Source organism: Alteromonas sp. M12, assembly GCF_037478005.1.
Taxonomy (GTDB): Bacteria; Pseudomonadota; Gammaproteobacteria; order Enterobacterales; family Alteromonadaceae; genus Aliiglaciecola; species Aliiglaciecola lipolytica_A.
Genome location: NZ_CP144164.1, coordinates 2,133,847 through 2,191,517, shown reverse-complemented (window position 1 = coordinate 2,191,517; position 57,671 = coordinate 2,133,847). Strand labels below are relative to the sequence as shown.

The following is a 57,671-nucleotide window of genomic DNA, read 5'->3' as shown; positions in this document are numbered from 1 at the left end:
GTCTCAGTTCCCCAAGTCGCGATCATCCAAGTGGCCATATTATGAATTGTCATCATTGCTGTGGTGGCAGTGCATCCACTTGCCAATTGTTCAAAAATAAGCGCTGAATCTAAACGACTAAGTTGTAAACCGCCAGCATCTTCAGGGGTGTAAAGAGCACAGAAGCCTAATTCACCGGCTTTTTTAATTACTTCCTTAGGAAAAATATGATGTTTATCCCAATGCGCAGCGTGGGGGGCAAGTTCTTGATCTGCAAATTGTTTCGCTGTATCAACGAAGGCGATTTGATCTTCGGTTAAATCAAAATTCATATGCTAGTTTCCTTTAGAAAACCGATTAAATGGACAGTGTTAATGCTTTGTAAATAAGGTTATCAAAAATCTCACCTTAACGTTAACGTAAATGAAAATCAAATAATCAAATACTGCCAACTTCTGTATACAGTCAACAACATAAACTTGTTAAATGGGGTTATATTGATCATGAATAATCCACTTCTTTACCATTTCAGTAATCCTAGACCAGCCAATATAATGCTGCCAGTTACCGATTTTTCGAACTAATTGGTAAAAAGCCGAGGGATAAATATCTATCCATAGCAATGTACATTGTTATTTTGATACTATGCTTGCTATATTGTCGTAATAAATTGATCAGAAAGAAGAAATTATCGTGGTTGGACCAAAAATCAACATCGCTGTAGTTGAAGATAATGGCATGGCGCGAATTCTTTTACGGAACCATTTGCTAGAAATGGGCTACTCGAATGTCTCCTGTTATATTCACGGCAGAGAACTCAAAAAAGCATTAAAGGTTCGTCAGTTTGATTTGATTTTAATGGACTTTCATCTTGGTGATCATAAAAATGGTGTGGAAGTTATTCAAGAGTTGAATCGTGAAAAGCTGTTAAAAAACACCACCAGTTTAATTTTTGTCACCTCAGACCGGTTACCACTGATTATTGGTCAAATTGTTGATATCCATCCAGATGACTTAGTCATCAAACCCTACACCATCCGTATATTAGAAAAAACCATCGCCAACGTACTAAGAATTCGTAGGCATCTGATGCCAGTGCTAACCCTGATGGATGAAAAGCTTTGGGATGTCGCACTGCAAAAGCTGGAACAAATCGCTAAAAGCAACTCGATACCTAAGTCCCGCACTACCCTGTTAAAGATTCGCGCCAGACTGCTCCTTAAGCTTTCAAGATTTGATGAAGCCACTGCGTTGTATGACAGCGTGTTACAAAGTGCAGAAAATGTTATTTGGGCAAAATGGGGGGTTATACATGCGCAATACTTAGCCGGCAAAATAGAAATCAGTGAAGAATTACTCAAAGACATGCTAGGTGCGCATTTAACCAATGACAAAGCCTGCGAGTGGCTTGCGCGAATTTGTATTGGTAGAAAAGAATATGAAGAAGCCGAAGAGTACATAGACCTAATTAAAGAAAGTGCACTTTCAATGACCGCGGCTAAGCTCAAATCCTATGTTTACCAGTTGCAAAACAAAATGGACAAAGCAATCGATTTGTTGGAACGAAAACGGCTTAACGCAAAAGATATACGTGAAAAATACGCTGAATTATCCTTGGAACTGGCGCGCTGTTACTTATCAATAGCAGAATCTAAACAAGCAAATGAAAGAGCAAACGCGTTGCAAGTAGCCCGATTTTTAATCGGTAATGCAGGACGCAATTATTTAGAAGAAAATCTTGCGATTAAACGTGACTATATGAACATTTTGGTCGCCGTGTTAGAAAATGATCAAGATAAAGCCGTAGCCCTTTTGGAAGAGGCAGACCAAAAAGACTTCACGACCGCAGATGTCCCTACAATGACTGATGCCATAAAGGCATGGTTAGGTGTAGGAGATGAATTGCGAGCGGCTCAAATTCTATTTGATTGTGAAGAAAAAATGTTAGAAACAGAAGATCTAACCGACCAGACCATCTCTTCAATGGTAATTGCACAGCAAGAAGAAGAGTTAGGGGAAAGACGCCCTAGAGCCCTCAAATTTAACAAACAGGGCTTGAACTTACACAATCAGCAACGTTATCAAGAATCCGTAGATTACTTCTACCAAGCCTATCTTCTGTTTCCTAAGGAAGCTGCCTTTGGTTTAAATTTACTGCAAGGGTTATTGGAATCCAATTTAGCGGAATATAAAAAAGCGAAAACATTGCGCCTATTTAATGAGTTAGACAAACGTGAATTAAGCAACAGTAATCGTAAGCGATTGAATGAGATTGGCGGCAGACTCAGCGCTGACAAAGAACGCTTTATCATAAAAGACAACGATAAACTGACCACTCATTCTTAACCCATCATTAAAATTTAAGTAATTAGGCTGTTTAAGTCACCTTACCCTGTTGCTGAAATTCGGCTTTTAAATACTCTTTATTTTGCATGATCTTTTTGAGACTGTGTAATGCTGTGGCAACATTTTCGAAACTAATATACAAGGGCGCAAAACCTAAACGAAGTACCTCAGGTGCACGAAAATCAGCCACAACTTTATGTGCAATAAGTGCCTGACAGATGGCAAATGCGTAGGGATGTGTTAACGCCACTTGGCTGCCTCTCAACTCTGCTGATTGAGGTGAAATACAGGTTAACTCTTGATCTAATTTAAGTGTTTTTAAACCCTGCATAAAAAACGAGGTTAAGGCTTTAGATTTGCTCATTACATCTGACATATCCACTGCCGTAAACACCTCCAATGCAGCGTCCAATATACTCATTGAAATAATTGCAGGTGTACCAGTTAAACATTGTGAAATACTCTTGTCACTTTCAAATGTTGGTGAGAACTGAAAGGGTTGACTATGCCCCATCCAGCCACTCAATGGCTGTTTAAAATGTGATAAATGTCGTTTAGCAACATAAATAAAACCAGGGGCGCCTGGCCCACCATTGAGATATTTATAAGAACAACCCACCGCAAAGTCTACCTGGCAATCGTCAAGTTTTAGATCCAGCACGCCTGCGCTGTGAGCAAGATCCCAAATAACTAAAATTCCTTTAGCATGAGCTAATTTGGTTAACTTTGCCATGTCATGAATGTAGCCCGTCCTATAATTGACTTGGGTTACGAGTAAAACCGCCACCTCCTCGGTAAGTGATTGTTCTATATTATTTGCATTCACCGATTTAAGCTGACAGCGATCTTGACTCAACAAAGACTCAATACCTTGAACCATATATAAGTCTGTTGGAAAGTTATCAACTTGGGATAAAACCGTCGTTCGCCCCGGTTGCTTTGCTAATGCTGCACAGATTAACTTAAACAAATTCACAGAGATGGAGTCACAACATATAGTTTGCCCAACACCTGCGCCTATTAACCGCGCTATTTTTTCTCCTACCGTAATGGGAAGATCAATCCAATGGTGCTTGTTCCAACTGGCAATTAAGTCTCTCCCCCACTGCAATTCAACTGTTTCTAGCGCTCGTTGTTTGGCAATAATAGGCAGTGCGCCGAGTGAATTTCCATCGAGATAAACACCGTTTTCGGGCAATTCAAACTGGCTTTTTAGCGCACTCAATTTATCCGTTGAATCTAATTGTTGAGCTTGCTGATCAATTTGCTTTGCAGGTGAAGATTTAGGACTTGGCATTTATTTACTCAATTTAGAATTGTTTAGTTAAAAGGTTTATCGCATTCAATTTTGATCGTAAAAATCAAACTGTCTAGACTAGAAATACTAGCATTAGTAATAATAAGCATATTTTGCGCAACATCAGTAGTTTACCTTGTTAAAGCTGTTAGCTACTCAGTAAAACTTTTAATGTGAGTCGAAGCTGTTTACCCGACGCTTAACTTTGGCTATTCAGCGGCAAATTAAAGCCCGTTATTTTTGCCCTAAGCTAATCTATTAACCTACCTTCTTGTCATGTTTGCTTTTCATATTTATTCACTCGTTTTAACTGAATAAATAATATCAACTATATTAAATGGGAAATGTTAAAAAGTTGATCTTCTAATTGAGGTAGTTTATTCTCGGCATCAAGTTGACGTATACGTAAACGTAAGCTTTAATTTTAAAACAAACAAAAATATAAACTTGTGACATATACACACTATCGCCGTTTTACACGTTTAGGAATGCGAAATGAATGCTGATAATAAATCTGAGAAACACAGCTCTGGAGTCGAACAAGACGCGCCCACATTCAGTATAGGGGAGTTATCTAAACATTTTGATGTAACACCCCGCTCCATACGTTTTTATGAAGAACAGGGGTTGTTGTCTCCGCAACGTGCGGGGCAAACTCGAATCTACAGTAAAAAAGACAAAGTTAGATTAAAGCTCATTTTGCGTGGTAAACGATTGGGGTTTTCCTTAGCAGAAACGCGCACCCTTTTTAACCTTTACGACAGCCACCAAAATTCAAAAATTCAGCTTCAAGCTATGTTAGAAATGACCACAGAAAAACGCGCCATTTTGATTCAACAACTTGAAGATATAAACGTCCTGATGATCGAGCTAGATGAAGTTGAGTCTCGATGCAAAGACGAACTTGAACAATTAAATAAAGGATAAGTTTGATGAACGCTCCCTACCCTACACTTAATTTTGGATTAGGCGAAGATATCGATATGCTTCGTGATCACGTATACAATTTTGCCCAAGCAGAAATAGCGCCCTTGGCAGAAAAAGCCGATGAAGAAAATGCATTTCCTAATCATCTTTGGCCTAAACTAGGTGAAATGGGTTTATTGGGCGTGACGGTCGCGGAGCAATATGGTGGTTCAGATATGGGGTATCTAGCTCATACTATCGCCATGGAAGAAGTCAGCCGAGCATCTGCTGGGATCGGTTTAAGTTACGGAGCCCATTCAAATCTTTGTGTTAATCAGATTCACAAAAACGGCACTGAAGCGCAAAAACAAAAATACCTTCCAAAGCTAGTATCTGGTGAGCACATTGGTGCGCTCGCGATGAGTGAGCCTAATGCTGGTTCAGATGTCGTGAGTATGAAACTACGAGCCGATAAACAAGGGGATAAATACATCCTCAATGGCAACAAAATGTGGATAACCAATGGCCCTGATGCCCACACCTTTGTCATTTACGCAAAAACAGATGTAAAAGCTGGTTCCAAAGGCATTACCGCTTTTATAGTGGAAAAATCTTTTGCTGGATTTAGCCAAGCTCAAAAACTCGACAAATTAGGTATGCGCTCATCGAATACTTGTGAGCTTGTTTTCCAAGACTGCGAAGTGCCTGCGGAAAACATCCTTGGCGAAGAAGGTGGCGGTGTCCGCGTATTAATGAGTGGACTAGATTATGAAAGATTAGTGCTTTCAGGTGGACCACTTGGGATCATGCAAGCCTGCATGGATCTTGTTGTTCCTTACATTCATGACCGCAAACAATTTGGTCAATCTATTGGTCAGTTCCAATTAGTACAAGGCAAAGTTGCAGATATGTACACCCAGATGAATGCCGCCAGAGCTTACGTTTATGCCGTAGCGCGTTCTTGTGATCGAGGTGAGACCACCCGTAAAGATGCAGCAGGCGCGATACTTTATTCGGCCGAATTAGCAACCAAAATGGCCTTAGATGCTATTCAGTTACTCGGTGGTAACGGTTATATCAATGAGTTTTCAGCAGGTCGTTTGTTGCGTGATGCAAAACTGTATGAAATCGGCGCTGGCACTTCAGAGATACGTCGCATGTTAATTGGTCGCGAATTATTTAACGAAACCTGCTAATTCCCAACTTTTGACATTTAGATGTCATCACAATGGGGTTAAATTTTACTTAACCGGATTAGGAGCGAATGCATGCCCCCTATCGTCAGCAAATTAAACGTTAAAAGCCAAGAGTTTATCGATAACGCTGCCAACATGGCTCGGCAAGTTAACGACTTAAAAGAAGTTATCGCCAAAATTAAATTGGGTGGCGGTGATAAGGCCAATGCACGTCATACCGCAAGGGGGAAATTACTCCCCAGAGACAGAGTAAATGCGCTGTTAGATAGTGGCTCTCCTTTTCTAGAGTTGTCCCAACTTGCTGCATGGAATGTCTATGCAGATTATGTCCCCGCAGCGGGCGTAATAGCTGGGATAGGTCGAGTATCAGGTGTGGAATGTATGATAGTCGCAAATGACGCGACGGTTAAAGGTGGCACCTATTATCCTTTAACCGTTAAAAAGCATTTGCGCGCCCAAACCATAGCCGAGCAAAATAATTTACCTTGTATTTATCTGGTGGACTCAGGTGGTGCGAATCTTCCAAGACAAGATGAAGTCTTTCCAGATCGGGAGCACTTTGGTCGAATTTTTTATAATCAAGCAAATTTGTCTGCGCAAAATATTCCACAAATAGCGGTTGTGATGGGTTCATGCACCGCTGGCGGTGCATATGTGCCTGCCATGGCTGACGAATCCATAATCGTCAAGAACCAAGGTACGATTTTCTTAGGTGGCCCACCTTTAGTGAAAGCCGCCACGGGTGAAGTGGTCACGGCTGAGGAACTAGGTGGTGGTGACGTGCATTGCCGTACATCGGGTGTTGTCGATCATCTAGCTAACAATGACCATCACGCATTGCAACTAGCCAGAAATGCAATTGCCCGTCTAAACCGACCTAAACCCAATTATTTGGACTTAATTGAACCTAAAGAGCCTGCCTACCCCACTAGCGATATTTATGGCGTTATTCCCAAAGACAGTAAACAACCGTTCGACGTCCGTGAAATAATCGCAAGAGTAGTCGATGGCTCAGAGTTCGATGAGTTCAAAGCGCTGTTCGGCACTACTCTAGTTTGCGGTTTTGCACGTATTTACGGTCATCCCGTGGGAATAGTTGCCAACAACGGCATCTTATTTTCAGAGTCTGCACAAAAAGGCGCACACTTCATTGAACTATGTGCACAACGAAAAATTCCATTAGTATTTTTACAAAATATCACCGGTTTTATGGTGGGTAAACAATACGAGTCGGGCGGAATCGCCAAACATGGAGCTAAAATGGTCACCGCAGTAGCCTGTGCCAAAGTGCCTAAATTTACCGTGTTAATTGGCGGTAGTTTCGGCGCTGGCAATTATGGTATGTGCGGCCGAGCTTATGATCCTAGGTTTACGTTTATGTGGCCAAATGCGCGAATTTCGGTGATGGGTGGAGAGCAAGCTGCTGGCGTGCTAGCGCAAGTCAAACGAGATCAAAAACAACGGCACGACGAAAGCTGGAGTGTAGAAGAAGAGAACGCATTTAAACAACCTATTATTGATACCTATGAACAACAAGGCCACCCTTATTATGCCTCCGCGCGACTTTGGGATGATGGTGTAATAGATCCTGCTGATACCCGTTTTGTGCTCGCGCTTTCAATTTCTGCAGCACTCAATAAACCCATTGAAGAAACACGCTTTGGCGTGTTTAGAATGTAAGGTGATTTCCGTTATGAATAATACTCCTAGTACCCTACAAACACATTCAGAAGATGTAATCTACGCCCTTGATTCCCGCGGCGTTGCGACCATTACCTTGAACCGACCAGAAGTTCACAATGCGTTTGACGATAACACTATTGCATTGCTTACCGATTGTTTTAAGCGGGTGGCCAGAGACGACAAAGCGCGCGTACTGGTTTTGCAAGCCAATGGCAAGAGTTTCTGCGCTGGCGCGGATCTCAACTGGATGAAGCGCATGGCTAACTTTAGTTATGAAGAAAATTTAGCGGATGCAAATGCATTAGCGCATATGCTGCATACTCTTTACACCCTGCCCAAACCTACTATTGCAAAAATTCAGGGCGCAGCATTTGGTGGTGCGGTTGGATTAGTTTCTTGTTGTGATATCGCCATTGCCAGCCGCTTAAGCAAATTTTGCTTGAGCGAAGTTAAATTAGGTTTGATACCTGCGACTATTAGCCCTTATGTTATCGATGCGATTGGCGATAGAGTCGCACGCCGCTATTTTATGACTGCGGAAGTTTTCTCTGCTCGCAGAGCACGTCGTTTGGGCTTAGTCAGTGAAGCGGTTACCGAGGAAGAATTAAATTCAACAGTTGATTTATTGGTCACTCAAATAATCAATAACGGGCCTGTCGCAGTAGCTGCTGCCAAGCAATTAGTGTTTGATATTAAAGACGAACAACTGGACGAAGAGCTTATTGAGAAAACCAGTTTACGTATTGCGACAACACGGGTGTCAGCAGAGGGTCAAGAAGGATTAGCTGCGTTTTTGGAAAAAAGACAACCAGCATGGCGGGAAAAATCATGAATGACCTAAAAAACATAGACAAATTGCTTATCGCTAATCGCGGAGAAATTGCTTGTCGAATTATAAAAACCGCCAAATTGTTAGGCATTAAAACCGTTGCAGTTTATTCCGATGCTGATATCAATGCGCAGCATGTAAAAATGGCTGATGAAGCAGTCAGACTTGGCCCCGCGCCAACCCGTGATAGTTATCTAAAAGGCGAGCTGATTATCGCCGCGGCAATTAAACTAAACGTGGATGCGATTCATCCCGGTTACGGTTTTTTATCAGAGAATTCACAGTTCTGTCGTTTATGTGAACAACATAATATTATCTTTGTTGGACCACCTGTTGCGGCAATAGAAGCTATGGGTTCCAAATCAGCCGCTAAGCATATAATGGAGCAAGCTGGCGTTCCGCTAGTACCGGGTTATCACGGTGATGATCAATCTCCAGAATTGTTAAAAAAACATGCCGATGACATGGGCTATCCGGTTCTGCTAAAAGCGGCTGCCGGCGGTGGTGGTAAAGGCATGCGACAAGTCGCTCATAGCAATGAGTTTTACGACGCATTGGATGCGGCAAAACGTGAAGCCATGTCAGGTTTTGGTGATGACATTATGCTAGTTGAAAAATACTTAGCGCAACCTCGTCACGTAGAAATCCAAGTGTTTTGCGATAGCCATAAAAACGGTGTTTATTTGTTTGAGCGAGACTGCTCAGTGCAACGACGTCATCAAAAAGTCATTGAAGAAGCCCCTGCACCCGGCATGACTTCAGAATTACGCCAGCAAATGGGACAAGCAGCCTTAACTGCGGCTCAAGCAATTGGTTACATCGGCGCAGGCACTGTAGAATTTTTGCTGGAACCCGATGGCCAATTTTTCTTCATGGAAATGAACACTCGATTACAGGTAGAGCACCCAGTAACTGAAATGATCACCGGCCAAGATCTAGTGGAATGGCAACTCCGCGTGGCCAAAGGTGAACCTCTCCCCTTACAACAAGACCAACTAAGTATAAATGGACATGCATTTGAAGCGCGAATTTACGCTGAAGATCCAAATAATCAATTTTTACCTTCTACTGGCTTGTTAAGTCGGTTATCGCCCCCAACAGAAACGGATAACGTTCGAATTGATACAGGTGTGATAGAAGGTGACGAAGTAACACCGTTTTACGATCCTATGATTGCGAAATTAATTGTATGGGATCAAAATCGTGAAAAAGCCCTTAGCAAACTTGCTGACGCCTTAAGTGTGTATCAAGTTGACGGGGTTACTACAAACATCGATTTTCTGTACAACTTGGCAACTCATCCAGCCTTCAAACAAGCACAGTTAACTACTCACTTTATTGAACAACATGAGTCTGAACTTTTTGTTAAAAACGCCCTGCAACATGAACTAATAACCCCAGCGGCAGTAACCTACTTAATATTACAACGGCAGGCTTTAACGTCAGTCTCAGATAATAAAAACTCGCCTTGGCATGCACAGAACCACTGGCGCATGAACGAACGGTTCACAGAAGTGCTAAGCGTTGATATTCAACAGCAGAGTATCGAAGTGACAGTTGAGTATTTACCATGCAACCAATTAGGTTTCACAGTCATTAATGTCAGCACATCTGAAGGTTGTTTTGAATGTGTTGGCAAACTTGATGGCCATCACTTTGACGTCACTATCAATGGTCAAAATCTGCAGATGAAGCTGCAACCCCATCAAGGCTTCACGACCCTATTTACTAAAGAGTTTGCCATCCAATGTAAACTCAATACCGCAGATTTAGGTCTCAGTGACGCAGATGATCACCATGGCGGGTTTGCGGCTCCTATGAATGGCACCATAGTTGCGCAATTAGTAGAGGTTAATCAGGAAGTAGAAAAAGGACAAACGTTAATGGTGATGGAAGCAATGAAAATGGAACACGCCATCAAAGCGCCAAAAGCAGGTGTGGTCAAAGAATTTTATTTTGTCGCCGGTGATCTTGTAGATGGCGGTGCTGTGCTGCTCGACTTTGAAGCCGAGGAGTAAACCTATGACAAGCAGTTATCCAACACAGGTTAAAATCGTCGAAGTAGGTCCCAGAGATGGTCTACAAAATGAAAAACAACTGATTGATTTAGCCAGTAAACTGCAGCTAATTGATGATTTGGCCCTGGCTGGTTTAAAATTTATCGAAGCAGGTAGCTTTGTATCACCTAAGTGGGTGCCACAAATGGCTGATAGTACTCAATTATTTCGAGAGTTAACGCGAATACCGGGTATAACCTATTCAGCGCTCACTCCCAACTTACAAGGTTACACCAATGCCAAATCGGTAAATGTGGATGAGGTGGCTATATTTGGCGCGGCTTCTGAAACCTTTTCACAGAAAAACATAAATTGTTCAATTGCCGAAAGTATAGAGCGCTTTGTTCCCATTGTAGAGCAAGCTAAAAAAGACAACATGCCAGTTCGAGGTTATGTTTCTTGTGTGTTAGGTTGCCCCTATGAAGGCGATATCGCGCCGCAAAAAGTAGCAGAGGTTGCACAACATTTATTGGCTATGGGTTGTTATGAAGTGTCACTTGGCGACACTATTGGCGTGGGCACACCGATTAAAACCAGTAAGATGTTAGAAGCCGTTCAACAGGTTATTCCGAGGGAAAAAATTGCGGTGCATTTTCATGATACCTATGGTCAAGCTTTAGCCAATATTTTGATCGCGTTGCAACAAGGAATTAGTACCATCGATAGCGCGGTGGCAGGTTTAGGCGGTTGCCCTTATGCAAAAGGCGCTTCTGGCAACGTTGCAACTGAAGATGTGGTATTCATGCTAAATGGTATGGGTATACACACCGGTATTGATATTGAAAAACTAGTGAATGCGGGAAACAATATAATGCAAGCGCTCGGCCGGTCTTCCACCTCTAAGGTTGCAAACGCCCTGTTATCTTGAGTATTGTGTCTGATTGTTTTATGACAGAGTCGTTAAACCTGCATTGTGTTTTTTTGTTGGTGCTTTTTCAGTGCCTGTTTAAATATTTTTTTCGCTTCCTCTTTAGCTCGCACAGGATCATTATTCGAATTTCCTATTTTGGCAACAATCTCATTTAATTGTTCTGTATCCATGCAGTCATGCAATATTAGCAGCCGTGCTTCAAGCTCCGGAAATTTTTTCAAAACCGCAGCTGACACTAACGGTTGAGCTAAATAACGAGGAAAAAACTGATCAGTATCTTTTAACATAGTCACTTCGCCTCTTGATACTTGTGGGTCAGATTCGTAACCTACAAACACTTCAGCTTCACCACTTTCTTTGGCTGAATAACGATCGGTAACACTGCAAGGTAAAACAGATTTGAATTTCACACCGTAGTCTAACAAGCCTAATAGGCAATCCTTTCTGTTCATAAATTCAGGATCTGCACTAAACGTCAGTTTACCGCCTTTGGTTTTTAAATCGCTAATACTGATTATTTCTTCAGATTCAGCGTATTCAGGGGTCATAACTAAACAATAATCTTCACTGCAACCTAAATTAGGTAACCATTGAATGCCTAACCCTTGTCCATATTGATTTAACTCCTCAGTGAGCTCATCTGGTGATTTAATTCCGCCGGTTTCGGTTTTATGATGGATATTAAAATATTGCAGGCAGGTACCGGTATAGTCCATGTAAACATCCAGCCATCGGTATTTAAGTTCGGCGAAGTTATGCATGCTATCACCATTTGGATAACGTATTTCGCAGACAATATGTGAATTCTCATGGGTTATAGCCAACGCTAAAAGCTCTGTAAAAAACATCTGAGAGAGGTCATTTTTAGCGCCAATGATGATTTTCGGATTAGGCCCTTCCAGTCGTTTTGACGCCAATACATCTTCTCCAGCCAGTATTGGCCAGAATGACTGCTCCGATGTACTGACTTGTTGCTGCACCCGCCCAATGGTTTGACTAAAATTCGATTCCAATTCATTGAGCTGAACATGAAACTCTTTATCGGAAACCTTCAAGGTGAGTGACTGAATAAAACTCGGCATATTGATAATCACAAATGGCATGATCAACAATGCAAATAAGATCAATACCTGATTAGTAGCCCTTAAATATTCGTCAAGGCCAAAGAGCTTTAACTCAGCAAGAAAGAATAATAGCACCGCTAAACAATATATTGTCAGTAAGTAAGGTGCCGATTTTGATAAAAAACTACTGTTTTTTTTACGTTTCATAGGTTCTCCGTTACAAACTTTATTGTAGTTGCACAGCGGTTGGCTCAAAACAATATAAAGTGGTTTTTGACGCCAATGGACCATTTAACACACTGGCAATGACTTTCTGCTGTGTGAGTATGCGTGCGTTATTTAAGAAAATTTCAGGCCATTGACGCACCAACGCTTTGCTTCCTTTTGGAAAGGTAAATACTTCGGTTGGCGAACAACGATTTGATTGAGGATCATACCGCTGCCCTTCTACAAGGGCACTACCACCAGTTGATACCAATTTCACTGAATCAGCCATATCAATTTCATTTGCAACTTGCGTCAACAAGCTGTCATAGGCCTGCGGATTACTTTTTAGATTATCTAGAACCTGGTTAAACTGATTTCTAAGTGAGAGATTATTCGGATTATTTTTAGAAAACATCACGCTATGCGGCACATAATCAACGTATTTTGCAAAGCCTATTTTTGCCGATAACGTTGGCATCGACTGGGTTAATAAGGTTTCACCGACTTGCTGAGATTCAATGAAAACTTTAGGCTTAGAGGTATAAGCCAGCCATATTAACGCGGTGTTAATCGGCATTTGACAAACTGTGGGCTGATTCGATTTTATTGCTGTTTTAGACGCGACATCAGGGGTAACAATTAGATTACTATTCTTGATTAACTCACTGCCTGAGTGAAATTGCTGTTCACTTGATTGATAAGCATAAAGGGGTTGAGAATGTTGAGGATCTATTTGGTTGTAGTGAAATGGGTTCACTTGTTTAACCTGAAGTACCCTTTCGGTCAGCTTCAACCTTTTTGCTTCTGCGCTACTAGCTACTTCAACCAATTGCCTTTGAGTTAACTTTTTTTCGCTAATCAGTATCCAGTTTTGGTTAGCATCAAGTATTTCAAAGCCCTGAAGCGTATCTTTGAAATTGCAGGTATTGTTAGGAATATACTGTCCCAATCTAGGTGTGTATTCGTAACCTGCCAGGGTGATTACCGCATAATTTTGTAACTCAGACGGTTCGCTAATGTTGGCCGCCTGCGGGGTATGTTTCAGGTGAAAGAAGATCCCGTTAGGAACATCAATGATAGGTTCACTAAAGTAAAAATGATTTTCTCGCTCTGCGGTTTTGATATAAGGGTAAGTCCCTCGAATTTGACTATCCTGCTGCGACAATTCCGCTTTTGATTGGGCAATACTCCAGGGCATAAATTGCAAATCGACTCGATAGCCCATCTGTTCAAATACAGAGGTGACTATGACACTCGCAATTCCCTTTTGCGGTAGAGACTCTCCCGAATACGGAGCCCATTCACCTGAAGATAAATGGATGACCTTTGGTCCTGTGGCGGGCTTAGAACTCGAATACACAATAGCCGCAATTAAAAGTAGCAGTGCGACAATCAAGCTAACCATAATCATAGGGTTACTTTTAGTGCGAGCTGTATTCAAAGTATCAACCTTTCCATTATAAATTGATGGTGTTACCACCACCTTCCCTGTTTAAATTTTATACAATTAATTGGCATTTGTCAGGTTGATAACAATCTTAAGCTAAATAAAAGGAATTATTCATGGCAAGCTAGTGGATAGTCAGCGTAAACCTCTTTCAATCTAGGCTATAAAGCCGTAATTTAGAGTGTATTCGTTTGATGTTACGGTGAATTATTGATGTTTTTAGCTGGAATAAAGCGCGTGAGTTGCGGCTTCTTGCTGTTTACAAGCTTAAATGCTTTTTCTGAGGTTGTGTTAACTGAAAAGTTCGAACACTATTCCATTGCCCCCACGACTCGACAGCAAATAAAAATTGAATTGCGCGCAAACTCCCCCGTAGTGAAAGAAAATCAACTATTTCACGGTCGCACTCAATGGCAGTTAACACCGGTTTTTGGATTACAAACTAGCGGCAACCTATGTCGACTTGTAGGCATCAAAGTGTATTTAGAGGGGCTTTATACCATGCCCGAAATGTCTAACAGAAAAACTGCAGCAGAAAGCTTAAAACAAACCTTTGACGATTATTACACCGCTTTATTGGATCACGAAAAAGGCCATCAGGCTATTTGGATTGAAGCAGGTGAAAGCATTGAACGAAAACTAAAAAGCATGCCTCCCCATTTTCAATGCAACCAATTAAAATCCCAAGCCAGCAAACAAGTCGCCAAACTCGTAAAATTCTACCAACTACAGAATAAACAATACGACCAAGACACCGGACACGGCAAAACCCAAGGTGTGTTTATTTCGGCAAAATAAATGGCGTTTTTTAACTCGTTTTCTTACCTGATTGAATTGCGGCAGAATCAATCGGTGATTAACCCACGAGCATAGACTGATGAGAAGGTCCTACCGGTGACCGGCGCGGGACAAAACGAGTAAGGTCAGCTCTGCTTATTCACTGAATAAGTAACCTACGGATACCAGCATGACAACCGACGACATTATTCACTTGTTAGGTGTTCTGTACATTAGGCCATCCGTTATTGTCTTTTACTACTTTGAACTTAGCATTGAACTTGGAAAAACATCCAGAATTTAAAGAGGAAAAATCAATGTTGCTTCTTGGGGTTTCAAAATACTCAATGACCTGACTACCCTTTGTAGCGATAACAAGAGTGATACCATCCAAAATAGAGATACCACTTTTCTCTTCAACATTAAAATCGAAACCCAACACCTCTTTTGCACCCGCATTATCGGTATAAGGAGTAATGAAGCATACCTTGTCCCAGTTGCCTCCTACCTCAATGGATAAATCTACAACTCCACTAGAAATATCGAAAGTTCGAGTTGGAGCTGTTTCAAATTTAGCACACGATACAATTGCAAAGAGTAAAAGTAGTACGATAAACCGATTCATCCTTTAAACACCTAACACCTAAATCAGCCGCGCGCATTTTGCGTCGGCTGGATTTTATTGTTATGCATTAAGCCATTTCTATTTTCCATACATTAACAGCAGCATCTGCTAATTTTAGCTGGCGATCTTCTATACTTTCTTTATTCCATACGCATACATCTGCGATGCTTTTTGTAAATTTAAACTCTTCTTGAGTTGAAAAAAGCTCTGATTTCTTTTCTTCGAAACCTTTGGCTCCTACTCGCTTGTTCTTTTCTTTTGAAACCAAAGCCATATTCCCCAGAAGGTTTACGTAATAGCTTCTTTCATCACTATTAACACCGGTATAGCTCTCATTCCAATTTTGATTAATCTTTTTCGGCATGACATGCTCTAAGTTCACCTTTTCTGGATCTGAATTGACTACTTTTTCTTCCCCACTGGCGTGATTTTCTATTTCTATAAGTAAATATCTGGCTCGTTTAGTATCTGATAATGATTTTGACAAGAACGAATTTTTAAATTCGTCATCGCTCGGGTAAATTGATTTCAGATGTTTAAAAACGTGCGAGGCCTTTTGGTAATCTCCTGAATTTATTTTTCTTGGTATTTCAGAGTAATAGTTTGACGATACTCCTGTCCTCCCTTCGCAAATCAAATTATACCTTACGGCCATTACGACCATAATCCACGCCAACTTTTGAAACTCCTTAGCATCAAATTTTCCCGAAGCCGCCATCAACACAGGTAAACTTTGCTGTGAATCCAATAGCCTTAACACGAGGATATGCTTTTTAGTTTTCTTCTCATGAGAATCCCAATAACTACTCTCTGGATTTTGAAGAGCAGCGTAGACTCTCGCGGAAGAAGCTAGCTCAGTGGCAAATTTTACAGCGTTAGCTGAACTATCTATTTGATCCCTTATAATTCTAAACAAACCTGTTTTAGAGCTACGGCCATATTTGGAAGACCAGAAATGCGACAAAAATCTATTCTTTGGGTCTATTTCAAAAAGCTTTTCTTTTACTATACTCCATTTCTCTTTGACTTCTGGCAGATAGCTCTTTGATTTTGAAAATAGGTGATTTTTTAATAAGTCCATCGTATCAAGGGTTTTCCCTCGATCATTTAATGTTTCAAAAATGACGTAAGCATCAGCCTCATCCTGGACTGTCAACACAAGGACCTTTACCTTTTCATAAAGAAAATTATGGAGTTCCAATAGCTTTTCATTTTTTGAACCAATATGATTTTCTACCAGCTCCCAAAGCGTCAGTATTGATTGAAGCAATAGATAATTTGAGTTCTTTTTAAGATACTTCTTTTGTTCGTTTTTTATATTTTCTTTGGTTGAGTCGGCTATAACAAAACTTCTAAATGTTTCGTTATTTTCCTCGTTCATGAAAAACTTCTCTGATGTTTTTAAAGTTACAACATCCTGCTTCCCAAAGAATTCATTCCTAAACCAGTCTGCCCTCTCATTATCACCGCTAAACCGAAACACTCTCCTAATAATACTTATCAAAATAAGGGAGGTAGTTAATCTTTGTTGGCCATCAATAACCTCTAACGATTCTTTGTTGTTTTTAACAACAATTGGACCGATGAAGTATTCGTTTTTATTGTTTTCTATTGCTTCAACGACGTCATCCCACAGCTGGGATACTTCATCCTCAGACCATGCATAGCTTCGTTGAAACTCTGGAACCTTGAGTATTTTTGACGTTGCAAGATATTTACTAATCGGCAACATCTCTGTTTCGATAAAATTAGCCATTGTCTATTTTATATCTCTTAAAGTTGGTCTGTGAGAAATCTCTTATTGCATAACTTCCCGCGTAACGGGCAAATATATGTAGGCTAAAATACCAAGCGAAGCGCAGGGAGCCTACATATATTTGTCCCACGCGAGCGAAGCGAGTGTTTATGCGCTTGTTATACCAAACCACCGAATTTAAAAACAACCACAGCAAGAATAAACAAAGGTATATAAGTAACGATATGATACACAAGAACATCTTTGACATAGTGATGAAACTTTATCCAAAAAATATCACTACTTGATAATGAATGGTCTTCGTAATCTGGGTAGTTCGATTTAAATAATTTGAAATCTAGTAGCTCATGATTTTCATGATTTTTTAATACTTGATCATATTTGTCATCTATTTCCTGTAGTTCTTTGTAGAAAGCATCATCTTTATCAAGGTTTTCATATCGAGATTTAAGCCTTCTTAGTTGTTTGTACAAATGAGCAACTTCTAATCCACAGGAATGGAATTTAACAGCTCTAACACCATATGATGCAGAGCTTTCAAGCTGGCTGAAAATTAAGATCAGCAAAGAAAAATTTACATTGAGAAGAAGAATATAGCCACTGTTGTAACCGTCAGTATTGCTAAGAAAAAGAAAATCAAACAATGTGAAAATAATTAAGTATGCAGACAGAAAAGCGATAGCCTTTGAAGATCTACGATCTTTTGACCGCAAACGGCGTGCTGCAATATATCGTGTTCTGGAAGTAGACCAAAGATTGTAATTTAACTGTTTATCAAACGTTCCTTGAGCGTATTTTGGAACGCCCTCAGTGAACTTTTCATTCTTCATACTTTCCATGTTAACAATTCCTTTTTTGTTCTTTGCAGGTATAACAGTATTATTAAGTCGCAAAAGTCCGTGTTTAAACACTGGCTTTTGCCGTATATAAATTTAACCTATTTTAATCACAGAGGGTAACTTATTACAACATATAGGTTTTTTCAGATTTCTACTTTTCCCTCTGTGAAAGTACGGCAATTACCAGTGATCTTGCATAGTTACGGCTTCGAAGCTAAATCTGTATATAATCACAATACTCGGTGTGGCGGTGATATTGATTTACTAAAAGTTTGAATGTCTGCATATGACGACTTAGCCGACCAAAGCATACAACTTAAAAGCGAATAATACAGTCTATTAGCTGGCAACCTGACTTTAGGCAAAAAACGCTCAACTTGTCGTCACCACTACTTCACTCAATTTGGATGTTGAACGCTAATCTTCCATAATACCTTTTAAGTTCTCCAAGCCTTGTTGAAGGTCTGGGCCAATTAACGAGTCCATGGCGAGTGCAAAATAGCGGTTAATAGGGTTTAGCCCAACATCACCAGTACCAATCCAAGTGACTAATGTTTGGCCATTGCTTTCTTGAAAGGTTAATTGCCCTTGGGATGTCATATCAAAGGCAGAAAAGTAGAGTTCATAGGTGACACTTTGGCTTGGCTCTAAAGCAGAAATTGTCATAATACCATCGCCTTCTGACACACTTTGCCAAGAAGATTGCATGCCTATGGATGCACTATCGCCTGAAAACTCTACTTGCATATCGGGATCCCGTTGATACCAGACACCCCAATTGCGCCATTGTTTAAGATCCGCCACTTGCGGATAAATGTTATCCGCCGAGGCGTTAATTGTAATACTCCGTTGAACTCGATACTCAGATGGCAGAAAGTACCCAAATACAATAAACAGAGTAAGTAGTATTAAAATTGCGAATACGATTTTTTTGAGGGCTGCCATGTGAGGTTCTCCTAGATCAACATCTAAATTGTTTTAATATATAGTTTAGAACAGCATCCTTATCGACATTGAATGCCACGTCGATATCAAAGCCCTGCTCTGGATCTCGATATGTTTGCCCAGCATTAGGTTCGCTTGTAGCGACATTTAATTTAACAGATTCAAATTCTATTTCACCGTTTTGCAGGGCTAATACACTGGTTGCTAATACATCCCACATAAAATAGGTAAATTCATAACTAGGAATGGTATTGATAGTGGTTGCCCAAAACTGACAAGCTAAACTCGATATAGGATAGTTTTTTTGTTCGGCTAACTGCCCCAAAAAATCAATATTAACGGGCAAACAATTAGTGGCATCCAAACCGATGAGTTTAATCTTTAAACCTGAAGCGAACAGCTTTTGACTTGCGACAGGATCCCAATAAGCATTCCACTCGGCACTTTTATCGTGGTTGTACATGGCTACATTTCCAGGTACATCCACCGCTCCCCCCATCCAGATAACGTCTTTAATCTTACTCTTTAATTCAGGCTGTTTTTCAAATGCAGCAACTAAGTTGGTACACGGGCCTGTCATTAATACACTTACATTTTGCTGCTCAGTTAAACATTTGTTGATCAACTCTTCTGCGCTCAGATCCGAAATTTGCTTTTTGTCATAAGATTGCGCCAACATGTCCGGTAGCACGTTACATATTTTGGGTTGCGCGCGCCAGTCCGCCGGAAAGGCATTTTCACCGTGTAATTGCCCTTGACCAACAGGCACATCAGAACGATTAAACATAGATAGGATTTTTAACGTTGATAGCGTGGCATCAGATAAATAACAATCTGCTGGGGTCACTGTTACCGCCAACAAATCGATATGATCCATTGTTAATAGCAGCATTAACGATAATAAATCGTCCACTCCTCCATCGTGATCGAATATGACTTTTTGTTTTTCTAAGGGGGTATTTTGTTGATTTTGTAATGGCATTAATTTCTCTTACTAACCTTGATAAAACTGTTGTTGGTACTCGCTTGGGGAAATACCAACAAATTTATGGAAGTTGAATCTTAAAGTAACGGTATTATCAAACCCAACTCGAGAAGCAAGTTCATCCATGGATAGACGATCATGCTCCAATAATTCTTTAGCTAATCTGATTCGCTGTTGATTTAACCATTCTTTTGGCGGCATTCCTACAGACGCTTTAAAATGACGATCAAAGCTGCGACGGGACATATTTGCATGTCGCGCTAAATCATCTACTTTAGAAATAGTATTTAACATTTTAATTGACCACTGTAAGGTTTTCGCAAACCTGTGGTGTTTTTGCGGCATCGGAGTTTCAACAAATTGTGCCTGCCCACCAGCTCGATGAGGAGAGATAACCAGTCGTCTAGCCACTATATTGGCTACCTCATGTCCATAGTCTTGGCGCACAATTTCTAACGATAAATCTAATCCGGCAGCACTTCCTGCCGCGCAGTAGACATTATCTTGCTGGGTATAAAGTACGTTATCCACATACTCAACCATAGGAAATCGTTGTTTAAAAAGTTCAGCATAACGCCAATGAGTGGTGGCTTTACAATGATTAAGCAAACCCAATTGTGCTGGCAAAAAAGCACCAGAACAAAATGTAATTATGCGTTTATTTAAACTGTGGAATGCTACTATTTGTTCTGCCAGTGCCAATTTAATTTTGCGGGAATCGGTATCCCAACCAGGAATCAACAAAATGTCGTAATGCAGTAATTCAGTTACTTCGTTGACCTGCATCAACAATCCGGTAGAAGAAGTTAGCAGTTTGCCGTCAAAACTTATAACATCGCATTTGTACCATGGCGATATTTCTTGTCTAGGCAAACTAAACACTTCCAGTGCACAACCTAATTCAAACACCGGAAAATTGTCGGTGACTAAAATCGCCATATGATGCATTTTCGATTCCTATTCGACGCTGCAACAATTAAAACTGGCTTAATATTAGCGAATAATATCTATTTTGCCACCCTAAGATTGGGTTAATGAAAATATCTTTAATAAAATTTTAACAAATCAAATTGTTTTTGCCGAAAGTACGTGCCAAACTCGTTACATCAAGGTAGCTGTTTGAGCCGTCGTTCGCCTTGATCCAACATTATTATAAATTGTTTGAGGAAGTAATTATATGGAAGGACAGAACCCCCGTTATATTAGTAATTTAACTCGTGATACTTATGCTCTAATTTTAGCTGGCGGCCGCGGTTCTAGGTTGCATGAACTGACTACATGGCGAGCCAAACCTGCCTTGTATTTTGGTGGTAAATTTCGAATTATCGACTTCCCTCTTTCCAATTGTATTAATTCTGGCATACGCCGAGTTGGAGTGGTTACTCAGTATAAATCTCACTCATTAATACGCCACCTGGTTAGAGGTTGGGGACACTTTAAAAAAGAACTGGGTGAATCAGTAGAAATATTGCCAGCATCACAACGTTCTTCTGATAATTGGTACCAAGGAACTGCAGATGCGGTGTTCCAAAATATTGATATTATTCGTAACGAATTACCTAAATATGTAATGGTCTTATCAGGCGATCATATCTATCGCATGGATTATGGTACTTTGCTTGCTCGCCATGCAGAATCTGGTGCAAAAATGACAGTGTGTTGTATGCCAGTTCCTATAGAAGAAGCCGCAGGTCAGTTTGGTGTTATGTCAGTTGACGAATCAATGCGAATTATAGGTTTTGAAGAAAAGCCAGAAAACCCTACGCCTCTTCCAGGTAATCCGGATATGTGTTTAGCCTCTATGGGTAATTACGTATTTGACACCGAGTTTTTATTCGAGCAACTAAAACGTGATTCCGAAAAATCAGAGTCAGATCGTGACTTTGGTAAAGACATAATTCCAGATATCATTAAAGATCAACTGGTTTATGCGTATGCCTTTGATGAAGTCGACCAACGTGAAGTGTATTGGCGTGATGTGGGTACACTAGATTCATTTTGGAATGCTAATATGGAGTTGGTACAACCTGTACCAGCACTAAATTTGTATGATAAGCGCTGGCCGATATGGACTTATCAAGAGCAACTTCCTCCCGCTAAATTTGTTTGGGAAGAAGACAACCGCCGTGGTGCTGCAATCAACTCAGTGGTCTCTGGAGGGTGCATAATATCCGGTGCAACAGTCCGTAAGAGCGTCTGTTTCTCCAATGTTCGTGTTCACTCGTATAGTGTTGTTGATGAGTCGGTTATTTTGCCTGATGTGGAAATAAAACGTCATTGTAGAATACGCCGTGCAATCATTGACAGAGGTTGTATTATTCCTGAAGGAATGGTTATCGGACATAGCCGTCAGGATGACGAAGCACGAGGTTTCCGAGTCACCGAGAAAGGCGTGACCTTGGTTACCCGAGAAATGCTAGGCTTACCAGTCGGATATTAATCTCACTGCATTTAAGTAGTTTGGGTATGTTGTTTTGAATACTTGATACTCAAACTACTTCTGTCATCGACTCCCACTGAGCAATTTTTTGGTTTATCAACCCTGCAACCAAGTTTGGTTGCTCAAGGGGAAACATGTGCCCCCCTTCTTTCACTACTAAGTGTTCAAGTTTATTCTTTTTAATAAAGGGCGCAATTAACCTCTCCTTACACACTTTGGTTTTTTCACCGGTAATAATCATTGCTGGCAAGTTTTCAGGTAATTTGTAACGACCCATATTCAATGGAATTGTTCTAAAAATATTCGCTTCAATACGATGATCAAAATCCAATTTAAACGCGTCCGGCGTTTCTTTAACGGCAGAACTCACGTAATCGGCAATGCATTCTGGATGCATATCTTTAAATAATGCTTTGCCTTTAAAGTAACTCTCAACATCCGTATCTTTAGACCAGGTAGTACATCTATTCATTGCTTGTTTAGCTGGTGATAATCTGTCAGCAAGACCCAATCTACGTACACTTTTAAATAATAGGCTAGTCAAGCCAGTAATTAGCGGAGGGTCAAGTAACACCAGTCCTTTAACCAGTTTCGGATGCTGGCAAGCAGTTAAAAATGACACTACTGCACCAAACGAATGGCCAACTAAATAACAAGGTTCAGCCTGCTTTTCATGCAAAAATTCGACGAGCTCAGCGACCTGGTTTTGCCAACCAAAATCAACCGGAAAATTGGGATTATGGGCCAATTTATCTATCGCAATCACCTGATGTTGGCTACTAAGAGAGTCCAACAAAACACGATAACTTCCAGCGGGAAAGCCATTAGCATGGGCAAAATGTATTTTAGAATTCGTTTTCATTTTTATATTAGCTTTCATTTTAATTTAAGTCGAAATTGCCATTTTGTAGACAACTATCATTTCTGTTTTTCACCACTTTATACTAAGAACTTAGGGTATCACTTTAAATACCTAAGTATTACTAAGCAGATTTATTTGTGCGCTCCACTGTACCAAACTCAACCCACGTTAAAAAACAAACCAAATTAATTGAGGTCAAAATGAAGGCACAAATAAAACTTCTTTTGTTAACCAGCATTGCAAGTTTAGGTATTACCACTTTTGCAAATGCATCAATTAGCGTTTCTATGGAAACGGTTTGTAAACAAGCAAACAATCAGAAATTAGCGGTTAAGGCAACACAATTAACCGCTACGGATAATAGCTCTGCATTATTGTCACAACACTTTGCTGTGACAACCTGTAATGGCAAACAGCTGCTAGAACCCACAAATTTAGAACAAGTTAAAATATTGTCGTCTAAATCAGTCGACAACCAGCTTGCAAGTTCAACTGATTAACCGAATTGGACTATCCAATTTAGAAACTAACCATTTCCTTTGATACTTAGTGGTACTTTCCCATCCCTTGATGGTAATAGCCGCTCCTCCCCGGAGCGGCATTTTTTTATCCGTTTCTTTGCTCGGCATTTTCCCAATCTCTATTGACTCGTCTTGAAGTCCAATAAAATGCCAAAATAGATAAAAGATAAGGGACAACTAACCAACTCAGTGCCAACCTTAAGGATTCCACTTCACCATGTGACTCACTCAACATGTTACTAAGAATACCAATAAACGTTGGTCCTCCGCCTAACGCTATAATATTCAGCACAAAGAAGAATAATGCTGTTGACATTGCCCTTACTCTTACTGGTGCTAATGTTTGCGCTAAGGCAAATGATGGCCCCAGATATGCTCCACTTGTAAACAGTAATACGGTCAATAAAATGAGTGACAAGATTGGACTGCCAACCTGCAATGCCATAAACAATGCGGGCGTTCCAATCAGCAACATGCCAGCGGGCACTAAACCGTAAGCTTTTTTACTTTTCTTACCTAATTTATCAACTAATGCTCCACCAAGCCAAACTCCCGCAGCGTAGGCAGTACCATTACTGATACCCATAAAAATAAGTAAATTAAAGAAACTGAAATCAGGATGTGCGCGAACAAAAAAATCGATTATCCACGTAGAAATTGCGTAATTGCCAAAAGACCCAAAAGAAATACCAATACACATCCCCCACCACGAAGGGATAGTGAGCAAGGTTTTAATAGCCTGTTTAAATGGCACAGTCTCCATATCTGCATTACTGTTATCTCCTCCGCGTACCGGTTCTTTAACCGTAAACTTCAGCAGTAACGCCAATACGACCCCTGGCAAGCCAACACTGATCATAACTAAACGCCAATCCGCACTTCCCCCTTTGATAAGAAAGGCAGTAGCAAAAAACGCCAACATAACACCAAAAGGAATCCCCAATGAATAGAACGCTAGGGCACCTGCACGTTTATCCTTAGGAAATAAATCAGAGATCATAGAGTGTGAAGGAGGACTACCGCCCGCCTCGCCAATTCCAACCCCTATGCGTGCCAATGCAAGTTGAAAGTAACTGGTTGCAAGACCAGACAATGCGGTAAACCCGCTCCAAAGGGTCAAAGAAATTGCAACTATATTCACTCGGCTATATTTATCGGCCAACCATGCAATTGGAATCCCGACAAACGTATACAACAAAGCAAAATAAATTCCTTTCAACCAACCTAACTGCGCATCATCTAATCCCAGATCGGCTTTTATCATCGGAGATAAAATACCGATAATTTGTCTATCGATAAAGTTAAACGCATAAACTAAGGTCAATATGACCAAAACATACATTCTGTATTTGTTGCTGACAGGCTCTTGCGACGCAACTACGTCAGGACCATTTTTAGCGTTATTCGACATGTAAACTCCCAGTTATCATTCAAACTGTATTCATACTAATGACCATTCGTTAAAAATAACAAGCAAACCTGTTAACTATTTGTAAATAAAATAATTATCATCATAGAGATTGATAGATCAGTTGATTCGCGAGCTTCGAACAAGAGAAACTTTAAATCACCTCTGGGTTACATCATGATCGATAAAATGATTCAAAACCCAACTGGACATCCGACCAGCTTACAGTTATAAAAGCATCTCTTTTAGGGGATCAAATATATGACATTAGATGAGTTATTAGCGCAGGCCAAAGAGCACAGCCTAGATGCTAACAAACAACCAACAATGACCATTCCAAAGGAATGGGGTCAAGGACGCACTGTATTTGGAGGATTATCCGCATCTATACTTTATGCAGCGATAAAGGTAAAAATTGACGATGACAGAGTTATGCGCTCCTTTAATTGCAATTTTGTTGGTCCTTTACTTGTGGATACGACTTTCGAAATAGTTGTTGAAATTTTACGTCAGGGTAAAAATGCAACACAAGCATTAGGTCGAATTGTCCAAGATGGAAAAACTTGCGTGACTTGCCAAGTCTGTTTTGGAGTAGCCAGAACCTCAAAAATAGTTGTGAAAAACAACGATACCCACACTATGGAAATTCCCAAAAAAGGCATGTTTTTACCGCAGATTCCTAAGATAACACCTAAGTTTATGCGTTTTTATGATCTGTCAATTGTGGAAGGCAGAATGCCATTTATGGGCAGCAAAAAAAGCGAAATTAGCGGCTGGATGCGATTCAAAAAACCGCCTGTAGAAATAACCGATGCGCACTTAATCAGTTTGATTGATGCGTGGCCGCCGACTATCCTGCAAATGCTCCGGTTACCTGCGCCATCAAGCACAATGAGTTGGAACATTGAATTCATTCATCCACATCAAGATTTTTCACCTGCGGATTGGTTTGCTTTTAAAGCCATCACCAGACAAGCGGCAGACGGTTATGCTCATACTGAAGGGAATGTATGGGATCAAAGCGGCCAGTTAATTGCCATTAGTCGCCAAACAGTGGGTATTTTCGACTAAAGATTTAAGCCGCTCACACAATAGCCGCAGACGCAGGACTAAACATAGCAAGGACGCTAAGACTCTGCATACCCACATGGCTTAAAGCAGCATCTAAGTCACTATCTTCTAAACCTAAGTTTTCATATAACTCAACTTCGAGGTTAGCGTGTCCAGAATAAATTTCTGGATTACAATTATCGAGAGCCAGAATATAGCTTAATTGCATAATTTGCTGTTCAACATCCGAGACTTCATGTTGGCTATAGTGCTGTTTACTGATGGGCGTAACGATCGCATCAGGTATTCCCCACATTCTTACTAGTGTAGAGCCAATATCCGCGTAAGTTGCACCGCCTAATAACTTTAACTGTAGCTCAAGTGGGGTTTCAGTTTCGTTAATTTGCGCGCACTTTTTAGCAATTTCGGGGTTGAATCTGACCATAACCAGCTCACCCACATTATGTAGTAGACCAGAAACAAATAATCTTTCAGACTCTTTCAGTTTTTTACGTTCTGCAAAATACTTACATAACAAAGCGCAACAAACAGCATTTTCCCAAAAACGCTCTAAATCAATTACCGAAGAATCTAACTGTGTAAAGGTTCGGCATATACTGCACGCAACCACTAAGTCATAAACGGAGTTAGTACCAATGACTTGAATGGCTTTAGACACTGTTTCGATTTTATTAGGAAATTTGTAAAGTGCACTATTGGCTATTTTTAAAATTTGTACTGTTAACGCAGGGTCGAAATTTATCACGCTCGCAATGTCATCCATACCACTAGCGTCATCATCGATCAGTCTTTTTATCTGAAGCACTGAATCAGGTAATACAAAAATGTCTTTTGCTTCAGAAGCATAATCCAACGCGTGCATCATTAAAACTCCGTTAAACCTTATGGTAATTAGTGTAGTTAACTTAACAAAATTTGCCTAAAAGGTGGAACTATTATTCACAATTTAGGATAAAAATAATCCCAAAACCAATTTAGCATGATTTCATGGTTGTATTGTACAACTCTACCGCCGACATTGATTCTGTTATCGTTTGTGGATTGTTAGTTAACTGGTAGATCAGTTCTATTACCTTTTTATTCACTGGCGCGGCAATTCCTAATTTGGCCCCTTCCTCAACTATTGCCCCATTTAAATAATCAATTTCCGTTTGCTTTCCATTTGAGATATCCCACCACATTGATGTTCTGACATTTTCATCAATAGCTAACATGCGATTAGCAACTATTTTGAATATAAAATCCGGTAAACTCAAAACAAAGGGAAGAGAATGGGCAGAAACGGAGGTCACTTTAGGTAACACTATCCCTTTTGCATCGGTAACCAAAAGTAATTCACGCATCATTTGCGCTATAACCAATCTATATTTTCGCTGTTGCAACATGTGTTTCACTGGAATATTGGCTAATGCATTGACACTATTCCCTAAATTTAATTGTAACTTGGCCCATAATAACCAAGTCATTTGAGTACACATAGAAAACGCTAAAATCGGCGAATCTATACTGGCAATTAACTGCTCAGTAAAGTTGCGATCATCAATACAGCTTTCAATAGTCAATCTGCCTTCTGAACCTCGATGAAAATGGCCATCGGCTATCTCCACCACATTGAACGGTACCATAGCTCTTAACACTCGGTTATTAGGAAAGGCTGTTTTAATCGCGCTCTCTGATCCCAAGCCATTTTGACAGCAGATAATGGTTGTCTGATGATTAACCAGTAATTGCAATTGCGCTAAAGCGGCCTCCACAGCGGTGCATTTTACGGTTAACCAGATAATATCAAAACTATGCTCTGTTTCTGAACCAGGTAATAAGAATGTAATGTTGTTAACTTCCACCCGGTGCTCTAAATAGTCCGTTAAAATGATTCCTTTAGATAATTTGTTTACGCTGTGTGATCGAGCCAAAAACGTCACATTTTGGTTTTTGTGCAGTAAACTAGCGCCTAAATAGCTGCCAATAAGTCCAGCTCCAAAGACTAAATGTTTCGCCATTATATGTTCCATTATTTAAACTTTAAGCTATCTTAAGTCTTTCCCACTTTACTGCATAGGGTTATCATCCACGACCTCCATTGACATGCCCAAAATTGATACTTAGATGACTCAGCAAGCAGAAAAATTACCTAAACAGCTATTGGCCATTGGTTACGTGTGGCCAGAACCAAACTCTTCTGCTGCAGGAAAACACATGTTGAGCTTATTAAAGTCATTTATAGCTGCCGGTTATCAAGTGTGCTTTGCAAGTCCTGCAATTCAAACTGAACACAAGATCGATCTAACTGAATTGGGGATTGAAGAAGCCAGCATCGAGTTGAATCACAGCTCTTTTGATCAGTTTGTTGCCAACTTAAATCCGCAAATCGTTCTATTTGACCGTTTTATGATGGAAGAACAATTCTCTTGGCGTGTTGCGCAAAATTGTCCCAATGCATTGCGTATTTTGGATACAGAGGATTTACACTTTTTACGTGATGCCCGTCATAAAGCCCATAAACAATCGCGGCAAGTATCTGAATCAGATTTAAAAAGTGATATGGCGATGCGTGAAATTGCCGCGATATATCGATGTGACCTAAGTTTGATTATTTCAGAGTATGAAATGAATGTTTTACAACAGCAATTTAGCGTGCCTTCAGCGTTATTGCATTATTGTCCTTTTATGCTGGATATTAAACAACTGAAGAGATCTCCGGTCGAGTTTAGCCAGCGACAACATTTCGTAAGCATTGGAAATTTTCGTCACGCGCCAAATTGGGATGCGGTTTTATATCTTAAGCAAACAATTTGGCCATTAATTCGCAAACAAATTCCGTCTGCCCAGTTACATGTCTACGGTGCATATCCGCCACCTAAAGCCACTGATTTACACAACCCAAAGAGCGGCTTTTATGTGGATGGATGGGCCGAAGATGCGTTTTCAGTATTGCAACAAAGCAGAGTGTGCATAGCGCCACTGCGTTTCGGTGCGGGTTTGAAAGGCAAGTTAGCTGATGCCATGTGGACAGGCACACCATCAGTGACAACCAGCATTGGGAGTCAAGGGATGAATGACTCATCAATGTGGCCAGGGGCGATTGCAGATGATCCGCAAGAGATAGCGGATCAAGCCGTTGCTTTATATCAAGATGCCAAACAATGGCAACTTGCTTCTGACTATGGATATCAATTACTCGCGCAACGTTTCAATTTGCAAGTGATCCAACAGCAGTTACTAGAAAGAGTCGACTACTGCCTGACACATCTGGCACAACTCAGATTAGATAATTTTACTGGGATGATGTTACAACACCATTCCCATAAAAGTACCCAATATATGTCACAATGGATAGAAGCGAAAAACGCCAATCCAAAGTGACCTATGAACTATAATCGACTGAGTTATTTAACCTGTTTGACGATGCTTTTTTCACCCAACCATTCAATCCGATAAAGGTCTCGTCTTTTATCTAAAAAGTTACGCACTGAGCCGGTATTTTGTAAAATTTGTAATTTATCCAAATCCACGTCAACGATTAACGTCATTTCGGTATTTGGCGTGGTTTCGGCCATCACTGCATCATGGGGGAAGGCAAAGTCAGACGGAGAAAATACCGCTGTTTGTCCGTACTGAATATCCACGTTGTCCACTTTGGGCAAGTTTCCGATACTGCCGGCGATAGCCACATAACATTCATTTTCTATAGCACGTGCTTGCGCACAACGCTTCACTCGCAGATAGCCATTTTTTGTATCTGTCCAAAAGGGTACAAATAGAATCTGCATCTCTTCTTCACTAAGCAAACGTGCAAGTTCCGGAAATTCAACGTCATAGCATATAAGTACACCAATGCGACCAAAATCTGTCTCAAATAAAGTAAGGCGATCTCCGCCTTCCATTGCCCAATCTTTTTTCTCAGAAGGTGTGGGGTGCAATTTATATTGAGACTCTATGGTTCCGTCTCGTTTGCAAATGTAGGCTACGTTGTACAACAAATCCTCTTCAATTAGCGGCATAGAACCGGCAATAATATTAATGTTGTAGCTCACCGCCATATGCGAAACCGCATTCACGATTTCTTCGGTATAGGTAGATAGATGTTTAATTGCTTCGATTGAAGAACTCTGGTCGCCAAGCCCCATAAGCGGAGCATTGAAAAACTCAGGGAACAGAGCAACATCGCAACGGTAATCAGACAACGCATCCACAAAGTACTCAAATTGTTGCAGCAACTCCCCGACACTTTCCATTTCACGCATCTGCCATTGCACACAGCCAATACGAACAGAATCTTTTTGGTGACCAAACAGTTTGCGCTTTTTCGGTTCATAATAAATATTGAACCACTCTAATAGCGTTGCATATCCTTCAGACTCTTTGTCTTCAGGCATGTATCCACGTAGTACGCGCTTAACTTCAAAGTCATTCGACAATTGAAAGGTCAAAATCGGGTCGTAGAGATCTCTGCGCTTTACTGCTTCTATGTATTTTTGTGGCGAAAGTTCATGACTATGATTTTTATAATTGGGAATCCGTCCACCTAATATAATGGCGCGCAGATTCAAACTTTGACACAGCTCCTTGCGAGCCTCGTAAAGCCTTCTGCCCAGTCGCAAGTTGCGGTATTCAGGATCGACAAAAACTTCAATACCGTACAACACATCACCATTGGGATCATGGGTTGTTAAATAGGAATTACCGGTAATTTCGTCATAGGTGTGCTCGTCACCAAATTTATCATAATCAACGATAACTGAAAAAGCGGCGGCAACCACTTTGCCATCATCTTCAATACAGATTTGCCCGTCTCTGAAGATTTTTAACATCGCCAAATAGCGTTTTTTGGTGATGGAGCCGCCCAAATTTGGGTATACCTTGTTCATTATGACTTTGAGTACGTCAAAATCTGATTCAGTTAGATTTCGAGCAAGTAATTTGACTTCATTTTCTTGAGACATATGTTTCCTATCATCAGGCTTTAGAATTGCTAGCCACAACTAAATCGAACATTTACCTATTTTGATTGGCATAATGTTGGATTTTCTCAATTACCGCAGCAAGACCGTTACCGCGGGTTTCACTAAGATGTTTGTCTAACTGTATATCAGACAAATATAATTTGTAATCAAATGCTGAAACAAATTCAGCGGTTTGGTTTTGAATCGGTTCTAAAATAATCGCTAACAAGCCACGGACTATTTTACTGCTGGCATCCACTTCAAATGCTAAGCGATTTGGCGATGTAGTTTTACACAACAACCATACCTGAGACTCACAGCCAAACACTTCAGAATCAGCTGTTTTTTTATCCTCAGCTAAGCGTTTGAGGGACTTCCCCGCCAACATAATTTGCCGAAAAACCTGATCCCATCCCCGTGCCGACTTAATACTATCCGCCAACACCAAATTATGTGTTGGAATGTTCAACACCAGATTATCAACTTGGCGATTGGCAGTATCAGTGGTTTTATCAAAGGCAGCAGATTTTGCTGAACCTGTGAAGCCTAATTGCTGAATAGCGCTGCTTAACTGGGCCACAAAAAAGTCGATTTCAGCAAAGGTATTGTAACAACTTAACGAAACTCTAATGGTTCCTAAGATGTTCAATGCCTTCATCAATGGCATTGCACAATGATGCCCTACTCTAACCGCAATGCCTTTTTCAGCCAGAACAATACCAATGTCCTGACTATCATGACCTTGCACAGTAAAAGACAATGTAGCAATTCGGTTTACAGGGTCGCCATAAATAGTCACCCCGGATAGATTTTGAATTTTGTCGAGCAAATACTTGATTAAAGCGGCTTCGTGTTGAATGATTTGCGCACGGTTAACATCAATAAAATGTAATGCTTCTTTTAACGCGAGTATGCCTTCAATATGCGGTGTGCCAGCCTCAAATTTTAACGGGCTAGCTTGGTAAGTCGCCGTATTGAATTCAACATTTTTAACCATCTCTCCGCCAGTTAAGAATACCGGAAGACTCTCCAGTGCACTCTGTTTGCCATAAAGTACGCCCGTGCCGGTTGGAGCAAACGCCTTATGACCACTAAACACTAAAAAATCACAATCTAAGTTGTTCACGTCAATGGGTAGATGGGCGATGGCTTGTGCAGCATCGACTAAAGAAATGGCGTTTACAGCTTTAGCTTTGCGTAAAAAGGGCTCAACAGGCTGAATGCTACCTAGCGCATTCGAAACTAAAGCCAGCGCCACAATACACGTATTATTGGTAAGCAGTGCCAGGCCCTTTTCGAGCTCCCAAACACCCAACTCATCAATTGGAATAATGTCGATTTGCAAGTTTTTCTTTTTTGCTAAGATTTGCCAAGGAACAATATTGGCGTGATGTTCTGTGGCCGACAGAAGAATCCGTCCACCAGAGGGAAAGTCCCTTTCTGACAATGATTTAGCAACCAAGTTGATACTTTCAGTTGCGCCTTTGGTAAATACTATTTGCTGTTTTTTTTGTGCGCCGATGAACTGCTGAACATAGCCTCTGGCATCCTCAAACTCAGCCGTGGTTTGATTGGCTAAGGAAAATGACGACCTATGTACATTGGCATTTTTAAACAGATAATAATCTTGAATACTGGTCAGCACGTTTTGCGGTTTCTGAGTAGTTGCCGCATTATCAAAATAGACTAAATCCGCATTCGCTGGATGTTGAAAAAATGGAAACAAATGACGTAGAGAAGTATCTTTCATAGGGGCATTTAATCTGTTGATATCTGTAAAATCGACTGGACATCACCTAACTATTTTTTGTGGGTGATGTCCGCAATTGATGCTAGTTGGACAGAAATATATATGTGGCCATTAGCAAATAGGATTATTCCATTAGTTCGGCAAAACACTCTGTCAGTTCTTTTGCTTCAAGCATGATGCCCTCTTCATCCTCACTCAGCGGAAATACCAGTATCAAAGTTCCGTTTTTTTCCATTCCTGGTAACCACTGCTGTAACCAATCATCTAAAAGTATTTGTTTTGGCTTACAGTCAGGAAAATCATTTTTCTCCCACGCTTTAGCGAAGGATTCACTGGGCCAAATTGGCATGCACGCATCTTCTTCAGCTTGCAGCAATAGCCAACCATTTTCCCCGAACAGCCCCCACAACTCTTTGTTTTCTATCATTTTAGACAACGCATAATCGAAACGCGCTTCAGGCTGTAATTTACTAATAGTGATAAATTCATCCGTAGATAGTTCAGGCATCAGGTTTTCCTTTTTACATCGCCAAAATTCATTCACAGCAAGCCAAATGAACAAAATTTAGCCATTTAGCTTGCAAAATACACAGTTTGATAGCTTAATTATCCTATTAGGGAAAAATATTATGCCACTGGAAACTGTGAAATCTACTATTGCCGTCCCCAATAAAAAAACCTGGGTGTACGGTGTTTTGATTCTGCTGATCTTTGCAGCACTGGGTTATTACGCTCTGTTAAATCAAAAAGATCGTACCGCTAATCATGATTATTATAGAGTGCTTTACGAAGCTTCCAATGAATTTAAAGAAAATTTAAATAAACTGGATAGTATGCACCGATTTAAAGAAGGTGTTTCCTCCATCCGGTCCCTACTCCCGAGTTATACCCGAAAAGCCAATTCGGAACAAAACCTTTTGAAAGCGGATGGGTTTAAATATTCAATTGCGGGGCAAACTCTGCTCGTTAGTACTGATCTAGACGCTAATAATCAAAAGTTCGAAGCGGAATTATCTTTTGAAGACATTCTTCCAAATCCGAAAAAAGGATTTAGCAAATATTTATTCGCTGATAAAGAAGGGAAAGTCATTGCTACCGTCGGTGATGAAAGCACAATCTCCATCGTAGAATTACGTAGTATCAATCAACAAATCCAACAAAAAAACAAACAATTCCAATTTAATTTTAGTGAATCTCAAAAATCGGCAGCAAGCGACACTAACCCGCCCCTTCCAAGCTACAGCAATCATGTGGACATGAAAATATCCTATGGTGATTTCCGCGTATTTGTATTTCCATTCGCGCTGGAAATTCCATTAAAAAAACTGTCAGAAACCTCAGAAGACGGTGCACAGAATAAAATGGTAGAACTGGACAAACTATATTTAGTTGGACTGCTACCACAGAGTAAACTTAGCAACCGAGAAAACAATGATTGGAACCTTTCTTTGCTGGTTGTCACGCTGGTCAGTTTATTGTTCATGTGGTGTCTTCTACGTTTATATTTACTGCCCAAAAACCAATCTATTACTCGCTCATACCGCTCATTAACCGTTGTATCGAGTTATGCTTTTTTTATCGTAATTTTAGCCTTAACTTTAGGTTACATGCAGAAGTCTTTATTACAATTAGAAAAAGATCAAATAGCCTCAGAATACGCTAATTATTTAGATCAAAAACTGCGTAAAGATATTAATCATGTGTTCAGCCGCTTAGAACAATACAAAACGTTTTATGGCGAGATGTTAGCGACACTTTCGTTATTTTCCGAAAATTCACAACCTTATGATAATTACAAAAGTGAAGATCTAGAAGCCTTCAACTTATCCATGAAAAAAGCAATTTTAAGTCTTAATGCAACACCCTGTGTTGAAGGCCGCCCAGCATATTGGTTACCAGGTAGTGCAAGTACCCCCAATAAGACTTATCCGATAACGTATAACTGCTCGGTTGCCCCCGAAAACCCCAATTTTCTAAAAGTAACATTCGATGATCACGCGATAAATGTGATGTTGAATGCGTATAGATCTAACAAAGCCGATCATGTCATATTGGATTTCTATTCTAATAATCAACTACTTGACTTAACTGCAGAGAAATCGTTAAACACCTCGGTTACTCCTGATTTTATTCAAGATCAATCGCATACCATATTATCGGCATTCGCGATCAACAAAGAAGGTAACTCAGTGCTTCCTTCTCTGAACTTTCAAGAGAGTAACGCACTACCGGCAACCTTTAATTTGTCGCACCGAAACTATTATAAAAAAGTCAGAGATCAAAAAGGTTGGGATATTGACAGGATCCCCTCTGCGATTAAAAATAATGAGTCCCCAAATCAATCTAATCTTGATATTCAACCCTCAGAAAAAAATGCGCCTTCCGGCCCGTTTAAGAATGTATATATTCAGCGTTTATTAAATGTCACTAATGGCACTCGTGGTACTACAATCTCAATGCCAATTTCGTCTGCTGATAGTGACAAAACCTATGATTACATTTTGGCCGCAGATGTATTATTACCTTCAATGTCACTGGGACAATCTCCCCCATACGATTTTAATTACATGGTGGTAGATCGCAGCACTGGTGACGTTATATTTCATAATGATTCTAGTCGCTCATTAGTGGAAAATTTGTATTTCTCTGGTGATAACCGCTCTGCACTGAGTAAATGGCTCAAAGCTGGCTTAGACCATTATCCTGAATTAGGCAGGGAACTCATTGAAGGTACCTATCACGGACAAAGTGGTCGATTTGCTCTTTCCAGTACGGTGATAGACAAATGGGCAATAGTCGTATTTTATCCAAATGATAGTTTGCAGACTTTCATGACGAACCAATTTCTTTATGTGATGACCACATTTGCAGTCATCATTGGTTTGATGGTGATAGGAATATATTCGGTACGCCATTTTGTTTGGACAAGTACCTTAAAAGAAAAGCTCAAATTACCTGCCAAACTCAATGTTAGGTTAGTCATGTTGGTCAGCTCGGTGCTCTTTAGCACAAGTTATTGTCTTTACTTCTTAGGGCATAATATCGACACGCTGTTCAGCCATGGGAATGGCTTGAATTGGTCACTTTGGTTACCTGTGGTAGGTTTACTGATTGCGACTATCTTGGTATATCGCGGTTGTTACAATCATTTTTGTTTTCCATACAAAGAATTGAACGATTGCACTTTGGATTCAGCGAAACGTGGCTCCAAACGACTCATTATTGCGGTTCTTATCGCGGTAGGGATTCACTTTTTATATCTACAAAAAACGGCTAGCACACCAGAAAAAACGTTAGATTTTCACTATCAACAACTGGCTTGTAATTGGCTTAATTACGAAAGACAGGAAGTCAATTCAATTGGCTTAAGTCGCTACCCCAACTCTATTACTTCAACTCGAATTACGCCCACTAATTTACTGCCCTTAGATCCAAAGTGGCGAGCACGTTTGACCCGTAAAGATGGGGATTGTCAGAATCACTCTGCGCAAATCCACCCAGACGATTACCCTAGTTTGAGTTCTGTTTTTGGCGCCACCTATTTATGGCAATGGATAAATATTTATATTCTCGATAGAGAACTTGCAGCCAGCTATCAACCCGACTCTGATTTTCGAAGCTATTCCCATAAAATGCCGGGCGGGCTGATCAGCTCAATTGTATTTTACACTGCGCTATTTGCTGTGATTATTTGGGCATGGTTTAGATTCAACACCCAATTATTGTGGAATCGTCTGTATTGCCCTGAGCGTTTTTTGCAGCATATCAATAGAATGACAAGTTCAGTGCAGACATTGCATTTTGAACAACGCAGTCACAACTTAAAAATTGAATGTGACACGATAAAATTAAACGGCATTGGCTTGTCACTTCTGTTACGCAGCATGAATCTTAAGTCGGCGGTTGCTGCAAACGACATGCAAGCAAACCATCTTTTAGCAGGATTTGAAAAATTATTTTCGCTCAGTCCCTGTTTACAAAAATTCAGTGAACAAAGTAGCTTTTTACCGAATTTAAAACTGAATATTATCAATCAAGATCCTAAGAAGATCGCGGTTGAAATTTGGGACATTGAAACCTGCTTAGAAAAAGGTGAATTTAGACAATTGTTGCTCGACTTAATCATGGAGATTAAATCACTGACGTTATCCGGTCAATTAGATAGCTTTACCATTTACACTGGTTTTCACAGCTTGCAACGGGTCAAAATGAAAGACCCCTTAATGCTAGAACAAAGCAGCGTATTGGATCATGCCGAATACCTTTCTTGGGCAGAATGTTTAATGGACTTCATTGTGGTAATTCCTGAAAGCTTTAAACAAGGCATTGATTGGCAAATGTTGAAGGAAGAAGTGGATGCATTTCCAGAGTTACAATTTTTACAACAAGAAGTTGAACAATCAGAACAACTAGAATCTTGGGCGCACATATGGAAACGAGATGAACAACTCAACATTGAAAGCCGCTGGAGTACCATCAATTACATATTGCTTAATGCAGAGGCATTATACCGCTTCAAATGGGAATCTTGCTCCAGCGCTGAGAAACTCGCTCTGCTTAATTTGGCTAAACGTCAAAAACTAAACCCTGCAAATACCCAAATGATTGAACATCTTGCCCTTAACGGTCTGATTACTGTGCGCAAAGGCAATATCGATGTTATTAATCGTAGCTTTAGCCATTTCATCTTGCATGCAGAAACTAACGCGACTCTAAACCAATTGGTTAAACACGGTGAAGAAGGTTTGTGGAAAAGCTATCGACTGCCGTTGGGAGTCATTATTATTTTAATTATTGGAGGTATCGCGCTGACCTCAGGCGAATCTATTTACATCATTGCAGCTTCCATGGCTGGCGTACTAGGCACTATTGCCAGTGTCACCAATAGTGCCAATCTGCTTCGTGGTCAAATGAAAGATTAGTCTCTAAGTAGCTAATGATGAGTAACTAATTAAAACGCGGGACAATCGATAAATAAAGGCTAGCGAAATCATTTGTGTGGGCGTTCCATTAACGGCTAGTTTGCGGCATAAGTTAGCGGCATAAGTTAGCGATAAAACACGAAAAACGCGCAAACTCTGCCGACTTCAGTCTACTGTGGATTGCAGCTCTTTATTGGGTGGATTTCTCATCCCGTTCACTTAAATGCGAAATAGGTGCGTCGCCTATCGTTGGTACAGGTGGCTTAGGATAGTCAGTCCAATAAGTGATATGAAGCTCTAGGTTATTTGCCCAACTTTCATCTCCCCCTTCGGGATACTGTCCCTTAATTAATGTTTTCACATTCATATTAGGAAGTTGCAGTTGGGATTTATCAGAATCACTGGTTTCGAGACCTTCAGCTTTGGCAAATTCAGTAAATTGCCCCCAGTAATTGCTATTGTCAGCGTTCTCGCCCTGCGCGCTATCATTTGTAACAGATAATGCAAATTTGCAGGCAACACCATATTGGAACAGGGACATCCAAGGTTTTTCGGGGGCTCCTTGATCGTGCAGCTCTTTTTGCTGAACTGGCGTTCGATATCCTTCAACGAGTGTAATCGGAACATTTTTTTGTGTCAGATGCGTAATCAAATTTTGTACTTTTTGTCGCATTATCGGGTGTAAATTTTTTAAGACGGTATTGAGTGTCATGGTTGTTTTCCTTCTATTCCTTCTTTATCTATTTGTTTTTTAAATAAACGGAAATATTTAGTCGAATACTTATCCAATACTTCAATAAATCACTTTGAACATCATTACTTTACACGTAATCTCTATAGTTGCATATTTTTTAAACAGCTTGGTTTATACTTTGAAAAAACTGTTTTTTTTAAGATCCGCAAGGCATCATCGTTAAGAGGAAACTGAATGAGTAGCTTTATTGCTGAGTTAAGACGACGCAATGTATTCAATGTCATAGCGGGTTACGCTGTCATTGGCTGGTTAGTCATGCAATTAGCCGTGGTGTTGGAAAGCGCATTACACTTACCAACTTGGTTTGACACGATCGCAACAATCCTAGTGATAATTGGCTTTCCTATCGCGGTTTTACTCGCTTGGATTTTTCAATTTACGCCTAAAGGTTTGGTTCGTACCGCAAAAAACCCCGCATTAAGTAAAGCGGCTAATTCTAAAAATACGATTACTATTTTTACATTAACTGGGGTAATTAGCGCTGGACTGATCACGCTGATGTGGATGCATTTAGGAAAAAACACATTAGTCGATGAAAACCGAGAAATCACTCAGCAAACAAGCAACGCAAATGTTGAAGTCGTTACCAGCTCTGCGACTCAGTCGATTGCAGTTTTGCCATTTGATGATTTTTCAGCAAGCAATGATCAGGGTTATTTTGGGCATGGAATTTCTGAGGAATTACTTAACCTATTAAGTCGTATCAAAGGCTTACGAGTTGTATCGCGCACCTCATCTTTTGCCTTTGTGGATACAGATTCGACCGTAAGTGAGATTGCTAAAGAACTGAAAGTCGCACATATTTTAGAAGGAAGTATACGTAAATCTGGCAATACTATTCGCATCACAGCTCAACTGATCAATGCACAAACTGATGAACATATCTGGTCTGAAACCTATGATCGTCCTTTGTCAGCGCAAAATTTATTTGCAGTACAAGACGAAATAGCCAGTAAAATAATCCAACAACTCAAGGGTAAGTTAACCGTAGTGCCGTTAAAAGATTCTGATAAAACCTTGTCTTTAGAAGCCTACGAGCTTTATTTGCAAGCCCGCGAAAATCAGAAATTACGCTCGCCAGAAAGTCTAGCCCTAGCAGTTCAAAAATTTATTAAGGTCATTGATTTAGATCCAAATTTTGCACATGCCTATTCAGGTTTATCAGACACTTATTTGCTGATGGAAGCTTATGCCGGCTTAGATAAACAAGCATCCCGAGACAAAGCATCCCCATTAGTTGCCAGAGCACTTGAGTTAGCGCCTAATTCTGCAGAAGTGCTAGCAAGTGCAGCATACCTAGCAAAAGATAAGAATACTGCCGCGTCCATCAAACAAGCCCAACAATATGCGACACAAGCCATCGAGGCGAATCATAATTATGCTAATGCATACTTTCTTTTAGGCGGTATTTTGTGGGAACAAGGCAAGCTCGATGAAGCAATAGAGCAGTACAAAAAAGCGAGACTACTGGATCCACTTTCTAACAATATTTTAAGTAATCTTGCGCGTATTTATTTATCCGTTGACGATAGAGTGAACAGCAAAATCATTGGCGACGACTTAGTGCGATTGCACCCTACCCAACCTTTTGGTTACAGTGTTTTAGCCGATCTTGCTTTTAAAAGTGGGAATTATTCGCAGGCTCATAGCATGTTGCAAAATGCCTATACCCTTAACCAACAAAGCACGAGTATCAACAGAAACCTGGCTAGGCTATATAATTTAGTCGGCTTATACCAGCATGCGCTTTGGTATAACGCTAGTCCTACTAGCCAAGTCTGGCACGGCATTTACACAGATAATCTAGGATTGGCGGCCGAGCAGTTAGCAAAAGTCACAGACATGACAGATATTGCATGGTTTTTATATTATTTACGTGACTATGAGAAAACCAACCAAATTGTGAACGCTTATATTGAGGCCTATAAGTTGCTCGACAGGCCCATCGAAAGTGCGGCAAGTGCAGACTTTATAATTGCACTTGCGCAAACTCGTCAAGCACTGGGAGAAAATAATGAGCAACTGTTAAGTATGCTAAAAGAATACTTAACTAACAAACCCACTCAACAAGTAAGTAACTTAAATGAAATAAAACAACGTATTTTGTTTGCCACTCTTACCGGCAACCATCAACAGAGTTATAAATGGTTAGAACGGATGAGATCATTGGGCTATATAATGACTTTTATCGATCCTATTTTTGATGAGATAAAAAGTATTGCTGAATTTCAAAACCAACAACAAGATATGCTTGAACTAAGGGATAAGTATCAATCGCAAATTAAAGCACAATTGCGCACACCTAACCCCTTATGGATAGTTCCTCCTAGCGATATTTAGGACAACTTCATCGTGCTAACTCTTAGCCCGAAATAGCACTAAAAAACCTAACTTGACAAGCGTTGCGCCAAGCCACTACTTCTTAAACAGACATTATTTATACAAGCTTGCAGGCTCTCTTTGTGACTGTATAACACAAACTTTTCCCGTGCACGGGTAAGGCCAGTATAAAACAATTCTCGGCTTAATCCTTTGGCTGACGGATTTAAGTTTACGTCGGGCAAGCACAGATATACCTGATTAAATTCAGAACCTTGGCTCTTGTGAATGGTCATGGCATACACAGGTTGATGTTCAGGCAACCGGCTTAACAATACACCTTTGTAACCACCTTCTGCGGTCTTGAACCACGCTTTTTTTAATTCTCGATTTTCAGGATCCGGCATTACTATCCCCACATCACCGTTAAATAATCCTAAATTATGATCGTTACGGGTTAACATTATTGGTCGGCCTATGTAGTCTTTTTCATCCATTGAAATAAAACCCTGACGATCTAATTCCCGAGTAACTTGATAATTGATGTTATCCACTCCCCACTCACCGGATTTATGGGCGCATAAAATTTGTTGATTTAATAAATAGCTGAAACCTTGTTTTAAATCCCCTTGATTTACTGACAAAAAATAGGCTTTTAATTGACTAGCGTATTGCCGCGCGAATACTTGTACATTGCCATCTTGATGCCAAGTTAAGGTGGCTTGTTCGGTATCAGTGAGTATCGATAAAACAGCATGGGCATCACCTTCAATAACTTGTTCCGACAACAAACCGATTCCACTTTCTGACGAGAATCTGTGACTTTTTCGCAATTTAACTAAGCAGTCCGCGATGGGACTAGTTCCACGACTTTCAGGTCGTTGGGGAATATTTTGGTCACATATGCGAATAATCTGTTGCGCGGTATGCAATGAATATTCAGGGTATGCTTTACTCAATAACGCGGAGTGACAAATATCGGATAAAACACTGCCAGTCTCAACCGAAGAGAGTTGATTGTGATCTCCTAACAACACGACTTTTGTGTTGATGGGAATCGCACTAAGCAGCCTATACATCAATGGTAAATCTACCATCGACGCTTCATCAACAATCAATGCATCCACATGCAATAAATTTTCCGCATTGTGCCTAAATTCAATTTGTCCCGGTTGACTTCCTAATAGTCGATGAATTGTACTGGTTTGTAGATTTAATCCCGTTTTGTAGTTATCCGGCAATGATTCTCGCGCTGACACTATAGATTCAGTCAGCCGTGCTGCTGCCTTGCCCGTTGGCGCAACGAGTTGTACTTTGAGCTCTTTTCCGTTGGCGCGTTGAAGGGCAAACAACAAGGCTAATAACTTGGCAACTGTGGTTGTTTTACCTGTGCCGGGCCCTCCGGTTATAAGGCTAAAATTACGTGTCGCTGCAATCCCAACCGCCACTTTCTGCCAATCGATTTCGGTTTGATTTTGCCCCTCAGGAGCACTAAATAATTCATCAACAATAGGTCTTGCGACGTCGCTAGACACTGTCGTTTCTACTGCTAACTTTTGTTGAATGATTTGGGTTAAACCCATCTCATATTGATAGTATCGCTGCAAATAAATGGCATTTTGCGCGAATATTAATGGTTTTCGAGGATCTTCAACAGGGTTCGAAGAAATACAATAACTTGCATGAATAGCCTCAATTACCTCATTAATACTCGAAAATCCGAGTAATTTAATTTGCTTGAAAGTAAGCTCATGTAAATTTAAACAACTGTGTTGCTGACTCAAACGTTGACTCACTAGACCTGAAAGCAGCGCTATGTTTTGGCTAAGATGGCTTTCCTGCTGAAAAATAAAATGCGCAAAAGCACTATCAAGGTTAGAAAGGCCCATAGCGCTAATTTGACGCTCACAATTAGTATAAAAGTGCGTATCGAGAAGACTATTTACCATAAATCCATTTGCTCCTGACTGGTACTTTGTGGCGCAGCAAAAGAGTCTATTTCCTCTCCTTGAAACAACTTATCAAGGGATTCAATTATGACTTTCTCTGGTTTATAGAAGTAAATTCCGCTGCCTGGGTAATGCTCTGACATTCCCCGTAAGAACAAGTAATATGCGCCACCGACATGCTGATCATAATCATAATCAGCTAACTTACTTTTCAAGAATCGATGTAAAGCTAAAACATAGAGCAAAGACTGCAAATGATAATCGTGCTCCACCATGGCTTTTTGCATTTTATCTTCGGCATAGTCAGCATAATCAGGACCTAAGTAATTAGATTTATAATCGGCAACGTAAAAACGGCCATCTAAGCAAAACGTTAAGTCGATATAGCCTTTTAGCATGCCGTGCAATTGGGTAAATTGATATTGCCTTTTACTGGTTTTAAAAACCTTATTAATCAATTGATTAAAAGGTGCTGCTTGCACCGAATTTAAAGGTAGATGGAACTCCATTTCAGGACAAACTTGGTCCTTGGTTAACGATGCCAAGGTAAAAGTCGTGTTAGTATTTTTGCTATGAGTGAGCACAATACTGGTGTTTAGCACGTCTTTTAGCCAGATTTCCACTGTTGCATTCCACTGCTCATCAATACCAAACCAACTGCGTTGCTGTTCAATCACTTGAGAAAGCTGGCTAGGCTGTTGAAAATCAATATTTTCTAACACGCCGTGTAGGAAAGAACCGGCTTGCGCGCCTCGAGTAAACTCAAATCGACTTAAATTATCTTGCGCAGAATCGAGTTCCACTTCCACCTCTTGGGCTGAAAAAGTTGAATCGAGTTGATTTATGGTTTCGCTTTCGTCGGTACCAGGTTGCTCATGCTCAACATGAAATTGATTGCGAGCAATCGCAGAATAGCTCGTTATCCGCCAGTTAGCATCGATTGGCGTTTCAATGATATTGACTGCCAAGGAGGTATCTAAAGTTAATTTATCAGGTCGGTACGGTAATATCTCCGGTTCAATATGCACTGCGGTGTATCCGATATCCCCATACTCTGCCAAGCTCTGAATTCGCTGGCCGATAAAACTATTGGTTGGTTCAATATTTTCTAACGAAAGCAATTTCCCTAAAGCAGTGTGAAATAATCCAGAAACAGATTGGCTTTTTCCCAAAGCAGGATTCCAAATCCCAACAAAACAGTTGTAAACAGCGCGAGTAAGTGCCACATATAACAACCTTGTATCTTCGGCTAAACGTTCAAAATCTGCTTTTTCTAAATTTTCAGGAGTGTTTTCAAAATCCATGGTCAAGTGAAAATCTTGATCATGAAATAGCGCTTCCGATGCGGCTTTATAAGAACACCCGAAAGGCACAAAGACATAGGGAAACTCTAGCCCCTTAGATGCATGAATGGTAATAATTTGAACTAAATTGCCGTCGGTTTCTAAACGTAGTTGATGGGCTTCATTATTATGATCTGGCTGCTGTATTTGTTGCCCCAACCAATACAACAATTGATTATCACCTGGAGTGATAACACTTTGTTGCTGCAACATTTCAACTAAATGCCTTAGATCAGTTAAACGTCGCATGCCATCGCTAAAATGCGTCATTAATCCAGTAAACACGTGAAAATGCTGCATAACTCGATTGAGCGCCATCATAATACCAAAGCGTTGCCAGTGTTGCTGCCAAGTAACAAACAGCTCGACTATTTGCTGCCAAGCTGATTCACTGGTAAATAACTGATCCAACTCTACGCTATTGAAGCACATTAGTTCACTGGTCAATGCTGCTTTAATCCGCCTTTCGTCAGAAGGGTTGACCAATGCATCTAGTACACGATACAAGTCCATGGCTGTTTCCGTGGCGTACACGCTATGGCGAACCAAAAACACACTGTCTACACCTCGAGATGCCAATGCCTGCTTGATTAAGTTTGCTTCATTACGATCTCTAACGAGTACACAGCAATCTTTGGCTACAACGTCGCGTTTTAGTTGCTCTAATTCTGTTTGTACATTTAATTGACCGTGCTGCAATAGGTCAACAATAATATTTGCCGTATGGCCGGCCAAATTAGTCTTTGCATCTTTATTCCCAATAACATCTTTAGCACCATGTAGATGATAGAAATTTAAACTGGCATACCGACTTTCATTCGCTTCCAAAAAAGTGGACTTAGATGCAGCCTCTACGGAAAAAAATGGAATCGCTTGCTCAAACAAAAAGCCCTTATCGCTTTTTGCAAACAATTGGTTTACCGCTTCGACCAAAGATTGCTGTGAGCGCCAGTTTGTCGCTAACGTAAACTGCTTTTCACTGCCGATTTGCTGCTTAGCTTGAATATAGGTGTATATGTCAGCACCACGAAACCCATAAATAGCCTGTTTAGGATCACCAATCATGATTAACGAATAGGATAAATCAGGATTTTCTTGCAGTGGATAAACTTGGCTAAACACATTCAATTGGCAATGATCGGTATCTTGAAACTCATCAATCATTGCGGCTGGATATTGTTTGCGGATCAGATCGGCTAAGGTTTTGCCATTTTCTCCCATCAAGCCATCATTTAAACGAGTTAGCAAATCATTGGGTGACAATTTGCTGGTGCGCGCTTTAAACGCTTCTAGATTTTTCCGTACTTGCAAAAGTGCCGTGTTTTGAACTGCATTACGCAGTGCTGTCACAAATGAATGTCGTAACATCTCTGTTAATTCAAAACGCTTAAAATTTAAATCGCTTAAATCTGGACTGGTTTTAGAACGTGCTTTTTCCACTTTTTCAGGAAAAAAGTCGATCCAACCTTTATCAAACGGGCAGATAACTGAATCACTTTGACAGAAATCATCCATTACCCGGTAGATATCTGGCTTACCCAGTTTAGTATTGCCCTTGAGCTTAGCTTGTTGCAATTGGGCCGACACATTATGCTGCAGCCACCAGCTTTTTAGGCTGTTTGTACTGTCGATTAGTTGTTCTAATAATTGATTCGCATGGCTCAACGTAAGCTGTTTACTGGGAATGAATTCCCGCTCTAAAATCCCCCTCAACGACTTTATTAAAGGTTCGGGGCCTGACCAAATACTACGCACATACTGAACCATAGTTTCCGATAAAGGCACGATTTCACTGCGCCAAAAATCTTCAACTGCTTGTTGTATCCAAGTAGATTGGTCTAACTCTAGCTGTTCGTCAAAAACACTGCCACTGGCAAATGCGTGTTCAGACAACATCCGTTGACTAAAGCCGTGAATAGTAAAAATTGCTGCTTCGTCCATTTGTCGTGAGGCCAACAACAAGGTTTCGCAAGCCAGAGCCATATCAGCCGTATCATCGATTAACTTTTGAATAAAACCATCGCTACTGTGGCCTTGATAAAAGTCCAAATAAGCACTGTGCAAACGTCGTTGAATTCGTTGTTTTAGCTCTGCCGTGGCTGCATTTGTAAAGGTCACAACTAAAATCTGTTCTACTCCCAACCCTTGACGCTGGTCGGATTTAGTTAAATTCAAGCCCTCACTTTGATGCCCAAGCAACAAGCGTAAATACAAATTAACAATGGTATAAGTCTTACCTGTGCCGGCGCTAGCTTCGATTAGCGAAGCGCCTAAAAGTGGGTAGCTGTAGGTATCAAGTTGCTTCATTTAGATACCTTATAATCGAATATTGGCGCAAAAATCATTTCGCTCAATTGTTTAAATTCGGCAAAGTTAGCTGACAAATCAGGGCACACCCGATGAATATTGGTCTCTTGACCTTCTCCTGAGCTAAAAATAGTGCCATTAAACTCAGCTAAGGTTTTATCTATATCTTGAGTTTCCAGCCATTTTTTTGCGCTATTGGCAAAAAACAAAGGGGGTTTATTAAGACCAGAGGCAAATACATCGAATAGAATATTTAAATATTCTATTGCTTGGGCTTGAGGTACAACAGTCAATTCTAATGGTTTCTCAATATTAAGATATCGAGCGACACCACTTTTTCGCTCCGATGATGCGCAATAACATAGCCATTTCAACCATAATTCAATCATATCTTTACCACGTATTTTACCGGCTCGATATAACACTAAATCTGTACCGTAGATCTGTTTTAGCCAACCTTGTATAGAGCCGTTTTCTAGGGCTTGGTCAACCTCTACCAAGCTTGCTTTTTTGGCTTTAATATTCTCTATCAATTGATTACGTAGACTCTCAGATGAGCGCCAAATTTGATTGAAACTTAATGGGCCAGCAGCACCGGTGGGCAACTTGCCTTGTGCCAAATAATCCTGATAGAACTGTTGTTGGAAGGCTTCTTCGTCCATTTGAAGTTTTAACATACTATCTAAAATAGTGTCGTTTAATTGAAACCGAGTTAATGAATCTATATCAAAAGGTTCTTCATCGACTAACTCATTAAAGTAAAGTGACAAACTGGTGCGCCAACGTTGGCGAAAGAAAAATTTGGGCGGATTCTGGAAAAAGGCGATTAAATCGTTCAATTCTACAATGAGTTCATTATCTTCCAGTTGACTTGGCAAGGTTTCAGTAAAAAAATGGGCATCTAGATTTTCAGACATTTGTGCATTCAGTACTTTTAACCAAATTGGTTGATAACTCTGTAAATTGTTGGATTTATCAAAATACTGTTTTGAAAATGGCTGCAGTCCATGGGGTTGCATTAAATGCTTGCTTAGTTGTTGCTGGGTCTGTTCAACCGGCAGGCTTAATGTGTCGGCTACACAAAATACCTGTTGGCAGTAATCCAATAATTCGGTTACTAAAATAGACGGATTACGCTCTGAATTATCACGACTACTATTACCAAGAAAGCTGACATATAACTCTTTACGTGCTGATAAAATGGCTTCTAAAAATAGATAACGATCATCCATTCTGCGGGAGCGATCGCCTCTGCGATTCTGGGTTTCACGCATTAAATCGAAGCCAATTGGCACAGTCTGCCGCGGGTAGTCCTGGTCATTCATCCCCAACAAACAAACTATTTTGAAGGGAATACTACGCATCGGCATTAAAGTACAAAAATTAACTTTACCGGCTAAAAACCGCTGCCCTACTCCTTTGTCTTGCAAGCGCTGTGTCAATTCCGCAACAAATACATCCTGACAAACGTTTTGATTAAACTGGTTTATATGATCTTGCATACTTTCCAATGCTTGACGCAATTGGTTTAAATAGACTTGTTCGTTTTCATCAACTGAATAAATTAATTCTATGAACGACAAACTTTGTTGTACCTTGTTATCTAAGGTGTCGCTTTGTAAGCAAAATTTCAGCACCTTTTGCAGAAGCAAAGCAAATTGGTACAACTTACCTAACGCAATAGCTCTTTGCCCTTCGATATCTTTATAGGGGGCAATTGGAAGATCTTCAGACACTCTACCTGTGAACAAAAATTCACCGCTCATGGCGTAGCCAGATAACAATCGTTCGAGCGCAAAAATTAGCGTATTTTGAGATTCTTCAGGTACTGCCCAACGAGTTTTATCATCGCCGCTTAATCCCCAACGAAAACCAACTTCAATTAACCAATCTCGAATATCTTCGTATTCGCTGGCAGAAATATCAAAGCATTTTTGAATTGCGGGGATTTCTAAAAATACTAATATTTCAGATAGACTTATTCGACTCTGATGTAAATTGAGTAGATTAATAAAGCTTTCAATAATATGTGATTCTTGCGCTGCATTACGGTCTGAAATTCCATAAGGAATAAAGAGTTCCGACTCCGCACTACCAAACACCCCATCGATATAGGGAGCATAGGCTGCGACATCGGGCATCATCACCACTATATCTGACGGCTTTAGTTGTGCATCTTGCGAGAAATGGCTCAGCAAATGATCATGTAACACTTCCAATTCTCTGACTTTCGAGTGACAACTATGAATTTGCACCGATTTGTCATCTTCTGATATCTCTATTTTTGGAAATTCCACACCATTGGTTAACAGTTCATCGGCTGACAACGGCGGTTGAGTATCGCGCATTGTTAACTCATACATTTCATGTTGTAACCAACTTAATAGCGTATCAGGTTGCACCTCGACAAATATATCACTCGATTCTGCACTGCTAGCCAACAGCATTTCCAAGTAATCACGCCCTGGTTTCCCCCAACTCGCCAATAAAGGATTGCCAACGTCGAACAATGCACTGCGCTCAGATTGGGTATCGCCTTCTTTCAATTTATGCCGGCTCAAGGTATTTTCATCCACAATGTCACCCCAGAAGTGTTGACTCGGATTACACCAGAATAAAAATACATCGCGATGCGCAGCCAATGCTTCAAATACGTCTAATTGCTGCTGTGGCAAAGTAGAAATGCCAAACACGTATAGCGGTTTTTGCTCCTTAGCTGGCTCACTTTCTGCTATTTTTTGCAGTAACTGGGCATGCAAGTTCGCTCGATGATAGACAGATTCGCCCAGCTTACGAGTTTGCGCCACCAGCGCTCGCCATAATATTGGTTGCCAAAGATGTGACGTGATGAGTCTACCATCAACGCTATTTTCACCCGTTTCCCAAAGATTAATCCACTCAGGACGATAGACTTGATATTGATCGAACACATCTGCAATTTTTTGACATAGCTGATAGAACTTTAACTCGCGGTCCCCGTTGAGATATAGCTTTATCTCAGTAAATTCAGGCGTGTCTAAAAAGCCCTCGAGAATACTCATTAACTTCCAAACCATATTAGGCTTAGTGAATGCAGAAGTTTCAGGTAAATCATTAAAAAAGTATTTATATTGCTGCCAAATATAGCTTGATGGCAGTGGAAATTCGATGTTGGCTGCTACCCCTAAGGTTTCGGCAATGGCAATTTTAATCCATTGCGCCATTCCTGGGCTTTGCACAATAATAGTTTCTGGGACGAGTAACGCCGACAAATTGCCTTGTGCTTGAGGTGAATTTTGAGAAGGCTTTGGTGATAACTTGTCTAACAAATCAGCCTGTAACACTTCCATTTTATTTGACTGAATTAAATGCAGCACTCAACACCCTCTTCCTTACTTTTTCATGTTTATTAGGATCATGGTAGCGCGTTTAATCCAGTTCCAGCAAACACAAATATCAGCTTTATCGAAACTACTGATTATCTTTATTTTCAACTAAGTAGCTTTGTTTGTTAGAATCACCGGCAAAATTTAGTCGATGAGAAAAACATGAAATTTATATCATTTAATATAAACGGTATTCGAGCGAGGCTGCATCAATTGCAAGCGCTTATCGAAAAACATCAACCAGATGTTATTGGACTACAGGAAATAAAGGTGCATAACGATCAATTTCCTTTAGAGGATGTTGCCGCTATGGGGTATCACGTTTATTTTCACGGACAAAAAGGTCATTACGGTGTGGCAATGTTGTGTAAAGAACAGCCTAGCGACGTGCAGTACGGATTCCCTACAGATGATGAAGAAGCGCAACGACGAATGATTATGGTGACATACCCATTACCCAACGGCGAAAGTGTGCGCGTACTGAATGGATACTTCCCGCAAGGTGAAAATCAAACCCACGAGACCAAATACCCAGCAAAACGTAAATTTTACCAAGATTTAATGGGTTACTTAAATGATAATCACTCACCTGATGAAAATGTCATTGTCATGGGCGATGTGAATATTTCGCATACAGATTTGGATATAGGAATTGGTGAAGAAAACCGTAAACGTTGGTTAAGAACGAAAAAATGTAGCTTCTTACCTGAGGAGCGTGAATGGTTAAATACACTGTTTGACTGGGGTTTCGAGGATGGCTTCAGAACATTAAACCCTGACGGCGGCGAGCAATATAGCTGGTTTGACTATCGTTCTAAGGGATTCAATGATAATCGTGGTTTACGCATAGATTTAATTTTATCCACATCAAAGTTGCACGAAAATCTGAAAGAAGCGGGAATCGACTATGAACTTAGAGGAATTGAAAAGCCTTCTGATCATGCACCTATTTGGGCAACTTACGAGTTTTAAATGTTTGAATTAACCTTCCTTCAAATCTCAGCATGGCTGATCTATTTACTCGGTATAGTGTTTGTTCTAACACGAGTATCTTTTGTGCAATTTAAGCACAATAAAAAGCTCCAACATTTAGTGCTGGGCTCGTCCGTTTCAGTATTCGGTTTATGGCTTTTCCGTGTAGGCGTAGAGCCAGGATTGGATGTACATTTTTTGTGGCTCACAGCAATGACCTTGCTGTTAGGCTTGCGTTGGGCTTTATTAGCAGGGTTTTGTACCCTGCTAGTGTCTACCGTAGCCGGATACGATAGTTGGCAGATGTTTGGAATCAATGGTGTATTGGGGATCAGTATTCCCATTGTCACCAGTTATTTGATTTATAACTTTTCGTTTCACAAATTACCTAGGCACTTTTTTGTCTATGTGTTTGTCTGTTCATTTATTGCTGGCGCGGCGATGATCGCTGTAAAAATGTTGCTACTATCTGGCTATTATTATGTGGATGGCATTTATGACGCAGACACACTTTATGACTCTTACTTACTGTTAATTCCTTTATTACTAATGTCTGAAGGTATGCTCAATGGTTGGACAATGACCATATTGGTTATTTATAAACCAACCTGGGTGTATACTTTTTATGATAAACATTACTTACTAGGTAAATAATTCAGTAGGATTAAAAAAGGGCGGATACATTTATCCGCCCTTTTAAATATAATTTCGACTTATTTGTCGAACAATATGTCGTGAACATTCTTCAAATCAGTTTTGCCTTCAATGATCTCATCAGGAGTCAGTCCTGAGATTTCATGCGGGAAAACCAACCATTCATCACTTTCGTGAATAAAGTAATCAGGTACCATTTGAGTTTTGTTATTTTCCGGTTTGTAATACGGACAAGCAACACGAATATCTTCTGGCATATTCAGCCTAGAAAGCTTTTTAATTTGTTCTATTAGCGCATTTACACTGCGCCCAGAATCAAAAACGTCATCCACAATCAGTAAGCCATCGCTGGCATTAGCATTTTCAATCAAGTAATGCAGTCCATGTACCTTGATTTCTTTAGATTGTTTATCGATTCCATAATATGACGATGTGCGCACCGCAATATGGTCTGTTTCAACTTTTTTATAATCAAAATATTCTTGAACGGCGATACCTATGGGAGCTCCCCCACGCCAAATACCTACAATAAATTGCGGACGAAATCCGTCTTGATACACCTTTGCAGCCAAACGAAAAGAGTCTTCCAACAATTTCTGTGCAGTAATATACGTTTTTTGCATTAATTAACCTTAATTTACAAATACTCAAAAAGCACTTCTGTTAAAACCTATGTGTTTTTGAATATGATTTTTCTATGTTTTGCCAATTATAGCGAAAGCATTCGATAAAGTGTTGAGAAATCCATTTCAATTTATACCTTACTCGTATTTCAGTGCCTCAGCGGGTTGCACCCTTAACGCTTTATATGCCGGATAAAGGGTAGCAACAAAACATAAACCAATGGATAGCAATACCAGAGAAACGATTTGCTGCCATCGAATATCAACTGGCAAACCTTGCCCATCCCCCACAGCTATCGGCATCCCTAAAACATTTAAAATAGTATTTAATTGTGTCACCAACAGGATCCCACAAATCAAACCGATGACCGTACCTTTAACTCCGTTGTACAACCCATTGATCAAAAAGATAGTAATGATGCTAGTTCCGCGCATTCCTTGGGTACGCAAAATAGCGATATCCCCCCTTTTCTCTGTGACCACCATCACAAGTGCTGAAACTATGTTAAATGCAGCCACTGCAATAATTAGCAACAACATCAATGACATCATGTTTTTTTCCATTTTTACGGCGTCAAATAAGGGCCCTTGTCGAACCCTCCAATCAACCGTTGGCAGATCAATTTGTTGCTCAACTTTTTGATATTGAAAAGCATCATCTAGAAATAAACGAGTTTGTTGCAATTTATCCACTGATTTGCGCAATAGTTTGGCATTATCTTGAATATCGATATACACCACTTTATCGTCCAATTGTGAGGCCAAATCAAACAGTCCAACGACACTAAACAACCGCTGACTAGGCATTCTTCCCATTGGAGAATATGAACTTGCTCCTGCCGATATCAAACGTATCTGATCACCAGGGCGAATACTCAATTTGCTGGCTAAAGCTCTGCCCATGATAATATTGTATTGGCCCGTCTTTAATTGACTAAACTGCCCAAAAATCATATTTTCAGCGACAATAGAATGCTGTTGCATAAATTCAGCGTCTACTCCATGCAGCAGCACTCCTTGTATCCCTCGGCGTGATTGCACTATACCTTCACTTTCAATAATAGATGTTATGGACTCAACACCTTCAATTTCAGCCAACTGTTGTATTTCAGTAGGAGTTGACGCACGGGTATCTGCCACTATGTGAGGGGTAATACCTAACATGCGATTTTTCAACTGCAATTCAAAACCGTTCATTACCGAAGACACGGTGATTAGCGCAATTAACCCTAGCGCGATTCCTACCACTGAAAATAAGTTAATGAAGGCAATAAAATGACTACTTTTACTGGCTCTTGCGTATCTAAGGCCGATAAAAGTGGAAACTGGATAAGACATATATGAGTATTAAGCCTTTTGGGGAATTAATTAAACCAATATCTATTGAACACAATAATTACCCTTTGGCTATTCATTGTGGACGATAAACTGGCATAATACGTGTTTGAGATCAGCTAAACAAGAAACAAAATAGCATCACTTTGTTAAACTACAATCAAAGACTTACTGAGTCTTTGTGGTTTAATTGAAAGAATTTAATAATTGCCATAATGGCGTTGAAACCTAATCAAACGGGGAAACCATGGATCCAATTAGTTTGGAACAAAAAATGGCTCAATTTCATGAGTTTTTTACCATAAAGCATCAGCTCAGTGTGAATATGACCCCAGTAAATGACGGATTTCAACTTCCAAGTTTAGATGAATTAGTAAGTCAAATGCCCTATGCGTTTAAAATTGCAGCAGAGATGTCAAATATTGACACCCAAGCGCTTAGACCGCTGCGCAACCTCAGCGAACACGCGAAAGATTTAACTGACTTTCTAAATCATCAAAACAAAAAATTAGATTTGATGATGTCCTATATTCTGCAGCAACAAGATGATCCGCAACACCGCTATGTGTCAGTAGAATTTGGTGGCGGAGGTATTATATTAAAACGCAATGCGCCTTTAGCAGAAGGGACTTTAGTTGAACTTAAAATATTTTTAACCGAAGAATCCGCCGCTGTTTACTGTTATTCAGAAGTAATCAAAGCAGAGCCTGTTGGTGATGATTACCATATTTATCTACTTTTTAGTCGTATCCGCGAAGAAGACCAAGAATTACTGGTTAGAGCTAGTTTACATATGCAGACATTACAGCTTCGCGCCCGCTCGAAACAACAAAACAATGATTCAAATTAATGATAACAAGTATTTTTACCCCTGAGTTACCTCAAAAAGCCGGCAATATTATCCAATGGGGCAATATGCATGGCAGTAGTTTATCCCTAGCAATTGCTAACGGAGCGAAACGAAACCCCGGTTCTACCCTATTGGTGACAGCAGACACTCCTACGGCTTTAAAACTAGAAAAAGAGCTACATTTTTTTCTTGCCGGTGCTGGCGATGATGAATTAGACGTTAAATTACTACCCGATTGGGAAACCTTACCGTACGATAATTTTTCTCCACACCAAGATATTATTTCTCAGCGTTTAGAAACATTGTTTGAACTGACTCAAAATAAACGCTGCATTTTTATTGTGCCGGTGAACACCTTATTGCTCAGAATGCCGCCCGTGGATTTTCTCGGGCGTTATCTATTGATATTAAAAACCGGACAGACCTTAGATATTGACGAGTTTAGACTCAATCTAAATAAATCAGGTTATCAACACGTTAATCAAGTAATGGGGCATGGTGAATTTAGTATTCGCGGCAGCATTATTGACTTGTTTCCCATGGGCAGCAATGAACCCTTTAGAATAGACATGTTCGATGATGAGGTAGATTCGATTCGTCACTTCGATCCGGACAATCAACGCTCTGGCGATAAAGTAGAGGGCATTAATTTATTGCCTGCTAGAGAGTTCCCGACAGATAAAGATGCGTTAAAACGCTTTCGTGAAAATTATTTAGATACCTTTGAAGCAAATAACAGCAAAGATTCAATCTACTATCAAGTAGGCAAAGGCATTATGCCTGGTGGTATTGAATACTATTTACCGTTATTTTTTGATGATACAGCCACGTTATTCGATTACCTGCACCCAAACACCTTAATCATGACTTACGGTGATTTGTCATCTGCTTGCGATTTCTACTGGGCCGACCTTAACGAACGCTATGAACAGCACCGTTACAATCCGGCGCGCCCCTTATTGCCGCCGCAACAGATATTCCAACGCTACGAAGAGCTTTTTGCAGGCTTCAAACAATGGCCACGAATAAATCTTTCAAGACAAAAGTTAGAAGAAAAAGCAGGAAGGATTAATTTAGCCACCGATGATATTGGCGAGATAGCCATTAAGCATCAAAATAAAGTGCCCTGGACGAGCATAAAAGAATCCGTTAAAAACTGGCAAGAAAAAGGACAAAAAGTGCTTTTTTGTGCAGAATCTCAAGGGCGAAGAGAAAGCCTTTTAGATCTTTTACATAAAGCACAAATTCCCGTAAAAGCGTTTGAAAATATTCATGCTTTTTTGGCCAGTCATGAACCTATTGGCATCGCGATAGGTTTGGCAGAACACAGTTTTCAGTTATTGGAAGCTGACGGCGAACTAGCCTTTATCACCGAAACTCAATTGTTAGGGCATAAAGTTAGTCAACGCCGCTTACGTGAAAAACGTCAAGCTACCGATGAAAGTGCGATTATTCGTAACCTTGCTGAATTGACGCAAGGCCAACCTGTGGTTCATTTAGAACACGGTGTAGGACGCTTCTTAGGCTTACAAACCCTTGATGCTGGCGGATTGACCACAGAATATTTGACCATTCAATACGCTAAAGAAGCCAAACTTTATGTGCCTGTGGCTTCATTGCATCTAATCAGTCGCTATAGTGGTGGTGATTTAGACCATGCACCATTGCATAACTTAGGTTCCGATGCGTGGAGTAAAGCACGCAAAAAAGCAGCAGAAAAAGTACGAGATGTGGCAGCGCAGTTATTGGATGTGTATGCGCGAAGGGCCGCTAAACCAGGCTTCGCCTATAAAATTGACTGGCCAGAATACCAATCTTTTGCTGACAGTTTCCCTTTTGAAGAAACAGATGACCAATTGCAAGCCATTAATGCTGTTATTCAAGATATGGGCAGTCCTAACGCAATGGATCGGCTTGTTTGTGGTGATGTCGGCTTTGGTAAAACTGAAGTAGCGATGCGAGCCGCTTTTTTAGCTGCGAATCAAGGCAAACAAGTCGCCATTCTTGTGCCCACAACCTTGTTAGCGCAACAGCATTTTGAGAATTTTAAAGATCGATTTGCTAACTGTCCTTTCAGAATAGAGGTGCTTTCGCGTTTTGTAACCGGTAAAGACCAAAAACAAGTGATTGAAGGCATCGGTAATGGCAAAGTAGATATTGTTGTAGGCACTCATAAGTTATTGCAAGATGATTTGAAGTTTAGTGATTTAGGGTTAGTTATCATCGATGAAGAGCACAGGTTTGGAGTACGTCAGAAAGAGAAATTTAAAGCCTTAAGATCTGACGTGGATATTTTAACTCTCACAGCGACACCAATACCCAGAACATTAAATATGGCATTGAGTGGTATGCGCGATTTATCCATTATTGCCACTCCCCCTGCTAAACGTTTAGCTATCAAAACCTTTGTACATCAGCGTAGTAAAGAATTATTACGAGAAGCAATAATGCGCGAAATTTTGCGCGGTGGTCAGGTCTACTTCCTTCATAACGAAGTGGATACGATTGAAAAAACAGCAGCTGAAATTGCAGAAATAGTACCAGAAGCTCGTATTGCAATTGGTCATGGCCAGATGCGAGAACGTGAACTTGAGCGAGTAATGAGTGAATTTTATCATCAACGCTTCAATGTATTGGTGTGCACCACCATTATTGAAACCGGTATAGATGTGCCATCAGCAAATACGATTATAATGGATAGGGCCGATCATCTAGGATTAGCCCAATTGCATCAATTACGTGGACGTGTGGGCCGCTCCCATCACCAAGCCTATGCATATTTGCTTACTCCACCACCTAAACGTATGACAAAGGACGCTCAAAAGCGCTTAGACGCCATTGCGAATTTAGAAGATCTGGGGGCTGGATTTGCGTTAGCCACCCACGATCTAGAAATTCGCGGCGCAGGCGAGTTATTAGGCGACGATCAGTCTGGACAAATCGCCACTGTTGGATTCTCGTTATATATGGATATGTTAGAACAAGCGGTAGAAGCGCTGAAGGCTGGCAAAGAACCATCCTTAGATGATGCTCTATCAGCTCACACTGAAATAGATTTACGCATCCCCGCATTGTTACCTGAGGATTATATCGGTGACGTAAATACCCGTTTATCCTTGTACAAAAAGCTGGCAGGATGTACAAATCTAACTGAAATAAAAGAATTTCAAATTGAATTAATTGATCGGTTTGGCTTATTACCTGACGCGGCTAAAAATTTAGTCCGAGTCGCAGAATTAAAATTACAAGCTAAATCTGTTGGTATTAACAAAATTGATGCGACAATAAAAGGCGCAGTAATTGAATTTTCAGACTCCACCAAAATCGAACCTGGATACATTATCCGAATGATCCAAACCAAACCCAATAAGTTTAAATTAGAAGGTCCGGATAAATTGAAAGTGATAATTAACAATGATTCGGCCAAAAGCCGAATAGACGTTATCGAAAACCTACTGAATGATTTTAGCCGTC

41 protein-coding genes (2 of these 41 only partly in view) are annotated in these 57,671 nt (G+C 40.3%); 18 read left to right on the top strand and 23 right to left on the bottom strand.

Translation table 11 applies throughout. The features are described from left to right. Positions 1–311: the 5' end (the start) of an acyl-CoA dehydrogenase family protein gene (locus VUI23_RS09360; RefSeq protein WP_342808008.1), read on the bottom strand. Its footprint begins 847 nt before the window's first position; 311 of the gene's 1,158 nt are visible here — the first part of the coding sequence; it begins with the start codon at positions 309–311; its stop codon lies off the left edge, out of view. Between the two features lie 361 nt (positions 312–672). On the opposite strand from VUI23_RS09360, the gene VUI23_RS09355 reads away from it, so the two are divergent. After that, positions 673–2,325 (top strand): response regulator, encoded by a 1,653-nt coding sequence (locus VUI23_RS09355; RefSeq protein WP_216047633.1) that lies wholly within the window; start codon positions 673–675, stop codon positions 2,323–2,325. 31 nt (positions 2,326–2,356) lie between these two features. Here VUI23_RS09355 and kynU read toward each other — a convergent pair whose 3' ends face one another. Beyond that, positions 2,357–3,622: a kynureninase gene (gene kynU, locus VUI23_RS09350; RefSeq protein ID WP_342808006.1), complete on the bottom strand. Its 1,266-nt coding sequence runs from the start codon at positions 3,620–3,622 to the stop codon at positions 2,357–2,359. 495 nt (positions 3,623–4,117) lie between these two features. Between kynU and VUI23_RS09345 the strand changes: the two genes are divergently transcribed. The 6 genes from VUI23_RS09345 (at position 4,118) to VUI23_RS09320 (ending at position 11,161) form a co-directional block, all read left to right on the top strand. Then, the gene (locus tag VUI23_RS09345; protein WP_303501909.1) at positions 4,118–4,549 is read left to right on the top strand and encodes a MerR family DNA-binding transcriptional regulator; all 432 of its coding nucleotides are present in this window, start codon (positions 4,118–4,120) and stop codon (positions 4,547–4,549) included. A 5-nt stretch (positions 4,550–4,554) separates the two neighbouring features. Further along, positions 4,555–5,724, top strand: coding sequence for an isovaleryl-CoA dehydrogenase (locus VUI23_RS09340; protein WP_303501907.1), 1,170 nt, complete (start codon positions 4,555–4,557; stop codon positions 5,722–5,724). A 72-nt stretch (positions 5,725–5,796) separates the two neighbouring features. Then, positions 5,797–7,404 carry a carboxyl transferase domain-containing protein gene (locus VUI23_RS09335; protein WP_342808004.1) on the top strand — a complete coding sequence of 536 codons (1,608 nt, stop codon included), beginning with the start codon at positions 5,797–5,799 and terminating at the stop codon, positions 7,402–7,404. A 13-nt stretch (positions 7,405–7,417) separates the two neighbouring features. Next, entirely contained in the window at positions 7,418–8,239 is an 822-nt protein-coding gene (locus tag VUI23_RS09330) for an enoyl-CoA hydratase/isomerase family protein (protein WP_303501906.1), read from the top strand. Further along, complete coding sequence (locus VUI23_RS09325) at positions 8,236–10,254, top strand: acetyl/propionyl/methylcrotonyl-CoA carboxylase subunit alpha (protein WP_342808002.1); 2,019 nt, start codon at positions 8,236–8,238, stop codon at positions 10,252–10,254. The genes VUI23_RS09330 and VUI23_RS09325 overlap by 4 nt, the downstream gene beginning before the upstream one ends. Before the next feature lie 4 nt (positions 10,255–10,258). Continuing rightward, positions 10,259–11,161 (top strand): hydroxymethylglutaryl-CoA lyase, encoded by a 903-nt coding sequence (locus VUI23_RS09320; protein ID WP_342808000.1) that lies wholly within the window; start codon positions 10,259–10,261, stop codon positions 11,159–11,161. Positions 11,162–11,193: 32 nt separating this feature from the next. Here VUI23_RS09320 and VUI23_RS09315 read toward each other — a convergent pair whose 3' ends face one another. Both VUI23_RS09315 and VUI23_RS09310 read right to left on the bottom strand, forming a co-directional pair. Beyond that, on the bottom strand, positions 11,194–12,435 hold the full coding sequence (locus VUI23_RS09315; RefSeq protein WP_342807998.1) for a glycine betaine ABC transporter substrate-binding protein: 1,242 nt from the start codon (positions 12,433–12,435) through the stop codon (positions 11,194–11,196). 19 nt (positions 12,436–12,454) lie between these two features. After that, a complete protein-coding gene (locus tag VUI23_RS09310) occupies positions 12,455–13,915 on the bottom strand; it encodes a hypothetical protein (protein WP_342807996.1) in 1,461 nt (486 codons plus the stop codon). 180 nt (positions 13,916–14,095) lie between these two features. Between VUI23_RS09310 and VUI23_RS09305 the strand changes: the two genes are divergently transcribed. Further along, on the top strand, positions 14,096–14,680 hold the full coding sequence (locus VUI23_RS09305; protein WP_342807994.1) for a DUF922 domain-containing protein: 585 nt from the start codon (positions 14,096–14,098) through the stop codon (positions 14,678–14,680). Between the two features lie 196 nt (positions 14,681–14,876). On the opposite strand, the gene VUI23_RS09300 is transcribed toward VUI23_RS09305, so the two are convergent. From VUI23_RS09300 to VUI23_RS09275, 6 genes are all read right to left on the bottom strand, one after another. Then, a complete protein-coding gene (locus VUI23_RS09300; RefSeq protein WP_342807992.1) occupies positions 14,877–15,284 on the bottom strand; it encodes a hypothetical protein in 408 nt (135 codons plus the stop codon). A gap of 67 nt (positions 15,285–15,351) precedes the next feature. Then, positions 15,352–17,040, bottom strand: a complete 1,689-nt coding sequence (locus tag VUI23_RS09295) for a DUF262 domain-containing protein (protein WP_133470491.1) — start codon at positions 17,038–17,040, stop codon at positions 15,352–15,354. A 158-nt stretch (positions 17,041–17,198) separates the two neighbouring features. After that, the gene (locus tag VUI23_RS09290) at positions 17,199–17,879 is read right to left on the bottom strand and encodes an SLATT domain-containing protein (protein ID WP_342807990.1); all 681 of its coding nucleotides are present in this window, start codon (positions 17,877–17,879) and stop codon (positions 17,199–17,201) included. A gap of 417 nt (positions 17,880–18,296) precedes the next feature. Beyond that, positions 18,297–18,824 (bottom strand): SRPBCC family protein, encoded by a 528-nt coding sequence (locus VUI23_RS09285; RefSeq protein ID WP_216047262.1) that lies wholly within the window; start codon positions 18,822–18,824, stop codon positions 18,297–18,299. Between the two features lie 16 nt (positions 18,825–18,840). Beyond that, positions 18,841–19,806 (bottom strand): nucleoside hydrolase, encoded by a 966-nt coding sequence (locus VUI23_RS09280; protein WP_342807988.1) that lies wholly within the window; start codon positions 19,804–19,806, stop codon positions 18,841–18,843. A gap of 12 nt (positions 19,807–19,818) precedes the next feature. Then, positions 19,819–20,757 carry a helix-turn-helix domain-containing protein gene (locus VUI23_RS09275; protein WP_342807986.1) on the bottom strand — a complete coding sequence of 313 codons (939 nt, stop codon included), beginning with the start codon at positions 20,755–20,757 and terminating at the stop codon, positions 19,819–19,821. Positions 20,758–20,986: 229 nt separating this feature from the next. On the opposite strand from VUI23_RS09275, the gene glgC reads away from it, so the two are divergent. Beyond that, positions 20,987–22,249 carry a glucose-1-phosphate adenylyltransferase gene (gene glgC, locus VUI23_RS09270; RefSeq protein ID WP_216047265.1) on the top strand — a complete coding sequence of 421 codons (1,263 nt, stop codon included), beginning with the start codon at positions 20,987–20,989 and terminating at the stop codon, positions 22,247–22,249. Positions 22,250–22,298: 49 nt separating this feature from the next. Here the strand turns inward: glgC and VUI23_RS09265 are convergent, their stop codons facing one another. Continuing rightward, positions 22,299–23,111 carry an alpha/beta hydrolase gene (locus VUI23_RS09265; RefSeq protein ID WP_342807984.1) on the bottom strand — a complete coding sequence of 271 codons (813 nt, stop codon included), beginning with the start codon at positions 23,109–23,111 and terminating at the stop codon, positions 22,299–22,301. 137 nt (positions 23,112–23,248) lie between these two features. Between VUI23_RS09265 and VUI23_RS09260 the strand changes: the two genes are divergently transcribed. Further along, positions 23,249–23,611 carry a hypothetical protein gene (locus VUI23_RS09260; protein ID WP_342807982.1) on the top strand — a complete coding sequence of 121 codons (363 nt, stop codon included), beginning with the start codon at positions 23,249–23,251 and terminating at the stop codon, positions 23,609–23,611. 106 nt (positions 23,612–23,717) lie between these two features. Here VUI23_RS09260 and VUI23_RS09255 read toward each other — a convergent pair whose 3' ends face one another. Continuing rightward, positions 23,718–25,043, bottom strand: a complete 1,326-nt coding sequence (locus VUI23_RS09255; protein WP_342807980.1) for an MFS transporter — start codon at positions 25,041–25,043, stop codon at positions 23,718–23,720. A gap of 258 nt (positions 25,044–25,301) precedes the next feature. Between VUI23_RS09255 and VUI23_RS09250 the strand changes: the two genes are divergently transcribed. Beyond that, positions 25,302–26,111, top strand: a complete 810-nt coding sequence (locus VUI23_RS09250) for a thioesterase family protein (RefSeq protein ID WP_216047269.1) — start codon at positions 25,302–25,304, stop codon at positions 26,109–26,111. Positions 26,112–26,124: 13 nt separating this feature from the next. Here VUI23_RS09250 and VUI23_RS09245 read toward each other — a convergent pair whose 3' ends face one another. Together VUI23_RS09245 and VUI23_RS09240 are read right to left on the bottom strand one after the other, a co-directional pair. Then, positions 26,125–26,976 (bottom strand): HDOD domain-containing protein, encoded by an 852-nt coding sequence (locus tag VUI23_RS09245; RefSeq protein WP_342807978.1) that lies wholly within the window; start codon positions 26,974–26,976, stop codon positions 26,125–26,127. Positions 26,977–27,085: 109 nt separating this feature from the next. Continuing rightward, on the bottom strand, positions 27,086–28,111 hold the full coding sequence (locus VUI23_RS09240) for a 2-dehydropantoate 2-reductase (protein WP_342807976.1): 1,026 nt from the start codon (positions 28,109–28,111) through the stop codon (positions 27,086–27,088). Between the two features lie 106 nt (positions 28,112–28,217). Here VUI23_RS09240 and VUI23_RS09235 point away from each other — a divergent pair, with 106 nt between their 5' ends. Next, the gene (locus VUI23_RS09235; protein ID WP_303501123.1) at positions 28,218–29,474 is read left to right on the top strand and encodes a glycosyltransferase; all 1,257 of its coding nucleotides are present in this window, start codon (positions 28,218–28,220) and stop codon (positions 29,472–29,474) included. 23 nt (positions 29,475–29,497) lie between these two features. Here VUI23_RS09235 and VUI23_RS09230 read toward each other — a convergent pair whose 3' ends face one another. The 3 genes from VUI23_RS09230 to VUI23_RS09220 all read right to left on the bottom strand — a co-directional run bounded on the left by VUI23_RS09230 (position 29,498) and on the right by VUI23_RS09220 (position 33,312). Next, entirely contained in the window at positions 29,498–31,054 is a 1,557-nt protein-coding gene (locus VUI23_RS09230; protein ID WP_216047271.1) for a bifunctional GNAT family N-acetyltransferase/carbon-nitrogen hydrolase family protein, read from the bottom strand. A gap of 52 nt (positions 31,055–31,106) precedes the next feature. After that, entirely contained in the window at positions 31,107–32,804 is a 1,698-nt protein-coding gene (locus VUI23_RS09225; RefSeq protein WP_303501120.1) for an aminotransferase class V-fold PLP-dependent enzyme, read from the bottom strand. 124 nt (positions 32,805–32,928) lie between these two features. Next, entirely contained in the window at positions 32,929–33,312 is a 384-nt protein-coding gene (locus VUI23_RS09220) for a DUF2750 domain-containing protein (protein ID WP_216047273.1), read from the bottom strand. A gap of 121 nt (positions 33,313–33,433) precedes the next feature. Between VUI23_RS09220 and VUI23_RS09215 the strand changes: the two genes are divergently transcribed. Further along, complete coding sequence (locus VUI23_RS09215) at positions 33,434–37,726, top strand: hypothetical protein (RefSeq protein ID WP_342807974.1); 4,293 nt, start codon at positions 33,434–33,436, stop codon at positions 37,724–37,726. Between the two features lie 190 nt (positions 37,727–37,916). Here the strand turns inward: VUI23_RS09215 and VUI23_RS09210 are convergent, their stop codons facing one another. Beyond that, positions 37,917–38,438 carry a hypothetical protein gene (locus VUI23_RS09210; RefSeq protein ID WP_342807972.1) on the bottom strand — a complete coding sequence of 174 codons (522 nt, stop codon included), beginning with the start codon at positions 38,436–38,438 and terminating at the stop codon, positions 37,917–37,919. A gap of 216 nt (positions 38,439–38,654) precedes the next feature. On the opposite strand from VUI23_RS09210, the gene VUI23_RS09205 reads away from it, so the two are divergent. Continuing rightward, positions 38,655–40,820 (top strand): tetratricopeptide repeat protein, encoded by a 2,166-nt coding sequence (locus tag VUI23_RS09205; RefSeq protein ID WP_342807970.1) that lies wholly within the window; start codon positions 38,655–38,657, stop codon positions 40,818–40,820. Between the two features lie 47 nt (positions 40,821–40,867). On the opposite strand, the gene recD is transcribed toward VUI23_RS09205, so the two are convergent. Genes recD through recC form a run of 3 tightly spaced genes read right to left on the bottom strand, consistent with a single transcriptional unit; the run spans position 40,868 to position 49,754 of the window. Then, positions 40,868–42,748 (bottom strand): exodeoxyribonuclease V subunit alpha, encoded by a 1,881-nt coding sequence (recD, locus tag VUI23_RS09200; protein ID WP_342807968.1) that lies wholly within the window; start codon positions 42,746–42,748, stop codon positions 40,868–40,870. After that, complete coding sequence (gene recB, locus VUI23_RS09195) at positions 42,742–46,398, bottom strand: exodeoxyribonuclease V subunit beta (RefSeq protein WP_342807966.1); 3,657 nt, start codon at positions 46,396–46,398, stop codon at positions 42,742–42,744. Before recB ends, recD begins: the two co-directional genes overlap by 7 nt. Then, positions 46,395–49,754 (bottom strand): exodeoxyribonuclease V subunit gamma, encoded by a 3,360-nt coding sequence (gene recC, locus VUI23_RS09190; protein WP_342807964.1) that lies wholly within the window; start codon positions 49,752–49,754, stop codon positions 46,395–46,397. Before recC ends, recB begins: the two co-directional genes overlap by 4 nt. Before the next feature lie 171 nt (positions 49,755–49,925). On the opposite strand from recC, the gene xthA reads away from it, so the two are divergent. Both xthA and VUI23_RS09180 read left to right on the top strand, forming a co-directional pair. Beyond that, positions 49,926–50,735, top strand: a complete 810-nt coding sequence (gene xthA / locus VUI23_RS09185) for an exodeoxyribonuclease III (RefSeq protein ID WP_216047280.1) — start codon at positions 49,926–49,928, stop codon at positions 50,733–50,735. Beyond that, positions 50,736–51,389 (top strand): energy-coupling factor ABC transporter permease, encoded by a 654-nt coding sequence (locus tag VUI23_RS09180; RefSeq protein WP_216047281.1) that lies wholly within the window; start codon positions 50,736–50,738, stop codon positions 51,387–51,389. It abuts the gene before it with no gap. Positions 51,390–51,448: 59 nt separating this feature from the next. Here VUI23_RS09180 and VUI23_RS09175 read toward each other — a convergent pair whose 3' ends face one another. Both VUI23_RS09175 and VUI23_RS09170 read right to left on the bottom strand, forming a co-directional pair. Beyond that, on the bottom strand, positions 51,449–52,012 hold the full coding sequence (locus VUI23_RS09175; protein ID WP_216047282.1) for a phosphoribosyltransferase family protein: 564 nt from the start codon (positions 52,010–52,012) through the stop codon (positions 51,449–51,451). Positions 52,013–52,150: 138 nt separating this feature from the next. Beyond that, complete coding sequence (locus VUI23_RS09170) at positions 52,151–53,350, bottom strand: lipoprotein-releasing ABC transporter permease subunit (protein ID WP_342807962.1); 1,200 nt, start codon at positions 53,348–53,350, stop codon at positions 52,151–52,153. 244 nt (positions 53,351–53,594) lie between these two features. On the opposite strand from VUI23_RS09170, the gene VUI23_RS09165 reads away from it, so the two are divergent. Together VUI23_RS09165 and mfd are read left to right on the top strand one after the other, a co-directional pair. Continuing rightward, complete coding sequence (locus VUI23_RS09165) at positions 53,595–54,197, top strand: PilZ domain-containing protein (RefSeq protein ID WP_303501111.1); 603 nt, start codon at positions 53,595–53,597, stop codon at positions 54,195–54,197. Continuing rightward, positions 54,197–57,671, top strand: partial view of a transcription-repair coupling factor gene (gene mfd, locus VUI23_RS09160; protein ID WP_216047285.1) — the 5' portion only. 17 nt of this gene lie beyond the right edge of the window; the window shows 3,475 of its 3,492 coding nt (coding positions 1–3,475); it begins with the start codon at positions 54,197–54,199; its stop codon lies off the right edge, out of view. Before VUI23_RS09165 ends, mfd begins: the two co-directional genes overlap by 1 nt.

Coding starts and splice junctions, on each gene's coding strand:
- VUI23_RS09220 (WP_216047273.1), bottom strand. CDS start 33,312: ATGCCTGAACTATCTACGGATGAATTTATCACTATTAGTAAATTACAG.
- VUI23_RS09295 (WP_133470491.1), bottom strand. CDS start 17,040: ATGGCTAATTTTATCGAAACAGAGATGTTGCCGATTAGTAAATATCTT.
- VUI23_RS09225 (WP_303501120.1), bottom strand. CDS start 32,804: ATGAAAGATACTTCTCTACGTCATTTGTTTCCATTTTTTCAACATCCA.
- VUI23_RS09170 (WP_342807962.1), bottom strand. CDS start 53,350: ATGTCTTATCCAGTTTCCACTTTTATCGGCCTTAGATACGCAAGAGCC.
- VUI23_RS09290 (WP_342807990.1), bottom strand. CDS start 17,879: ATGGAAAGTATGAAGAATGAAAAGTTCACTGAGGGCGTTCCAAAATAC.
- VUI23_RS09345 (WP_303501909.1), top strand. CDS start 4,118: ATGAATGCTGATAATAAATCTGAGAAACACAGCTCTGGAGTCGAACAA.
- VUI23_RS09240 (WP_342807976.1), bottom strand. CDS start 28,111: ATGGCGAAACATTTAGTCTTTGGAGCTGGACTTATTGGCAGCTATTTA.
- recB (WP_342807966.1), bottom strand. CDS start 46,398: ATGAAGCAACTTGATACCTACAGCTACCCACTTTTAGGCGCTTCGCTA.
- VUI23_RS09305 (WP_342807994.1), top strand. CDS start 14,096: ATGTTTTTAGCTGGAATAAAGCGCGTGAGTTGCGGCTTCTTGCTGTTT.
- VUI23_RS09280 (WP_342807988.1), bottom strand. CDS start 19,806: ATGCCATTACAAAATCAACAAAATACCCCCTTAGAAAAACAAAAAGTC.
- xthA (WP_216047280.1), top strand. CDS start 49,926: ATGAAATTTATATCATTTAATATAAACGGTATTCGAGCGAGGCTGCAT.
- VUI23_RS09180 (WP_216047281.1), top strand. CDS start 50,736: ATGTTTGAATTAACCTTCCTTCAAATCTCAGCATGGCTGATCTATTTA.
- recD (WP_342807968.1), bottom strand. CDS start 42,748: ATGGTAAATAGTCTTCTCGATACGCACTTTTATACTAATTGTGAGCGT.
- VUI23_RS09165 (WP_303501111.1), top strand. CDS start 53,595: ATGGATCCAATTAGTTTGGAACAAAAAATGGCTCAATTTCATGAGTTT.
- VUI23_RS09285 (WP_216047262.1), bottom strand. CDS start 18,824: ATGGCAGCCCTCAAAAAAATCGTATTCGCAATTTTAATACTACTTACT.
- VUI23_RS09230 (WP_216047271.1), bottom strand. CDS start 31,054: ATGTCTCAAGAAAATGAAGTCAAATTACTTGCTCGAAATCTAACTGAA.
- VUI23_RS09175 (WP_216047282.1), bottom strand. CDS start 52,012: ATGCAAAAAACGTATATTACTGCACAGAAATTGTTGGAAGACTCTTTT.
- VUI23_RS09325 (WP_342808002.1), top strand. CDS start 8,236: ATGAATGACCTAAAAAACATAGACAAATTGCTTATCGCTAATCGCGGA.
- VUI23_RS09235 (WP_303501123.1), top strand. CDS start 28,218: ATGACTCAGCAAGCAGAAAAATTACCTAAACAGCTATTGGCCATTGGT.
- VUI23_RS09315 (WP_342807998.1), bottom strand. CDS start 12,435: ATGAAACGTAAAAAAAACAGTAGTTTTTTATCAAAATCGGCACCTTAC.
- VUI23_RS09335 (WP_342808004.1), top strand. CDS start 5,797: ATGCCCCCTATCGTCAGCAAATTAAACGTTAAAAGCCAAGAGTTTATC.
- VUI23_RS09210 (WP_342807972.1), bottom strand. CDS start 38,438: ATGACACTCAATACCGTCTTAAAAAATTTACACCCGATAATGCGACAA.
- VUI23_RS09215 (WP_342807974.1), top strand. CDS start 33,434: ATGCCACTGGAAACTGTGAAATCTACTATTGCCGTCCCCAATAAAAAA.
- VUI23_RS09320 (WP_342808000.1), top strand. CDS start 10,259: ATGACAAGCAGTTATCCAACACAGGTTAAAATCGTCGAAGTAGGTCCC.
- VUI23_RS09340 (WP_303501907.1), top strand. CDS start 4,555: ATGAACGCTCCCTACCCTACACTTAATTTTGGATTAGGCGAAGATATC.
- VUI23_RS09205 (WP_342807970.1), top strand. CDS start 38,655: ATGAGTAGCTTTATTGCTGAGTTAAGACGACGCAATGTATTCAATGTC.
- VUI23_RS09245 (WP_342807978.1), bottom strand. CDS start 26,976: ATGATGCACGCGTTGGATTATGCTTCTGAAGCAAAAGACATTTTTGTA.
- VUI23_RS09275 (WP_342807986.1), bottom strand. CDS start 20,757: ATGCATCATATGGCGATTTTAGTCACCGACAATTTTCCGGTGTTTGAA.
- kynU (WP_342808006.1), bottom strand. CDS start 3,622: ATGCCAAGTCCTAAATCTTCACCTGCAAAGCAAATTGATCAGCAAGCT.
- VUI23_RS09255 (WP_342807980.1), bottom strand. CDS start 25,043: ATGTCGAATAACGCTAAAAATGGTCCTGACGTAGTTGCGTCGCAAGAG.
- glgC (WP_216047265.1), top strand. CDS start 20,987: ATGGAAGGACAGAACCCCCGTTATATTAGTAATTTAACTCGTGATACT.
- VUI23_RS09330 (WP_303501906.1), top strand. CDS start 7,418: ATGAATAATACTCCTAGTACCCTACAAACACATTCAGAAGATGTAATC.
- VUI23_RS09265 (WP_342807984.1), bottom strand. CDS start 23,111: ATGAAAACGAATTCTAAAATACATTTTGCCCATGCTAATGGCTTTCCC.
- VUI23_RS09300 (WP_342807992.1), bottom strand. CDS start 15,284: ATGAATCGGTTTATCGTACTACTTTTACTCTTTGCAATTGTATCGTGT.
- VUI23_RS09250 (WP_216047269.1), top strand. CDS start 25,302: ATGACATTAGATGAGTTATTAGCGCAGGCCAAAGAGCACAGCCTAGAT.